At 73.1% G+C, this 55,268-nt stretch carries 57 protein-coding genes (1 of these 57 running past the window's edge); 32 read left to right on the top strand and 25 right to left on the bottom strand.

The genetic code is table 11. From position 1 onward, the window contains the following. Positions 1-130: 130 nt before the first annotated feature. The 3 genes from FHX44_RS11515 (at position 131) to FHX44_RS11505 (ending at position 2,569) form a co-directional block, all read left to right on the top strand. The gene (locus FHX44_RS11515; protein ID WP_147255658.1) at positions 131-394 is read left to right on the top strand and encodes a hypothetical protein; all 264 of its coding nucleotides are present in this window, start codon (positions 131-133) and stop codon (positions 392-394) included. Positions 395-461: 67 nt separating this feature from the next. Further along, positions 462-1,907 (top strand): sensor histidine kinase, encoded by a 1,446-nt coding sequence (locus FHX44_RS11510; RefSeq protein WP_147255656.1) that lies wholly within the window; start codon positions 462-464, stop codon positions 1,905-1,907. Further along, positions 1,904-2,569, top strand: coding sequence for a response regulator transcription factor (locus FHX44_RS11505; protein WP_147255654.1), 666 nt, complete (start codon positions 1,904-1,906; stop codon positions 2,567-2,569). Before FHX44_RS11510 ends, FHX44_RS11505 begins: the two co-directional genes overlap by 4 nt. Here the strand turns inward: FHX44_RS11505 and FHX44_RS11500 are convergent. From FHX44_RS11500 to FHX44_RS11485, 4 genes are all read right to left on the bottom strand, one after another. After that, positions 2,566-2,967 carry a hypothetical protein gene (locus tag FHX44_RS11500; RefSeq protein WP_147255652.1) on the bottom strand — a complete coding sequence of 134 codons (402 nt, stop codon included), beginning with the start codon at positions 2,965-2,967 and terminating at the stop codon, positions 2,566-2,568. The two genes, FHX44_RS11505 and FHX44_RS11500, sit on opposite strands and share 4 nt — an antisense overlap. 313 nt (positions 2,968-3,280) lie before the next feature. Beyond that, a complete protein-coding gene (locus FHX44_RS11495) occupies positions 3,281-3,583 on the bottom strand; it encodes a hypothetical protein (RefSeq protein ID WP_147255651.1) in 303 nt (100 codons plus the stop codon). An 89-nt stretch (positions 3,584-3,672) separates the two neighbouring features. Continuing rightward, positions 3,673-4,845 carry a phosphotransferase gene (locus FHX44_RS11490; protein WP_246170318.1) on the bottom strand — a complete coding sequence of 391 codons (1,173 nt, stop codon included), beginning with the start codon at positions 4,843-4,845 and terminating at the stop codon, positions 3,673-3,675. 56 nt (positions 4,846-4,901) lie between these two features. Beyond that, entirely contained in the window at positions 4,902-5,558 is a 657-nt protein-coding gene (locus FHX44_RS11485) for an SNARE-associated domain-containing protein (RefSeq protein WP_147255647.1), read from the bottom strand. 84 nt (positions 5,559-5,642) lie between these two features. Between FHX44_RS11485 and ychF the strand changes: the two genes are divergently transcribed. The 5 genes from ychF to FHX44_RS11460 all read left to right on the top strand — a co-directional run bounded on the left by ychF (position 5,643) and on the right by FHX44_RS11460 (position 9,047). Then, positions 5,643-6,716 (top strand): redox-regulated ATPase YchF, encoded by a 1,074-nt coding sequence (gene ychF / locus FHX44_RS11480; RefSeq protein ID WP_147255645.1) that lies wholly within the window; start codon positions 5,643-5,645, stop codon positions 6,714-6,716. Positions 6,717-6,786: 70 nt separating this feature from the next. Then, complete coding sequence (locus FHX44_RS11475; RefSeq protein WP_147255643.1) at positions 6,787-7,068, top strand: type II toxin-antitoxin system RelE/ParE family toxin; 282 nt, start codon at positions 6,787-6,789, stop codon at positions 7,066-7,068. A 12-nt stretch (positions 7,069-7,080) separates the two neighbouring features. Next, on the top strand, positions 7,081-7,374 hold the full coding sequence (locus tag FHX44_RS11470; RefSeq protein ID WP_147255641.1) for a HigA family addiction module antitoxin: 294 nt from the start codon (positions 7,081-7,083) through the stop codon (positions 7,372-7,374). 111 nt (positions 7,375-7,485) lie between these two features. Continuing rightward, positions 7,486-7,842: a YciI family protein gene (locus FHX44_RS11465; RefSeq protein ID WP_147255639.1), complete on the top strand. Its 357-nt coding sequence runs from the start codon at positions 7,486-7,488 to the stop codon at positions 7,840-7,842. A gap of 8 nt (positions 7,843-7,850) precedes the next feature. Beyond that, positions 7,851-9,047 carry an RNA polymerase sigma factor gene (locus FHX44_RS11460; RefSeq protein ID WP_246170317.1) on the top strand — a complete coding sequence of 399 codons (1,197 nt, stop codon included), beginning with the start codon at positions 7,851-7,853 and terminating at the stop codon, positions 9,045-9,047. 62 nt (positions 9,048-9,109) lie between these two features. On the opposite strand, the gene FHX44_RS11455 is transcribed toward FHX44_RS11460, so the two are convergent. Next, a complete protein-coding gene (locus tag FHX44_RS11455; RefSeq protein WP_246170316.1) occupies positions 9,110-9,943 on the bottom strand; it encodes an SCO6745 family protein in 834 nt (277 codons plus the stop codon). Between the two features lie 183 nt (positions 9,944-10,126). On the opposite strand from FHX44_RS11455, the gene FHX44_RS11450 reads away from it, so the two are divergent. Then, a complete protein-coding gene (locus FHX44_RS11450; RefSeq protein ID WP_147255635.1) occupies positions 10,127-10,705 on the top strand; it encodes a dihydrofolate reductase family protein in 579 nt (192 codons plus the stop codon). Positions 10,706-10,711: 6 nt separating this feature from the next. Here the strand turns inward: FHX44_RS11450 and FHX44_RS11445 are convergent, their stop codons facing one another. After that, positions 10,712-11,326, bottom strand: a complete 615-nt coding sequence (locus FHX44_RS11445) for a helix-turn-helix domain-containing protein (RefSeq protein ID WP_246170932.1) — start codon at positions 11,324-11,326, stop codon at positions 10,712-10,714. A gap of 224 nt (positions 11,327-11,550) precedes the next feature. Between FHX44_RS11445 and FHX44_RS11440 the strand changes: the two genes are divergently transcribed. Both FHX44_RS11440 and FHX44_RS11435 read left to right on the top strand, forming a co-directional pair. Further along, positions 11,551-11,823, top strand: a complete 273-nt coding sequence (locus FHX44_RS11440) for a type II toxin-antitoxin system Phd/YefM family antitoxin (protein ID WP_147255631.1) — start codon at positions 11,551-11,553, stop codon at positions 11,821-11,823. Continuing rightward, positions 11,820-12,230: a type II toxin-antitoxin system VapC family toxin gene (locus tag FHX44_RS11435; RefSeq protein ID WP_147255630.1), complete on the top strand. Its 411-nt coding sequence runs from the start codon at positions 11,820-11,822 to the stop codon at positions 12,228-12,230. The genes FHX44_RS11440 and FHX44_RS11435 overlap by 4 nt, the downstream gene beginning before the upstream one ends. A 2-nt stretch (positions 12,231-12,232) precedes the next feature. Here FHX44_RS11435 and FHX44_RS11430 read toward each other — a convergent pair whose 3' ends face one another. Together FHX44_RS11430 and FHX44_RS11425 are read right to left on the bottom strand one after the other, a co-directional pair. Continuing rightward, complete coding sequence (locus FHX44_RS11430) at positions 12,233-13,252, bottom strand: LLM class flavin-dependent oxidoreductase (RefSeq protein ID WP_147255628.1); 1,020 nt, start codon at positions 13,250-13,252, stop codon at positions 12,233-12,235. An 83-nt stretch (positions 13,253-13,335) separates the two neighbouring features. After that, positions 13,336-13,617: a hypothetical protein gene (locus FHX44_RS11425; protein ID WP_147255626.1), complete on the bottom strand. Its 282-nt coding sequence runs from the start codon at positions 13,615-13,617 to the stop codon at positions 13,336-13,338. A gap of 108 nt (positions 13,618-13,725) precedes the next feature. On the opposite strand from FHX44_RS11425, the gene FHX44_RS11420 reads away from it, so the two are divergent. Next, positions 13,726-13,923, top strand: a complete 198-nt coding sequence (locus tag FHX44_RS11420; RefSeq protein ID WP_246170314.1) for a MerR family transcriptional regulator — start codon at positions 13,726-13,728, stop codon at positions 13,921-13,923. Between the two features lie 21 nt (positions 13,924-13,944). On the opposite strand, the gene FHX44_RS11415 is transcribed toward FHX44_RS11420, so the two are convergent. After that, positions 13,945-15,705, bottom strand: coding sequence for an Hsp70 family protein (locus FHX44_RS11415; protein ID WP_147255623.1), 1,761 nt, complete (start codon positions 15,703-15,705; stop codon positions 13,945-13,947). Positions 15,706-15,896: 191 nt separating this feature from the next. Between FHX44_RS11415 and FHX44_RS11410 the strand changes: the two genes are divergently transcribed. Together FHX44_RS11410 and FHX44_RS11405 are read left to right on the top strand one after the other, a co-directional pair. Next, positions 15,897-16,580: a hypothetical protein gene (locus FHX44_RS11410; protein WP_147255620.1), complete on the top strand. Its 684-nt coding sequence runs from the start codon at positions 15,897-15,899 to the stop codon at positions 16,578-16,580. Between the two features lie 170 nt (positions 16,581-16,750). Then, complete coding sequence (locus FHX44_RS11405) at positions 16,751-19,372, top strand: helix-turn-helix transcriptional regulator (protein WP_147255618.1); 2,622 nt, start codon at positions 16,751-16,753, stop codon at positions 19,370-19,372. Positions 19,373-19,378: 6 nt separating this feature from the next. On the opposite strand, the gene FHX44_RS11400 is transcribed toward FHX44_RS11405, so the two are convergent. The 3 genes from FHX44_RS11400 to FHX44_RS42740 form a co-directional block, all read right to left on the bottom strand. Further along, entirely contained in the window at positions 19,379-20,860 is a 1,482-nt protein-coding gene (locus FHX44_RS11400; RefSeq protein WP_147255615.1) for a dynamin family protein, read from the bottom strand. Continuing rightward, positions 20,857-22,662 (bottom strand): dynamin family protein, encoded by a 1,806-nt coding sequence (locus FHX44_RS43185; RefSeq protein WP_147255613.1) that lies wholly within the window; start codon positions 22,660-22,662, stop codon positions 20,857-20,859. Before FHX44_RS43185 ends, FHX44_RS11400 begins: the two co-directional genes overlap by 4 nt. Positions 22,663-22,763: 101 nt before the next feature. Further along, a complete protein-coding gene (locus tag FHX44_RS42740) occupies positions 22,764-23,801 on the bottom strand; it encodes a hypothetical protein (RefSeq protein WP_212612425.1) in 1,038 nt (345 codons plus the stop codon). A gap of 188 nt (positions 23,802-23,989) precedes the next feature. Here FHX44_RS42740 and FHX44_RS11385 point away from each other — a divergent pair, with 188 nt between their 5' ends. Continuing rightward, positions 23,990-24,619, top strand: coding sequence for a class I SAM-dependent methyltransferase (locus FHX44_RS11385; protein ID WP_212612424.1), 630 nt, complete (start codon positions 23,990-23,992; stop codon positions 24,617-24,619). Here the strand turns inward: FHX44_RS11385 and FHX44_RS11380 are convergent. From FHX44_RS11380 to FHX44_RS11370, 3 genes are all read right to left on the bottom strand, one after another. Then, positions 24,586-25,776: an MFS transporter gene (locus tag FHX44_RS11380; RefSeq protein WP_147255611.1), complete on the bottom strand. Its 1,191-nt coding sequence runs from the start codon at positions 25,774-25,776 to the stop codon at positions 24,586-24,588. The genes FHX44_RS11385 and FHX44_RS11380 overlap by 34 nt on opposite strands. 78 nt (positions 25,777-25,854) lie before the next feature. Beyond that, entirely contained in the window at positions 25,855-26,247 is a 393-nt protein-coding gene (locus FHX44_RS11375) for a VOC family protein (RefSeq protein ID WP_147255609.1), read from the bottom strand. A gap of 10 nt (positions 26,248-26,257) precedes the next feature. Beyond that, the gene (locus FHX44_RS11370; RefSeq protein WP_147255607.1) at positions 26,258-26,530 is read right to left on the bottom strand and encodes an ArsR/SmtB family transcription factor; all 273 of its coding nucleotides are present in this window, start codon (positions 26,528-26,530) and stop codon (positions 26,258-26,260) included. Positions 26,531-26,632: 102 nt separating this feature from the next. On the opposite strand from FHX44_RS11370, the gene FHX44_RS11365 reads away from it, so the two are divergent. Further along, on the top strand, positions 26,633-26,977 hold the full coding sequence (locus tag FHX44_RS11365; protein WP_147255605.1) for a YciI family protein: 345 nt from the start codon (positions 26,633-26,635) through the stop codon (positions 26,975-26,977). Beyond that, positions 26,974-28,200, top strand: coding sequence for an RNA polymerase sigma factor (locus FHX44_RS11360; protein ID WP_147255603.1), 1,227 nt, complete (start codon positions 26,974-26,976; stop codon positions 28,198-28,200). The genes FHX44_RS11365 and FHX44_RS11360 overlap by 4 nt, the downstream gene beginning before the upstream one ends. A 30-nt stretch (positions 28,201-28,230) precedes the next feature. Here the strand turns inward: FHX44_RS11360 and FHX44_RS11355 are convergent, their stop codons facing one another. Then, on the bottom strand, positions 28,231-29,292 hold the full coding sequence (locus FHX44_RS11355; protein WP_147255601.1) for a 3-deoxy-7-phosphoheptulonate synthase: 1,062 nt from the start codon (positions 29,290-29,292) through the stop codon (positions 28,231-28,233). Between the two features lie 160 nt (positions 29,293-29,452). Then, positions 29,453-30,136, bottom strand: a complete 684-nt coding sequence (locus FHX44_RS11350; RefSeq protein ID WP_147261087.1) for a DUF2848 domain-containing protein — start codon at positions 30,134-30,136, stop codon at positions 29,453-29,455. Positions 30,137-30,204: 68 nt separating this feature from the next. Here FHX44_RS11350 and FHX44_RS11345 point away from each other — a divergent pair, with 68 nt between their 5' ends. Then, positions 30,205-31,524, top strand: coding sequence for an MFS transporter (locus FHX44_RS11345; protein WP_147255599.1), 1,320 nt, complete (start codon positions 30,205-30,207; stop codon positions 31,522-31,524). Here the strand turns inward: FHX44_RS11345 and FHX44_RS11340 are convergent. Beyond that, complete coding sequence (locus tag FHX44_RS11340; protein WP_147255597.1) at positions 31,496-32,134, bottom strand: GntR family transcriptional regulator; 639 nt, start codon at positions 32,132-32,134, stop codon at positions 31,496-31,498. The genes FHX44_RS11345 and FHX44_RS11340 overlap by 29 nt on opposite strands. Before the next feature lie 29 nt (positions 32,135-32,163). On the opposite strand from FHX44_RS11340, the gene FHX44_RS11335 reads away from it, so the two are divergent. After that, the gene (locus tag FHX44_RS11335; RefSeq protein ID WP_147255596.1) at positions 32,164-32,952 is read left to right on the top strand and encodes a carbon-nitrogen hydrolase family protein; all 789 of its coding nucleotides are present in this window, start codon (positions 32,164-32,166) and stop codon (positions 32,950-32,952) included. A 15-nt stretch (positions 32,953-32,967) separates the two neighbouring features. On the opposite strand, the gene FHX44_RS11330 is transcribed toward FHX44_RS11335, so the two are convergent. Beyond that, a complete protein-coding gene (locus FHX44_RS11330; protein ID WP_147255594.1) occupies positions 32,968-33,294 on the bottom strand; it encodes an ArsR/SmtB family transcription factor in 327 nt (108 codons plus the stop codon). Between the two features lie 87 nt (positions 33,295-33,381). Between FHX44_RS11330 and FHX44_RS11325 the strand changes: the two genes are divergently transcribed. Then, positions 33,382-34,539: an MFS transporter gene (locus tag FHX44_RS11325; RefSeq protein ID WP_147255593.1), complete on the top strand. Its 1,158-nt coding sequence runs from the start codon at positions 33,382-33,384 to the stop codon at positions 34,537-34,539. A gap of 4 nt (positions 34,540-34,543) precedes the next feature. Here FHX44_RS11325 and FHX44_RS11320 read toward each other — a convergent pair whose 3' ends face one another. After that, entirely contained in the window at positions 34,544-34,840 is a 297-nt protein-coding gene (locus FHX44_RS11320) for a 4a-hydroxytetrahydrobiopterin dehydratase (RefSeq protein ID WP_147255590.1), read from the bottom strand. 29 nt (positions 34,841-34,869) lie between these two features. Between FHX44_RS11320 and FHX44_RS11315 the strand changes: the two genes are divergently transcribed. Further along, positions 34,870-35,733, top strand: a complete 864-nt coding sequence (locus FHX44_RS11315) for an alpha/beta fold hydrolase (protein ID WP_147255588.1) — start codon at positions 34,870-34,872, stop codon at positions 35,731-35,733. An 18-nt stretch (positions 35,734-35,751) separates the two neighbouring features. On the opposite strand, the gene FHX44_RS11310 is transcribed toward FHX44_RS11315, so the two are convergent. The 3 genes from FHX44_RS11310 to FHX44_RS11300 are packed head-to-tail and all read right to left on the bottom strand — an operon-like array spanning position 35,752 to position 38,608. Next, complete coding sequence (locus FHX44_RS11310; RefSeq protein ID WP_147255586.1) at positions 35,752-36,606, bottom strand: ABC transporter permease subunit; 855 nt, start codon at positions 36,604-36,606, stop codon at positions 35,752-35,754. After that, positions 36,603-37,592, bottom strand: a complete 990-nt coding sequence (locus FHX44_RS11305) for an ABC transporter ATP-binding protein (protein ID WP_425469128.1) — start codon at positions 37,590-37,592, stop codon at positions 36,603-36,605. The genes FHX44_RS11310 and FHX44_RS11305 overlap by 4 nt, the downstream gene beginning before the upstream one ends. Beyond that, positions 37,589-38,608, bottom strand: coding sequence for a LolA family protein (locus FHX44_RS11300; RefSeq protein ID WP_147255582.1), 1,020 nt, complete (start codon positions 38,606-38,608; stop codon positions 37,589-37,591). Before FHX44_RS11300 ends, FHX44_RS11305 begins: the two co-directional genes overlap by 4 nt. A 148-nt stretch (positions 38,609-38,756) precedes the next feature. Between FHX44_RS11300 and FHX44_RS11295 the strand changes: the two genes are divergently transcribed. Together FHX44_RS11295 and FHX44_RS11290 are read left to right on the top strand one after the other, a co-directional pair. Next, positions 38,757-39,431 (top strand): response regulator transcription factor, encoded by a 675-nt coding sequence (locus tag FHX44_RS11295; protein WP_170309291.1) that lies wholly within the window; start codon positions 38,757-38,759, stop codon positions 39,429-39,431. Next, positions 39,428-40,774 carry a sensor histidine kinase gene (locus FHX44_RS11290; protein WP_246170313.1) on the top strand — a complete coding sequence of 449 codons (1,347 nt, stop codon included), beginning with the start codon at positions 39,428-39,430 and terminating at the stop codon, positions 40,772-40,774. The genes FHX44_RS11295 and FHX44_RS11290 overlap by 4 nt, the downstream gene beginning before the upstream one ends. 174 nt (positions 40,775-40,948) lie before the next feature. Here the strand turns inward: FHX44_RS11290 and FHX44_RS11285 are convergent, their stop codons facing one another. Next, positions 40,949-42,481: a hypothetical protein gene (locus FHX44_RS11285; protein ID WP_147255578.1), complete on the bottom strand. Its 1,533-nt coding sequence runs from the start codon at positions 42,479-42,481 to the stop codon at positions 40,949-40,951. Positions 42,482-42,598: 117 nt separating this feature from the next. Here FHX44_RS11285 and FHX44_RS43815 point away from each other — a divergent pair, with 117 nt between their 5' ends. The 9 genes from FHX44_RS43815 to FHX44_RS11240 all read left to right on the top strand — a co-directional run bounded on the left by FHX44_RS43815 (position 42,599) and on the right by FHX44_RS11240 (position 54,217). Continuing rightward, complete coding sequence (locus tag FHX44_RS43815) at positions 42,599-43,474, top strand: NUDIX domain-containing protein (protein WP_281287885.1); 876 nt, start codon at positions 42,599-42,601, stop codon at positions 43,472-43,474. A 151-nt stretch (positions 43,475-43,625) separates the two neighbouring features. Further along, positions 43,626-44,255, top strand: a complete 630-nt coding sequence (locus tag FHX44_RS11275; protein ID WP_147255576.1) for a type IV toxin-antitoxin system AbiEi family antitoxin domain-containing protein — start codon at positions 43,626-43,628, stop codon at positions 44,253-44,255. 53 nt (positions 44,256-44,308) lie between these two features. After that, the gene (typA, locus tag FHX44_RS11270; protein ID WP_147255574.1) at positions 44,309-46,237 is read left to right on the top strand and encodes a translational GTPase TypA; all 1,929 of its coding nucleotides are present in this window, start codon (positions 44,309-44,311) and stop codon (positions 46,235-46,237) included. Positions 46,238-46,271: 34 nt separating this feature from the next. Next, on the top strand, positions 46,272-48,092 hold the full coding sequence (locus tag FHX44_RS11265; protein ID WP_147255572.1) for an ABC transporter substrate-binding protein: 1,821 nt from the start codon (positions 46,272-46,274) through the stop codon (positions 48,090-48,092). A 220-nt stretch (positions 48,093-48,312) separates the two neighbouring features. Further along, positions 48,313-50,064 (top strand): ABC transporter family substrate-binding protein, encoded by a 1,752-nt coding sequence (locus FHX44_RS11260; protein WP_147255569.1) that lies wholly within the window; start codon positions 48,313-48,315, stop codon positions 50,062-50,064. Between the two features lie 95 nt (positions 50,065-50,159). Next, entirely contained in the window at positions 50,160-51,140 is a 981-nt protein-coding gene (locus FHX44_RS11255; protein ID WP_147255567.1) for an ABC transporter permease, read from the top strand. Next, a complete protein-coding gene (locus FHX44_RS11250; RefSeq protein WP_147255565.1) occupies positions 51,133-52,053 on the top strand; it encodes an ABC transporter permease in 921 nt (306 codons plus the stop codon). The genes FHX44_RS11255 and FHX44_RS11250 overlap by 8 nt, the downstream gene beginning before the upstream one ends. After that, complete coding sequence (locus FHX44_RS11245; RefSeq protein ID WP_147255563.1) at positions 52,050-53,189, top strand: ABC transporter ATP-binding protein; 1,140 nt, start codon at positions 52,050-52,052, stop codon at positions 53,187-53,189. Before FHX44_RS11250 ends, FHX44_RS11245 begins: the two co-directional genes overlap by 4 nt. After that, on the top strand, positions 53,186-54,217 hold the full coding sequence (locus FHX44_RS11240) for an ABC transporter ATP-binding protein (protein WP_147255561.1): 1,032 nt from the start codon (positions 53,186-53,188) through the stop codon (positions 54,215-54,217). Before FHX44_RS11245 ends, FHX44_RS11240 begins: the two co-directional genes overlap by 4 nt. Before the next feature lie 206 nt (positions 54,218-54,423). Here FHX44_RS11240 and FHX44_RS11235 read toward each other — a convergent pair whose 3' ends face one another. Further along, on the bottom strand, positions 54,424-55,268 hold the 3' portion of the coding sequence (locus FHX44_RS11235; RefSeq protein WP_147255558.1) for an ABC transporter ATP-binding protein. 160 nt of this gene lie beyond the right edge of the window; the window shows 845 of its 1,005 coding nt (coding positions 161-1,005); its start codon lies beyond the right edge, outside the window — the gene reads right to left on this strand; it ends in the stop codon at positions 54,424-54,426.

The following is a 55,268-nucleotide window of genomic DNA, read 5'->3' as shown; positions in this document are numbered from 1 at the left end:
AACGGGCGGCGACTGGCGGAAATCGGACAGTGTGGGACTGCCTCCGCTTCGCTGCGGCGGGGCCGCGGCGATGAGAGTCCTCTCATCCGGCTCTCATCCGGGGGCCACCCGCGGACCCCAGGATCGGCCCGTGCGCCTCCCGCTGGTCATCGCCACGGTCGTGCTGCTCGTCGTCGGCGTACTGGCCGGGGCCGTCGCGCTGGGCTCGGGCGCGGACGCCGAGCCGCCCCCGATCGAGCCCATCGTCGTCGAGGCGCCCGCCGCGCCGCCCGCGCCACCGGCGGCCCCCGCGGAGCCCGCGCCGCGCGACCACGAGGGCTACGTCGCCCCGCCCCCGCCCATCGACGACGATGACGACGACCCGGACGACGACGGCCCGGATGACGACGACTGATCTCCCTGTCGGCGAGGATGTCCTCGACCAGCACCGAGCCCCCTCGCCCGCTAGGACCCCGTCACAGATGCCTCCGACGCCCGACCCACCGCCGCATCGGTGGCGGCTGGCCAGGGCCCGGAGCCGGATCATCGGGTGGGTCCTTCTGCTCGTTTTCCTCGCGCTCGGCGTCGTCACGCTCGTGACGTGGCGGCTGCTGGTGCAGGCCACCGACCACCGGATGGAGGAGGCGCTGCGCTTCGAGGTCGACGAGTTCGCCGGCCACACGGCCACCGGGATCAACCCGCGCACCGGTCAGGCGTTCCGCACCGTCGACGAGGTGATCGGCGAGGCGATCGCGTACAACGTGGCGCGGCCGAACGAGAAGTTCCTCGGCTACGTCGACGGCGTCTACCGCACCCAGAGCCGGCAGGAGCCGGGCACACCCGAGGTGCTCGCCGACGACCCCGCGTTCGCCGCGCTGGTGGCAGGCGTCGACGTCCCGCGCACCGGCTCGTACGAGAGCCCGGCCGCAGGCGAGGTGCACTACCTCGCGATCCCGGTGACGCTCGTGGGCGACCCGGCCCGCGGCGTGATCGTGGCGGCCTACCTCGCCGACGCCGAGCGCGCCGCCGCCAACACCGCCGCCCAGCTGATGCTCGGCGTCGGTGGTGTCACCGTGCTCGGTGCGGGAGCGGCTGCCTGGCTCGTGGCCGGGCGCATCCTGCGGCCGTTGCGCGACGTCGCCGAGACCGCGCGCACGATCACCGACACCGATCTGTCCCGCCGGATCCCCGACGCGGAGGACTCGGACGAGCTCGGTGAGCTGGTCCGCACCGTCAACGCCATGCTCGACCGCGTCGAGTCCGGCGTGGCGGCCCAGCGCCGGTTCGCCGACGACGCTGGCCACGAGCTGCGCACCCCGATCACGATCGTGCGCGGCCACCTGGAGGTCCTCGACCCGAACGACCCCGAGGACGTGCGGGCCACCGTCGCGCTCGTCGACGACGAGCTGGGCCGGATGAACCGCATGGTGTCGGACCTGCTGCTGCTCGCCCGCTCGGAGCAGCCGTCGTTCCTGCACGTCGAGGCCGTGGATGTCGCCGCGCTCACCGCGGACGTCGTCGAGAAGGTCGAGCAGCTCGGCGACCGGGAGTGGGTGCTCGAGACCGCCGCCCGCTTCGACGCCCGGCTCGATCCGCAGCGCATCACCCAGGCCGTCGTCGCGCTCGCCGACAACGCATGCCGCCACACCGGTCCCGGCGACCGCATCGCCCTCGGCTCGCAGCTCACCGGCGGACGGCTGCGGTTCTGGGTGTCCGACTCCGGCGCAGGCGTCGCTGCCGCCGACCGGGACCGGATCTTCGAGCGGTTCTCCCGTGGCTCGACCGCCCGCAGATCGGAGGGCGCGGGGCTCGGGCTGTCGATCGTGCGGGCCATCGCCGTGGCCCACGGCGGGCAGGTACTCCTGGACAGCGTGCCGGGACGCGGGTCGACGTTCACGGTGGAGATCCCGGCCGTGGAGGTCTCGTGAGCCGCATCCTGATCGCGGAGGACGAGCCGCGCATCGCCGCGTTCGTCGAGAAGGGGCTGGCGGCGAACGGGTTCGCCGTCACGGTGGTGGGCGACGGGCCGTCGGCCCGCGACTACGCGATGACCGGCGGCTTCGACCTGATGGTGCTGGACATCGGGCTGCCGGGCCTCGACGGGTTCGCGGTGCTGCGATCGCTGCGGGAGGACGGCTGTCCCATCCCCGTGATCGTCCTGACCGCGCGCGACAGCGTGCAGGACACCGTCGCCGGCCTCGAGGGCGGCGCCGACGACTACATGCCCAAGCCGTTCCGGTTCGAGGAGCTCCTGGCGCGCGTGCGGCTGCGGCTGGCCTCCCACCGGACGCCGGAGCTCACGGTGCTCTCGCACGGGGACCTGCAGCTGGACTTGCGTACCCGGCGCGCCCACGTCGACGGGCGCACCGTGGACCTGTCCGCGCGTGAGTTCGCGCTCGTCGAGACGTTCCTGCGCCACCCCGGCCAGGTGCTCACCCGGGAGCAGCTGCTCAGCCACGTGTGGGGATACGACTTCGACCCCGGGTCGAACGTGGTGGACGTCTACGTCCGCTACCTGCGCCGCAAACTCGGTGCGGAGCGGATCGTCACGGTGCGGGGGATGGGGTACCGCCTGGACGACGGTCGCTAACCGGACCGGCAGATCTGGCCGCGGATCCGGCCGTCGTCGCACGCCTCGCGGATCTCGTCGCGCAGGTCGTCCCACCGGTCGTCGTCGTCGCCGCGCCGCGCCGCGCGCTCCTCCTCCGCCTCGGCGCGGGCCTGTTCCTCGATCAACGCGGCGGCCCGGTCACGCGCCGGTGCGAGGGCGAGCTCGGCGATCTGGGCGCCCGTGATCGCGGGCGCGGGAGCTGTCACCGGCTCCGCAGGTGCCGGTGCCTGCTGCTGCTCTTGCCGGGGCGAGGTGATCTCGGGGACCGGCACGGCGCCGGTCTCCGCGGGTTCGGGCATGAGCAGCACGGCACCGCTGCTCGCGGCGACCATGCCGAGCGCCGAGGCCGCGAGCACGAGTCGGGGCGGAAACCGCACGACGATCACCTTTCCACACGGCGACAGCTCCACTCAGACCATCGGGCCGGCTCCGGCCGCGTTAGCGGGGTTCCGCGAACGGGCGAGGTGGCGCGACGAGCGGCGATCGTATCGGCCGCGCAGCCCGCAGATCGTGCAACGGGTCGACGGGCTGCGTCGCCAGGGGACGTGCCGAGCGGGTGGGGGAGTTGGCGCGCCCGTGCCGGTTCGCGCGCCGTCTCGACGGGATGCGTGGTCCTACGAGGGGTGCGTCGGGCGGGAAGGGGTGCGTGGGGCGGCTGCCCACGCACCCCTTCGCTGCCCGCAGAGGCCGTCAGTCGACGTCGGGGGTGTCGTCGTCCGGCGTGTGGTCATCGGGCGTGTGGTCGTCGGGCGTGTGGTCGTCGGGGCTGTCGTAGGGCGACTCGGCGGAGTCGACCGGGCTCTCGAACGGGGAGTCGGCCGACTCGGGGGAGGGGTCGCCGACCAGCGGTGCTCCGGCGGCGTCTGCGGCCGAGACCGAGACCGGCTGCGGAGCCGCGAGGGGGACGCCCTCCTCGGCCGCCGCGATGCCGGCGCCTGCGACGCCGAGGCCCGTGAGGGCCGCGCCGAGGGTGAGGACCTTCCATGTGGTCATGTGGACGCTCCTTCAGGAGTGCTCGGGTTGACGTGATCCACGATCGGGGCCGCCGGTGAGGACCGCGGGAGAGCGGGATGAGGCCGTTCTCATCCGGTCGCCCACTGCTCGGCCAGGCCGAGGCGGGCCCGTGTGTGCCGGGTCCATCCGGCCTGCTGCACCCGGAAGGGCCCGGTGGCGAGGCCCAGCACCGCCGCGGCCACCCGTGGTCGCAGCTCGGACCGCGAGAAGCGCTCCTCGGCGTGGGCGAGCACTCGGGCGCCGTAGTGGCGGGCGGCCGCGGTGCCGTGCAACGCGAGCACGGACAGGTGGGCCAGCAGCGTGGCCCACTCGTCGATGCGGTGCCCCGGCCCCGCGGTGTCGACGTCGACCAGTCCGGTGATGCGCTGCTCGTCGCAGAGCAGCTGCCCGTCGTAGAAGTCGCCGTGGACGGCGACGTCGGGATGCGTTCCCGGATCGGCCTGCGCGAGCCTCGTGGCCAGGGCGTCGAGCCGGGCCAGCTCGGCCTCCCCGGTGACCGCGGTGGCAGCGAGCACAGCGGTGAAGTGCGGGACGCGCTCCAGGTGCGTGCTGCGGCGCGGCCGGTCGAGCAGGGCGGGTGGAAGCGTGCCGAGCAGATCGTCGAGGTCGGCGGGCGACGGCACCGGGAGGTCACGGGACAGGTGCGACCGCAGCGACATCCCGGGGCACTCGTCGAGGACGAGCATCCCGTCGGCGGTGGCGGCCAGCACGCGCGGCACGGGCACGTGCGAGGCCAGCAGGTCGTGCCGGGCCTTCAGCGCCGCGACGGCCCGCGGCCGGACGACCTTGACGTAGAGCCGCGGCCCACCGCCCTCGACCTCGAGCACCGCCCGCCGCCCCGGCCGGTAGGCGCGCGTCCGGATCCGCGGGACGCTGTCGCGGGCCGAGCCGGCGTCCCGCAGCGCCGCGGAGAGCCGGACGGGATCGGTCGCGGTGGCGAGCGCGGGCAGCGCCGGGTCCTGCGGCCAGCGCCACACGCCGACCTGGACGCCGTGGCCGGCGAGCACCGCGGCGCCCTCCGGGATGCGGTCGCCGGTGGTGGCGGTGAGCGTCTCCCGGGTGACACTGCCGTCGGCGCGTTCGACGTCGGCGGCGTACTGGACGACGGTGGCCCCGCCGGGTTGCACCCCCACGGTGACCGCGCGGAGCGTCCGGAGCCGGCTGCGATGGCCCTCGAGCGCGACGGCGAGCAGCTCGCGGGCGTCGGGACCGAGCAGGAGCGGGAGCGGTGCGGTCGTCACCGGCCCAGGCTCGTCGCGCCGCGTTCCGTGCGGATGAAGCCTGGATGAGAGGCTCCTCATCGGGTGCGCGAGCGGATCACCATCGCCACGACCAGCAACGCCACCAGCAGGAGCGGGACCCAGGCCGCGGTCGTCACCACGAACGCGCCGACCCGGTTGCCCAGCAGCACGAGCGTCGTCGCCCACCCGCTGCCGGAGAGGACCAGCACCGGCCCCACCGTGCGGTACGGCACCCCCGCCGCGCCCGCCACCCGCGGCAGCACCGGCCGGGCTGCCGCGGCCCAGTGGCCGCAGGCCAGGAGCATCGCGGTGGCCGCCGGGCCGCGTTCGGCGAGCCACCTGCTCGCCTGCCGGACCGGGCCGTCGGTGACGCGGCCGAGTCGACCGTGTGTTCCGCCGACCGGCGCACCGGATCGCCCCCGTAGCCAGCCCAGATGGGCGCCGGTGACGGTGGCGGCCGCCGACGCCACCACGGCGAGGGCGAGCGCGCCCGGGACGGTCAGCGTCCACAGCCCGAGCGCGACGAGCAGTGTCGTGCCGGGCAGGAGGATGCCGACGAGCGATCCGCTCTCCACGATCAGCAGTGCACTCGCGGCCGTCAGCACCGCGGGCAACGGCCAACCGGCGGCAGCATCGAGGATGGCCGTCAGCACGGCGGGGGAGGACGAGGGATCACGCTGGTCACGCTGCCGTTCGAAGATCGCGGGCGGCATCCGGGCAAACCCGCGATCGCCATCGGGGGCACCCTTACCCCGGGGCCGGGGGCGGTCGCCGCGCCGCGACTACCCTGGAGCCCCGTGTCACTCACCCTCGGCATCGTCGGCCTGCCCAACGTCGGCAAGTCGACGTTGTTCAACGCCCTCACCCGCAACGACGTGCTCGCCGCGAACTACCCGTTCGCCACCATCGAGCCGAACGTCGGGGTGGTGCCGCTGCCCGACCCGCGCCTCGATGTGCTGGCGAAGATGTTCTCGTCGGCGCGCACGGTGCCGGCCACCGTCTCGTTCGTCGACATCGCGGGCATCGTGAAGGGCGCGTCCGAGGGCGCGGGCCTCGGCAACAAGTTCCTGGCGAACATCCGCGAGTCCGACGCGATCTGCCAGGTCGTGCGCGTGTTCGACGATCCGGACGTCGTCCACGTCGAGGGCCGCATCGACGCCGCGAGCGACATCGAGACGATCTCCACCGAGCTGGTTCTCGCCGACCTCCAGACCCTGGAGAAGGCCGTGCCGCGCCTGCAGAAGGAGGCGCGCACCCAGAAGGACCGCCGTCCGGCGCTGGAGGCCGCCGAGCGCGCCGTCGAGATCCTCGACGGGGGCACCACGCTGTTCGCGGCCGGCGTCGACCGCGAGCCGCTGCGCGAGCTCTCGCTGCTCACCACGAAGCCGTTCCTCTACGTCTTCAACGCCGACGAGGCCGTGCTGTCCGACGAGGGCCGCCGCAAGGACCTCGCCGCGCTGGTCGCACCGGCCGACGCGGTGTTCCTCGACGCCAAGGTGGAGGCCGAGCTCCTGGAGCTGGACGAGGAGTCGGCCCGCGAGCTGCTGGAGTCGATCGGCCAGGAGGAGCCTGGGCTCTACTCGCTGGCCCGAGCCGGCTTCCACACCCTCGGCCTGCAGACCTACCTCACGGCGGGGCCGAAGGAGTCGCGCGCCTGGACGATCAAGAAGGGCGCCACCGCCCCGCAGGCCGCCGGCGTGATCCACACCGACTTCGAGCGCGGGTTCATCAAGGCCGAGATCGTGTCCTTCGACGACCTCGTCGAGGCGGGGTCGATGGCGGCGGCCAAGGCCGCGGGCAAGGTGCGGATGGAGGGCAAGGACTACGTCATGGCCGACGGTGACGTGGTCGAGTTCCGCTTCAACGTCTGAGCCGTTCGGCTTCGCTCCCGGCTACCAGTGGCCTGGGTATTGACATAACGCGGCGCGTTATGCTGCAGTTGTGATCAGGTCATTCGGGGACGCCCAGACCGAGCGGCTGTGGCGGCGGGAGCGTGTCCGGTCGATCGATCCGAGGATCCAACGAGTGGCGCTGAGGAAGCTCGTGATGATCGACGCTGCCGTCGTGCTCGACGACCTCAGAGTGCCTCCGGGCAATCGGCTGGAGGCACTCAAGGGCGACCGCGTCGGGCAGCACAGCATCAGGATCAACCAGCAATGGCGGATCTGCTTCAGGTGGACCAAGGCGGGCGCCGAGGACGTCGAGATCGTGGACTACCACTAGGAGTTGGCGCAGATGGACAAGATCGCTCCGATCCACCCGGGCGAGGTGCTCTTCGAGGAGTTCATCGAGCCGCTCGGTCTCACCCAGCATCGGGTCGCGGTGGCCATAGGCGTGCCACCGCGGCGGATCAACGAGATCGTCCACGGCAAGCGCCGCATCTCTGCGGACACGGCCCTGCGTCTCGCGCGCTACTTCGGCACGACTGACCTCTTCTGGGTGAACTTGCAGAGCCGATACGACCTGGAGGTCGAGCGGGACGCCCTCGGCAGCGCGCTCGAGCGGATCCGGCCGATGCGGTCTGCGTGACGTTGCCCGGCGGCGTCACATGGTCGAGTTTCGCGTCAGCACTGTCCGATCCGGCTGGACCCGTTCGTCAGGAGGATGACAACACCGCCTGACACCGGAAGGGTTGCCGCCATGGCGCGCTACGTGTTCCTCCTCTACGACGCCGAGGACTGGTGGGACACCGCCGACGACCACGGAGTCGTCGACGAGATGCGGCTGCACGAGGAGTTCGCGGCCGCCGTCCGCGATGCGGGCGCGAGCGTCGTGGGCGGTGAGGCGTTGGAGCGGTCCTCGACGGCCAGCACCGTCCGCCGTGGGGCGGACGGCGCGCTGGTGACCGACGGCCCGTTCGCCGACACCAAGGAGGGCCTCGGCGGCTTCTACGTCATCGACGCCCCCGATCTCGACGTGGCGCTGCGCCTCGCGAAGATCTGCCCGGCGGGGAACGTCGAGGTGCGCCCGGTCCTGGAGATCCCCGACGACGTCTGATGGCGGCGATGGACGAGGTCTTTCGTGAGGCGTGGCCGGTCGTGGTCGCATCGACCGCCCGCCTGACCGGGGACCTCGACCTGGCCGAGGACTGCACGCAGGAGGCGGTCGAGCGGGCGTTGCGGACGTGGCCTGCCTGCGTGCCGGACAACCCGGCGGGCTGGCTCACGACGACCGCCCGCCGGATCGCCCTCGACCGGCTGCGACGAGAGGCGACGCTGCGGCGCAAGCTCCCGCTGCTCGTGGAGCCGGCGGGTGGTGAGGACGAGCCCGGGCCAACGGATCCGCTCAGGCTCGTGTTCACCTGCTGCCACCCTTCGCTGGCCCTGGAATCGCAGGTCGCGCTCACCCTCCGCCTGGTGTGCGGGGTGGACGTCGCCGCGGTCGCCGCCGTTCTCCTGGCGGGGGAGGCAGGCATCGCTCGGCGGATCACCCGCGCCAAACAGAAGATCGCGGCGGCTCGGATCCCCTTCCGCGTCCCGCCCGACGACGAGCTGCCGGCTCGGCTGGACGCCGTCCTCACCGTTGTGCACCTCGTCCACACGGCCGGACACCGCGGGTCGCGAACCGAGCTGCAGAACACCGAGCTGACCGGGCGGGCCGCCGGGCTGGCTCGCATGCTGGTCCGGTTGCTGCCCGGCGAGCCCGAGCCGCAAGCGCTTCTCGGGCTCATCCTGCTGACGGAGGCCCGCGGCCCGGCCCGGACGGACTCCGCCGGTGACCTGGTACTGCTCGCCGACCAGGACCGGTCCCGCTGGGACCGCGCGCTGATCAGAAGGGGGCTCGCCCTCACGACGGCCGCGCTGCAGCGCGGGCCCCGTGGGCGGTTCGCCTTGCAGGCCGGCGTCGCCGGGCTGCATGCGATGGCCCCGTCATGGGCCGAGACCGACTGGGCGCAGATCGTCACGACGTACGACGCCCTGATGCAGGTCTGGCCGTCGCCCGTCGTCGCGCTCAACCGGGCGGCCGCGCGGAGCCGGCTGCAGAGCGCCGACCTGGCAGCGGTGCTGCGCGAGATCGACGACCTGGCGCCGGCCCTCGCCGGCTATCCGTACCTCCCAGCCGCTCGGGCGGACGTCCTCGCCCGGCTCGGACGATCGGAGGAGGCCGCCGCGGTCTACGACGAGGCGCTGACCCTCACCGTCAACCCGGTGGAACGGCGGTTCCTCGTGCGGCGGCAGACCGATCTCGCGACCCGGCGCTGATGTCGACGTCCGGCGCCGGTGGCCAGGTCTGACACCCGACTCTTCAGCCCGATCACTGTTCGTCATCGCGATCCCGCGGCGACCATTCGCGCGGTGATGGGCTCGAGCTCCGCGACCAGCTCGGCCAGCTCGGCGGGGGAGAGTGCGTCGTACGGCGGGGCGGCGAGCTCGTCGGTGAGGGCCTCGATGCGTTGCTTGGTCTGGCGGCCGGCGTCGGTGAACCGGCCGTCGGCGTCGACGAGCCCGCGCTCGCGCAGCCCGTCCATGACCTCGGCCAGCCGCTGCTTCGGCAGGTGGTGGATGCGCCCGAACGACTCCGGCGGGTGGATGCCCATGTCCAGTGCGGACAGCACGTGGGCCTCCGTGCCGCCGATGCGCTCGGCGACGAGGGCGGCGACGTGCCCGTCGCCGCGGTGCTCGCGCAGCATGGTCGCGGAGTGCCACAGCCGCGTGACCGGGTCGGTCGGCACCTGGAGGGTGCGCCACCCCGCGTACATCACGCGGCCTTCCGTGGGCGCGCTCGTCGCGGCCTTGGTGGTCAGATCGGCGGCGCGCACCAGGCCGGGGGAGCCGGCCAGCTCGTCACCGAGGATCCGTCGCACGGAGGCCGCGCTACCTCGTCGCCACGCGGCGAAGGAGGCCTCCGGCGGGACCGTCTCCCACGCGCTCGGGATGTGCCGGGCAGCCTCCCCCTCGGCAAAGCTGTAGAAGGCCGCGTGCACGACCTGTGCCGGCACCCGTCCCAGCGGCGCGGCGCGGCCGGCGAAGTAGCCGTCCCAGTAGGTGCGGTGGCCGAGCGCGGCCAGCTCCTCGTTGGCCTCGTCGGCGAAGTAGGTGACCAGGCAGATCGGCTCGAGGAGCTCGAACATGCGGCGGGCGGTGGTCGCGGTTGCCATGCGTGATCAGACCAGGCGAGCGGCCCGGACTCATCGGTCTGCCGGGTGGATGTCGGCCACGCCAGCTGTGGTCCGGCGACGCGTGTCGGTTCTGTCCAAGACTCGGGGACATCTGCCGCATAACGTACGCGGATCGAGGACGTCGACGGCCGCGCGCCGTCGGACCGGAAGGAGAATCGCAGCATGCGCGACATCGTCTACACCGCGTTCATGTCGCTCGACGGCGTCGTCGATTCCCCCGGCGGCGGGCCGGGTGAGGAGCACCGCAGCGGTGGGTGGGTGTTCAAGGACGTCGAGTTCCTGCCCGAGGCGTTCGCGCTCAAGGGCGAGGAGCTCGCCGAGACCACGGCGTTGATGTTCGGCAGGCGCAGCTACGAGGCCTTCGCCCCGGTGTGGCGCGATTCGGAGGACCACGCGGCGTACAAGGACCTGCCGAAGTACGTGGTCTCCTCGACGGTCTCCGAGGACGCCCTCGTCGACGGCTGGGGCGAGACCACGATCCTGCGCTCCAGCGACGACGTCGCGAAGGTCAAGGAGGGCGAGGGCGGGGCGATCTTCATCCACGGCAGCGCCGAGCTGGCTCGCACGCTGTCGGACGCCGGCCTGATCGACCGCTACAACCTGCTGGTCTTCCCGCTGCTGCTCGGTGCGGGCAAGAGCCTGTTCAGCAAGGCGGACCGGGACAGGCAGAAGCTGAGGCTGCGGGAGTCGCAGGGCTACCCGAACGGCGTCGTGAAGATGCTCTACGACGTGGTCCGCTGAGCTCGGTCACCGCGGGAGGTCGAGCGCGATGGCGCCGCGGCTGCCTTCGCGCAGCTGCGTGGCCGTGCGTCCGACGTAGCGTCGGAGCGCTCGCGCCAGGTGCGCCTGGTCGAAGTAGCCGAGCGAGGTGACGACGTCGGCGGCCGCTTTCCCGGCGGCCAGCAGGTGGGCGGCCTCGCGTGCCCTTTCGATCTGACGCACGGTGCCCCTGGTGAGGCCGGTCGCCGCCCGGAACCTCCGCTCGAGAGTGCGATCCGACACCTCAGGGCGCCCGCCCGCCAGCACCTCACCGACGAGCGGGTCGCGCACGACCGCGCCGTCCCCGACGAGACGCTCGACGAGGGCTTCGGCGTCGTCCGGGCCCGGTCGCTCCCAGCGCGATCCGGCGAGCCGGAACGAGCTGCGCGTCGTGTCCGGGAGCTCCACCCCACCGTTCACGAGCGAGGAGAGCGGTACGCCCCGCACGCTGGTGCCGATCGCGAACTCGATGCCCACGAAGCTCGCCCCCTCCGGTACCGGCGCGGTGCCGGTCGCGGTCTCGGGGCCGGTCACCGCCGCGTGCGGCCGCCCGTCCTGCTCCCAGATGACCAGCCCGCAACGCGTTGCCGCCACCGAGGTCATCTCGCTGACGTGGTCGCTGGTGCACGTCCACACCACGTCAACCCACGGCGAGTCCGACCCACGTGTGGTGAACCGAAGGCCCATGCACACAGTCTCCGGGATCGACGGGTGCGAAGATCTGAGACGCTGCGGCGGTGCGCCTCGAGAACATCGTCTGGGACGCCCGCGACCCGCGCAGGCCCGGGTGTCCTGTCCGTGTCCTACACGTGTAGTACATTTGTGTCATGGGTCAGGTGCCGGTGCGCGAGTTGAACCAGGACACCGCGGGTGTGCTGGCTCGCGTCGAGAATGGCGAGACCGTGGAGATCACCCGCCATGGTCGCGTGATCGCTCGCATCGTTTCTGCAGGAGTGGGCGAGCTCGACGACTGGGTCGCCCAGGGCAGGGTGGTGCCGGCCACGGTCGCCGGCCCGATCCCCGTACCCGTCCACCGGGCCGAACCGGGTTCGGATGCCGGGCAGCTGCTGCGCGACCTGCGTGACGAGGAGCGTTGGTGATCTACCTCGACTCGGCGGCGTTGGTCAAGCTGATCCGGGAGGAGCGCGAGACCCGCGCCTTGGTGGACTGGTTGAACGAGCGCGAAGGCCAGCGTCTGGTCGCGTCGGTGCTCGTGGACGTCGAGGTGCCGCGCGCGTTGTGCCGCAGTCAACCCGGGGTGCTGGGAGCGGTGGCGGCGACACTGGCCCGAATCGACCGCATCGAGCTGGATGCGGCGATCCGGGCCACCGCCGCTGCCTACGTCGACCCGCTGTTGCGTTCGCTCGACGCCATCCACTTGGCCACCGCAGACCAGCTCATCGCCTCGGGGAAGAACGTCTCCGCGTTCGTCACCTACGACAAGCGGCTCGCCGAAGCGGCTCGTTCCTGCTCGCTGTCCGTTGCGGCGCCCGGTGCGGCGGTCTGAAGTCAGCGCCAGCCCAACTCGGGGGCGACGTGGGTGAGCACGCTCTCGATCACGTGGGCGTTGTAGTCGACGCCCAGCTGGTTGGGCACGGTGAGCAGCAGCGTGTCCGCGGCGGCGATCGCCTCGTCCTCGGCGAGCTCGGCGACCAGCTTGTCCGGCTCACCCGCGTACGTCCGGCCGAACCGGGCGGTGCCGCCGTCCAGCCAGCCGACCTGGTCGGTGCTGTGCCGCTCCCGCCAGAAGAGCTCCCGGTCGATGTCGCTGACGATCGGGAAGATGCTGCGGCTGACCGAGACGCGCGGCTCGCGGCTGTGTCCGGCGGCCTTCCAGGCGTCCCGGAACCGCTGGATCTGTTCGGCCTGCAGCTGGTGGAAGGGCACGCCGGTGTCCTCGGCGAGCAGCGTCGAGCTCATCAGGTTGAGGCCCTGCTCGGCCGTCCATTCCGCGGTCGCCCGGGTTCCTGCGCCCCACCAGATCCGGTCGCGCAGACCCGGTGCGTGCGGCTCGACCCGCAGCAGGCCCGGCGGGTTGGGGAACATCGGGCGCGGGTTCGGCCTGGCGAAGCCCTCTCCCTTGAGCGTCTCGAGGAAGACCTTGGTGTGCTCGCGGGCCATGTCGGCATCGCTCATGCCGTCGGTCGGCACGTGCCCGAAGTAGCGGAAGCCGTCGATCACCTGCTCCGGTGATCCCCGGCTGATGCCCAGCTGCAGCCGGCCTCCGGAGATGAGATCGGCTGCACCGGCGTCCTCGGCCATGTAGAGAGGGTTCTCGTACCGCATGTCGATCACAGCTGTGCCCAGCTCGATCCGGCTGGTCCGCGCCCCGGCCGCGGCCAGCAGCGGGAACGGGGACGCGAGCTGCTGGGCGAAGTGGTGCACCCGGTAGTACGCGCCGTCGGCACCCGCCTCCTCGGCAGCCACAGCGAGCTCGATCGACTGCAGCAGGGCGTCCGACGCCGACCGCACCATCGAGTGCGGCGAGTCCGACCAGTGCCCGAAGGACAGGAACCCAATCTTCTTCACGCTGCAACGAACTCCCGGGGGGCGAGTGGCATTCCACGTCGTCGTGGTGGGGTCGCGCGGCCCACACCGGAGGCGCCTTGTGGCTAAGCGGGAGGCAGGGTCCAGAGACCGCGGGGTCTGCGGTGGTGCGTCCCGCGGAACGGCCGGTTCACCGCCTCCTTCACGAACCACCAGCCCTCGTCCTCGGTCTCCGCCCAGCCGTGCGAGGTCTTCCCCTCGTCCAGCACCACCGTCCACCGGTACCGCCCGGTGCGCTCGTGGAACGTCACCGACGCCCGGCCCTGCTGACGCGTGATCTGCAGCCGCGCCTCCGCCTCGTCCGGTGCCTCACCCATCGCGAACCCGCCCCCCGGTAGCTCGGTCATCCAGAACGCCATAGGCACACAATGCCGCAAAGACCGCATGTACCGCAATGACGCACCTAGGCCGCACAGTCAGCAGCAGCCGCATCTACCTGCGTTTACGGTCGGAATGTGCCTGAGCCCCGGCTGGTGACCACGGCGGAGCTGGCGCGTGCACTGGGGCTGGCGCCCCGGACGATCCAGAAGTACCGCAAGGACGGGCTCCTGACCCCGGACCTCGAGTCCATCGGGGGTCATGCGCGGTGGAACGTCGAGCGGGTCCGCGAGGAGCTGCGCCGGGTCGCAGCAGAGCGTCGCGAGAACCGGTAGGTCCGCGCTCCGCGGTCCTCCCTACCTCGTGCCGGCATCCTCCGCCTCGCTGTTCGAGGCCTCCTCGATCGGCACCTGCGGCGCGTTGCCCGCCTGGCCGTCGACCGGAGCGCCGTCACCCTTCCCCGGGTCGATCGGGGGTGGTGGGGCGCTCGTGGTGGTCGTCGTCGTGGTGGTCGTCGTGGTGGTCGGGGGCGTCGTGGTGGTGGTCGGCGGGTCGTTGTCGTCGCCGGTGTCGTCGTTGCCGGACTGCGGCCGATCGCCCTGGTTCTGCGGTCGCGCCGCTCCACCCTGGTTCTGCGGGCGCGCCGCGTTGCCGCCCTGCTCCTCGACGGCGGCCGGGGCGGCGTCCTCGGGAGCCGGGATTTCCGTGAGCTCCGGGGCCTGCACGACGGACGTCGTGGTCCCGCCGGTGGGGGCCGGGCCCGGGTTCTCGGGGCCGTACACCAGGGCTGCGGCGATCGCGGCGGCGACGAGCAGGCCCCCCGCCCCGAACACCACCATCGGCCGCCGTGCCCCCGTCAGGCCGGGGGACAGCGGCAGGTCCGGGGTGAGGGACGGTACCGGCGGCCGCAGCGGGTCGGCGATCGGCGACACGGGCGTCGTCGGCGCCGCGTGGGCGGACGGCACCGGTGCGGGCGGCGCAGGCCGGGTGGGCACCGGATGGACGGGCGGCGCGACCGGCGGGATATTCGCCGCGGGCCACGACTCCGGGCGCGGCGAGATCGACAGCGCGGCACCGAGCGCGATCGCGTTCTTCGGGTCGGCGTCCACCGCCACCGGACGGTCGAACGCGGCCGAGACCAGCTGGGCGACCAGCGGGATCCGCGAGGAACCGCCCACGAGCAGCACGGCGGTCAGGTCCGGCGGCGAGAGTTCGGCCGAGACCACCGCCCGGTGCAGGGCGTCGACGCTCTCCTCGAGCTGCGGGCGGATCATCGCCTCGAACTCGCCGCGGGTCAGGCGCACCGCGGTCTGCAGCCCCGGAAGCAGGACGGCGATCCGCACCTCGGTGTCGGCCGACAGCGCCTCCTTCGCCTCCTTGCACTCGCGCCGGAGCCGGGACACGGCCGCCACCGCGGTGTCGTCAGCGGGGTCGAGCTGGTCGAACGCGTTCCCGACGGCCTCGCGGACGTGCGTGAACACCGCGTCGTCGAAGTCGATGCCGCCGAGCCGGTCGATGCCCTCCGGCCGCCCCAGCAAGGTGAACGTGCCGTTCTTGCGGACGACCGCGGCGTCGAACGTGCCGCCACCCAGGTCGTAGACGGCGATCGTGGACCCGCGCTCGATCCGCTCCGCCGCCGCGTAGCTGAGGGCGGCGGCCTGTGGCTCGGCCAGGAACGTCACGTTCAACCCGCGGGTGGCCAGCGCCCCGTGCAGCAGCTCCTTCTTGTGCGGCCCCCACGACGCGGGGTGGGTCAGCGCGATTCGGCGGGCCGGGCCGCCCTCGCGCTCGGCGACCCGCTGCACGACCCACGCCACCAGCGTCGCGGCCAGCTCGTGGGCCGGGTACGGCCTCCCGCCGACCACCATGGGGATCTCGTCGCCGATCTGCCGCTTGAACTCGCGCACCACGCGGTCCGGATCGGTCGACGCGCGCCGCTCGGCCGCCTCACCGACCAGTACCGAGCCGTCGGGGGCGAGGTACAGCACCGATGGCACCTGAACCGCGCGATCGCCGAGCGACACCATCTCCGGGTCGGCGTGCTGCTGTTCCGTCGCGCGGGACACCGACGCCGCCGTGTAGGTCGTCCCGAGATCGATCCCGAGTTGGTAACTCATGGGTGCCCCCTCGCCCGTTCCGGATCGGAGCCTCCACGGCGTGGTGGCCCGCGGTCATCCCCCGGTGCACAAGTCGCCGTCGGATCCCCTAAACCCCCCAAGCCGGACGGCCTCCGAGGTCCGATCCGGGCGCGTCACGACTCCGTCGCATCCCTGATTGCGGTGAGCCCCGGACTTCGTAGGGTTGCGTCGTGTCTGCTGAACCGAGCGCCTCCATCTGGGAGGTCACGCGGATGATCCTGGAGAGTCCGGGGACCAGTCCGTCCGTGATCGCGCACGCGCACGGGTTCAGCGCCGTCGAGGTCGCCGACCTCCTGCCCATCTTCCTCGACAACCTCCGCACCGACTTCTCCTCCGCGGACGGGCCGGCACCCGCACTCGTGCCGCCCGCGCCGCAGCCCGATGAGACCCCCGAGGAGCACGCCGACCGCTACCTGCGCGAGCTCGCCCAGGACGGACACCTCGACGTCGTCGGCTACGACACGCTCGCTGCCACCGGTGACGACCTCGACGGCGACGACCTCGACACCGACATCGACACCGACATCGACACCGACATCGACATCGACACCGACATCGACATCGACACCGACACGGACCTCGACGACATCGACGACCTCGACCAGGACGCGACGTTCCTGGACGTGCCGGACGAGACGCCGCCCGTCGAGCCCGCCGAGGTCGTCGAGCCCGCCGACGCCGCCGCCCCGGTCGAGCGACAGGAGGCGGATCCACCCGAGGTCGATCTCGTCGAGGACGACCCGTTCGCGGCGTCGGCGCACCCGGAATCCGACGACTCCTTCGACGACGGAGTCACCGGGCTCGGCGCCGCTGCCGGCGCGGACGACCCGGGCGAACCGTTCGCGGTGAGCTAACGCCGCGGCCCCGGCGACCGAGTTGATACACGGCGCGCAGTGTGTATCAGCGACCGTTCGGGCCTCTCCTGTACCGGGTCGGGTCGCTAACCTGATCGGGCTCCCGGGCTCGCAGCGACAGCGTCAGGTACGGCGACGGACGACGGTATCGACACGGGAGGGCTGGTGCGGTGACACGTGGCCAGACCGTGATGACCGCCGTCAAGGCCGAGAGCGACGGCTCGGACAGCGCGCTCGCAGGCGCGCCCGCCGCTCGCAGGCTGTACCGGGAGATCGCCTCGGCACCCACGTCGCCGCGTCGCAGGGTGGTGGTCGGCCCCGGTGGCAGTGGCAAGAGCGTGCTGCTCGGGGTGCTGGGCGCGCTCTTCGGGGTCGCAGGGGTCACGGTCCGGCGCGACGTCCCCGGGCCCGACGAGTCGTTCGACCCGAACGTCGTGCTGCTCGTCGACGACGCCCACGAGCTCGACGAGGCTGCTCTGGAACGGGTGCGGACGTGGGCCGCCCAACCCGGGTCCCAGGTCGTGCTCGCCCACCGGCCATGGCCGCGGGGCAGGGTGCTCGCCTCGATCGTCGTCGCGTTCGGCGCAGGCCGCGGACCGGTCGTCCTCGGGCCGCTGGACCGCCAGGGCGTCGCCGCACGCGCGAACCTGCTGCTGGGCGAGCGCCCCACCGCCGAGCTGGTGGACCTGGTGTCCGAGCAGACCGGCGGATCACCGGACCTCGTCGACCGGCTGCTCGTGGGGCTGCGCGACGACCGGGCGCTCGACCGGCTCGGTTCGGCAGGCGAGCCGCCCGCCGCCGTCGTCCGGCAGCTGGGATACGAGATCGACGCGCAGCCGGCCGGCGTCCGCGAGCTGCTGCTGGGCCGCACCGTGGGCGCTCCTGTCGACCCGGAGGTGCTCGCCGCGCTGCTCGACGTGTCACCCGGCGCCGTGGGGGAGCTGCTCGACCAGGCCGCCGCCACCGGGCTGATGGCGCCCAGCGGCGAGGTCGTGCCGCTGGTTCGGCACGCCATGGTGCGCGGGGTTCCGGCCGCTAACCGGCTGGTGCTGCAGCGCCGACTGGCCGAGATCCAGCTCGACGCCGGCGGCAGCGTGCTCGTCGCGGCGCGCGGTCTGATCGGCAGCGGGGCGACCGGCACGCGAGTGGCGGATGCGTTCGAGCGCGCGGGCGACGAGGCGTTGCGGGAGTGCCTGCCCGTGGCAGTGGACCTGTTCGACGCCGCGGTCGAGGCCGGAGCTCCCCCGCTGGCCCTCGCCGCCCGGCGGGCCGAGGCCGCGATGGTCGTCGGCGACCTGGACGCCGCGCTGCGACGGGCCGACCAGGTGCTCGCCGAACCGGCCGCGGTGGACGGCGACGCGGCGCAGCGGGCGGTGGCCGTGGCAGCGGCGGTGCTCGCCCACCGCGGCATGCTGAGCCGCAGCGCAGAGCTGTACCGGTGGCTCGCCGCGCAGCCGTTCGGCGGTGCCAGCCTGCTCGCGGTGCCCGCGCTCGTCGGCATCGGGGCGCTCGACGAGGCCAGGGCCGTCCTGGACGCGGCGCCGGGCAGCGCCGGTGGGGCGCCCACCGTGCTGGCCGGTGCGGAGGCGCTGCTCGCGCGTGGGATCCACGACACCGTCGCCGGCACCCCCACCGCCGCGCTCTCGCAGCTCACGCGCGCGGCCGTGCTGCTGGAGTCGTCCGGCCGGGCGGCGCTGCTGCCGGACACGCCCGCCGCGCTGGCCGCGTTGGTCGCGATCCACTGCGGGGAGCTGGACGTCGCCCAGTCCGTGCTGGGCCAGGCCGTCGCCGCGGAGCTCGGCGGGCGCGTCGTCGCGGCCCGCCACCTGCTGCTGCAGGCGCTGGTCGCGATGCACCGCGGGGCGAGCGCCCAGGCGCGGGCGCTGCTGCAGTCGGCATCGGGTCCGGGCGGGCTCGAGCCGAGGGACGAGCTGCTGGCCGCCGCACTCGAGGTCGGGCTCGCGCGCCGAGCGGGTGACCTCGCCGGGCTCCTCGCCGGCTGGCGCCGGGCCCGCGAGGCGATCGTCCGCCACCCGGTCGACCTGTACTCGCTCCAGCCGCTCGGCGAGCTCGTGGTCGGCGCCGCCCGGCTGAACGAGCAGGGCTGGGTGCAGCCGTACCTGGACGAGGCAGAGGCATTGCTCGACCGGTTGGGCAACCCGCCGCTGTGGGCGGTGGCGCTGCACTGGTCCGGGCTGCAGGCCGCCATCGGCTCCGACGCAGGCACCACCGCGCAGCGGCATGCGGCCGCACTGGAGAGCATGGCCCCCACCAGCCGGTACGCCACGGCCGTCGCCGCGGCGGGCCGGGAATGGCTGCGCAGCCTCGCAGGCGACGTCGACGCCGAAGCGGTGGAAGCGGCGGCGCGCGGCCTGCACGCGGCCGGTCTCAGCTGGGAAGGCGGCCGGCTCGCCAGCCAGGCGGCGATCCGTTGCCGGGACCGCAAGAGCATGAACGCCCTCCTCGGCTGCGCACGGGCGTTGCAGGGCGGAGCCGAGCAGGCCCCCGGCACCGCGCCCGCCGACGCCACGTCCGGCCGGGCCCAGCCGATGCGGCGGGTGAAGGTGCCGGAGCAGGCCACGGAGAGCGCGGCGGGCGCGATCAGCGGCCGGGAGCGGGAGGTCGCCGAGCTCGTCCTGTCCGGTCTGACCTACAAGCAGATCGGCGAGCAGCTGTTCATCTCCGCCAAGACCGTGGAGAACCACGTGGCCCGGATGCGCCAGCGGCTGGGCTCCGGCAGCCGCGGTGAGCTCTTCGCCCACCTCCGCATGCTCGTCGGAGAGGGCAAGTAGTCGGAATCAGCCGAGGCCGGCGAGGATTCCCTCGCAGCTGCGCACCACCACCCGGGCGGCGTTGGCCATGGGCCGGCTGGACAGCGGGCTCTCCGCGCGCCGTCGCCATGCCGTCAGCCGGTCCAGCGCGGCGGCGCGCAGCTCGTCGCGGCCGGCGTCGGGTGGGAGGCCGAGGCGCTGGTTGGGCGCGTTCCCGCCACCGCCGATGAGCCGTTCCGCCTCCTCGGCCTGGTCCTTCGGGGGCCGCAGGACCCGGCCGCGCAGGTCCGACAGCAGCCGCAGCTCGGCGAACTCGTGCGCGCCCGCGAGGATCCGCTCGACCGCGACGGCCAGTGGCGCCGATGCGGGCCGCGGTTCGCGGCGCAGCACCAGGTCGAGTGCGATGAGCGCGGAGCGCGCCTTGAGCACGTCGCGGCGCTGCGAGAACTGGCTGGCCAGCACCTCGCGCAGCTCGACGAGCCCGCTGCGCTGCACCAGCTCGGCCGCGAGCGCCGACGCGTCGCCGACGCCCTGCCGGATGAGGGTGGTGGACAGCCGCAGGCCGAACAGGCCGAACCGTTCGAGCAGCTTCGCCCGGGTGGCGGCGGGGAGGTCGGTGCCCTCGTCGGAGGTGACGAAGCGGTCGACGGTGAGCAGCAGCGCGTCCAGCCGGTCGGGCGCCAGGGTCGCCAGCTTCGCGAGCGCCGCGTACTCGTCCTGCCGCATCGTGCGGCCGGTGACGGCGAGCAGTCCCGCCACGGGGACGACGGTCTGGCAGAACGCGCGCAGCGTCTCGTCGGCCCGGTAGCGCGCGGCGATCACGCGGGCCGACCGCAGGGCGTCGACGCGCCCGACGCCGATCTCGTCGGCACGTGACAGCACCGCGATGGTGTTGACCGGCGCGGCCCGCGCCACGCCCTGGTCGTGGAACGACTCGAGGAACCGCACGTCCGCCGAGTGCAGGTGGCGCATCAGGTACAGCACGGCGTCGGCGGCGGACGGCGCGTCCTCCGGGGCGAGGAAGCGCTCGCTGCGCGCCGAGACGTCCAGGGACAGCGATGCGATGCCCGGGGTGTCGATGAGCGTGGTGGCTCTGAGGCTGGCCGACGGCCAGGTGACCTCGAGCCGGTCCACCGTGTCCGCGGGCGCACCGATGTCGATCTGCAGTGCCCCGTCGTCGCGGGCGATCCGCAGCGGGCGGGGCGCACCTGCGCGCGGATACATCATCACGGCCGGGGCGTGGCCGTCCTGGTACCAGGTGACCACGCGGGTGCACTCGCCCGCGTCGGTCGGTGCGATCTCCTCCCCGACCAGCGCGTTGAGCAGCGTCGACTTGCCGGCCTTCACCTTTCCCGCGATGGCGAGGCGCAGCGGCTCGTCGTAGCGGTCGAGGTGGTGGCGCAGCCAGCGGAGGGCGTTCGGGCTGTCCCGGTAGGTCTCGACGGCCTGCCGCAGCACCGTGCGAACCGCGTCCCGCAACACGGGGCTGCCGCCGGCAGGCGTCGTCACGACGCTCCCATCAACGCGCGGGCCCGGTCGGCGAGACTCGCGACGCGGTCGAGCTCCGCCTTGAGATCCCCGATCCGGGTGCCGCGTTCGGACTGCGTCGCCTTCACCGCGCTCTGCGCCGCCGCGACCGACTCGGCCAACGACGTCTGCATCTCCTCGGCGAGCGCCGTGAAGTGGTCCCGCAGCGTGCGGTGGGTGCGCCGCAGCAGGTCCCTCGAGTCCTTGCCGACCTGGAACTGCACCTCGTCGATGTGCTTGCGGACCAGCATCTTGGCCTCGGCCTGCCGGCGCTGGAGCGCCCGTTTCCGCTCGTCCCGGATCTGCTTGCGGCCCAGGAGGAGCGCGCCTCCCACCGCGGCGAACGGCGCGGCGATGGCCAGCCCGGGGATGAGGCTGAGCGGCATGAAGAACATCAGCCCGCCCATGTACCCACCACGCAGCGCGCTCAGCGCCTTCTCGCCCGCACCTACCTTCTCGATGTCGGGGCGTTCGAGCCTGGCGACTCGCGGGCCGGGCCCGCTGACGGCCACCGGCAGCTCGGGGAGGGCGACCTGCCCGTCCTCGGCGAACAGCTCGGCCACCCGCTGGGCGAGGGCACCCGCACGCTCGTTCGCCCAGACGAAGTTCGCCGATGCGGCGACGGTGACCTGGTGCTGGACCCATTTGGCGAGCTGGTCCCAGACGTCGGCGGGGTCGGCGTCCTCGGCGAGCGCCTCGGCCTCCCGCGTCACCGTCCTGAGCCGGTCCCGCAGGTCGTGATCGATGTCGGCGGAGAGATCGGTGATGGCGTCGTTGAGGGTGACCTGCCAGCGCGCCGTGCGCTCCTTGAGCCGGGTGGCGGCACTCCTCGCCTTCTCCAGCCGGGCCACCAGCTCGTGCGCCTTCTCCGGGGTCTCCTGCGCGGTGAGCTCGGCCTGCATCGTGGTGGCCAGCTGCTCGCAGACGCTCAGGATGTCCAGGCCGGTGGAGCGGCGGGCCAGCCGCTCGGACTGACCGAGCACCTGATCGCGCAGGTACGCGACCAGCACGGGATACCCGGACTCCTCGTTGAGCGCCTTGTTCTTGGTGCGCAGCGCGAGCTGGCGCACCGCTGAGGAGATCGGGATCAGCTCGGCGTCGACGCCTGCGGCGGCGAGGTGCCCGCGATCGAGCTCGGCGATCCGCCGCCACGCCGGGTACAGGTCGGTCTTGGTGAGCACCGCGACGACGTTCGGGCACACCTTCATCGCCGTCGCCAGGAAGTCGAGCTCCGGCCTCGTGTACTCCTGCGACGCGTCCGATACCAGCACCACCGCGTCGGCCCCGGCGATCGCCGCCGTGGTGGCGGCCCCGTGCGCGGAGCCGAGACCGCCGACCCCCGGCGTGTCGACGAGCACCAGCCCGCCCGCGAGGAGCGACCGCGGCAGGCCCACCTCCGCGTACGAGATCCGCTGCCGGTTGCCCGGGTTCCCGGACTCGGAGACGTGCTCGGCCAGCTCTCCGACGGGGATCTCGGTCCGCTCCGGCTCGCCACCGGACGACGGCTCCCGGACCAGTGCCGCCGTCGGCGCGGCGGCGTGCCGCACCACCGTGGGCACCGCGGTGGCGACGTCGTCGTCCACCGGGCACACCGACGCGGACACGAGCGAGTTGACGAGGAGGCTCTTGCCCTGCTTGAACTCGCCGACGACGAGCACCCGCACGCTCGCGTCGGTCAGCCGTTCCCGGGCGCGGGCCAGCTTCACCGTGAGGTCCGGCCGCCCGTAGGCCTCGGTCGCCTTGCGGGCGACATCGACGAGCTGGATCGCATCGGACAACGCCACGTTTCCCCCTCGTGGAGAGCCGGCACGACGACGACCGACTCAGCACCCTCAGGGGTGCTGAGTCGGTCTGGTGGGTGCCGGGTGTTACCCCATCGCCGCGATCAGAAGTCGATGTCCTGGTTGTTGTCCACGTCGATGTCGACGTCCGCGTCGCCGCCGTCGGCGGTGCCGCCGTCGCCACCGTCCGCGCTGCCACCGGTCCCGGCACCGCCCGCACCGCCTGCGCCACCAGCGCCGCCGTCGATGTCGGTCGGGAACCCACCGTCGGTGTCGACGCCACCACCGGCACCACCGGCCCCCCCTGCGCCACCGGTCCCGGCGCCGCCCGTGCCGCCGTCACCGCCGTCGGCGCTGGCGTCTCCGCCGCGCACGTCGTCGACGTCGATGTCGGTGTCGTTGTCCTGCTGCTGGTTGGCCTGCTTGTTGTTGTCGCCGACGGCCGCGTTGGTGGCGTTCTGGCCGCTGCCGAAGTTGTCGTTGCCGCTGCCGACGGTCGAGGCGCTGCCACCCACGCTGACCGCGCTGCCGTCGGTGGCGTCGAGATCGCCCGTGTTGCCCACGTTGCCGTCACCGTCCTGCAGCACGTTCTCGTCGCCGGTGGCGGCCTGGTTGTCGTCACCCTGCTGCAGCACACCGCCCGGACCGACGTCGCCGGTGTTGAGGTCGACGTCGTCGAGGTTGCTGTCGTCGATGATCACGCCGCCCTCGGTGGCGGTCTGCTCGCTGTTGTCGATGTCGAAGTCCTGGACGACGTCGCCACCGGCCTGGATGTTCTGGTTGATCGAGTTGTCCTCGATGTTGTTGATCGTCGTGAACTCCTGGTAGTTGTTCACTTCCTGCGTGAGGTACTGCACGTACTCCTCGGGGCTCGCGTCGTACGGCGGTGGGGACGACGGGGTGTAGGCGGGCGCGGCCTGCGCGGCGGCCTGGGTGGCCCCCTGGGAGCCGGACTGCGCCGTGTCCAGGTTGTAGTTGCGGCTGAAGTCGGCCTGGGCGAAGTAGGTGTTCCAGCCCTCGGCCAGCTCCTGCGGCGTGGTGTCGTGCTGCTCGGCGAAGTCCTGGAGGTCCCCGTTGGGGTTGGCGAGCAGCCACTGGCGCAGTGTCTCGAGCAGGTCCGCGACGTTGGTGACAGAGGTCATTGTGATCGTCTCCTCGATCCGTGTTTCCGATTCGCGCTCCGGCGATGTCAACAAAAGCTAGGAGTCCGCAGGCCCGTGGACATCCGGGATCGGGCGAGCACCCGACCGCCGGTCTTGTGGGGTGGGACGGCCCTTGGGGGATGAGGGATTGGGGGATCGACCGTCCCCCGGCGTGGCACGCTGCGGGCGTGACCGACGCCGACCGGATGCAGCGGGAGCGCGACCTCGTCGCGTACTACGACGACGAGGTGCAGGAGCGGGCGGGCCGGGAGCTGCCGGCCGACCGGGTGGCCCGGCGCGGGGCGTACATCGAGCAGCTGCGGGCCGAGGAGCGGCGGTCCGTCCTCGAGGTCGGCACCGGACCGGGGCGGGACGGCACCGCGCTCGTACAGGCGGGGCTGGACTACACGGGTGTCGACCTGGCACCGGCGAGCGTCGCCGCCTGCCGGGCGCTGGGCCTCGACGCACGGGTCGCGTCGGTTCTCGACCTCCCGTTCGCCGACGGCACGTTCGACGCCGGGTGGACGATGAGCACCCTGCTGCACGTCGCGGACGCCGAGCTCGACGCCGCGCTCGCGGAGATCGTGCGGGTCCTGCGCCCGGCCGCGCCGCTCGCGGTGGGGCTGTGGGGCGGCCGCGACCTTCCCGAAGGCCCGCACGGCGAGCCCACGCACGGACCGGCGCGGTTCTTCAGCTTCCGCTCGGACGAGAAGGTGTGCGCCGCCTTGGACCGGCGCGGCACGGTCGAGTGCTGGGAGACGTGGAAGGGCTCCTCAGAGCTGCACTACCAGTTCGCCGTCCTGCGCACGCCTGCCTGATCCCGGCGCTCGGCGACGAGCAGCCCGACGGCCACCAGCAGCGCCACCAGCGCGGCTGCAGGCGCCACCCCGAGCGCCGCTGCGCTCCCGCCGGCGTCGGCGGCGCGGCCGGCCACCGCCTGCGCGATGGCAGTGCCGACAGGCCCACCCGCGCCCACGACCATCAGGGCGGTGGCCGTGCCGCGGGCGCCGCAGAGGCGTTCCGCGAGGGCGTACGCCGAGATCATGTACGGGGCGATCGTGAAGCCCGCGACGGCGATGGCGATCGGTAGGGGCGCGTACCCGGCGGCGAGCCCGGCCGTCCCGAGCAGGAGGCCCGTGCTGGCCGCGAGGTAGCGGATGTGGTCGCCGAGGGTCGGGGGCAGCCACGCGTACGCGATGCCGGCGATCGCGCTCCCGATCGCGAGCAGCGCGTACAGCAGCCCTGCGCTGCCCGGTTCGGCGTGCTCGGCGGCGTAGCTGGTCACCCCGGTCTGCACGGCCCCGAACACGGCGCCCAGCGCGGCCGCCGACACCGCCATCGCGACGAGCGGGCCGCCACGCGGCCGTTCCGACGCCGCCGATCCGCGAGGCTGCGCCGTCCGCGCGTAGAACAGCGCGAAGGGCGCCGCCGCAGCGGCGGCGACGAGCGCGACCGCGGAGAGGGGCGCGGCGGGGCCGAGGGCGGCTGTGAGCAGGCCCGCGAGGGCGGGCCCGACGACGAACCCGAGCTCGTCGGCGGTCGTCTCGTAGCTCAGGGCGGTCGGCAGCAGCCCGGCGTGTCCCCGCGCCCTCAGGAGCCGGGCCCAGTGCACCCGCGCCATCGGGCCGACCGCGGGTTGCGAGAGGCCCACCGCGATCGCCGCCGCGACCATCGCAGGCCGGTCGCCCGTGCTCGCCGCGACGAGGGCAGCCGCACAGGCGGCATGGACGATCGCGGTGGTCAGGCCGACGGTGCGGGGACCGAGGCGGTCGGCCAGCGCCCCCACGGCGATCCCGCCGGCAGCGGTGGCGAGGCTCTGCGCTGCGGTTGTGGCACCGGCGAACGTGTGGCTGCCCGTCGCGGTGTGGAGGAGGGTGAGCGTGCCGATCGGCATGATCGGGTAGTGCAGCCGGGCGATCAGGCCGACGAGGAGGAACGGCAGCGGAACGGCACGTACGAGTTCGCGGTAGGACACCGGGCGTCTCCGGGCAGATCGAGGAGACGCGCCAACCCTTCCACCTAGCGCGAATCTGTCCCGCGTGCTGGGGTCAGGCTAGCCCTTCTCGGAAGCGATCTGGATGAGGTTCCCGCAGGTGTCGTCGAAGACGGCCGTGACGACCGGTCCCAGATCCGTCGGCTCCTGCACGAACCGCACGCCCGCTGCCGTCAGCCGCTCGTACTCGGCCTGCACGTCCTCGACGGCGAACGACGTGAACGGGATGCCGTCCGAGACGAGCGCCTCCTTGAAGGGCTTCGCCGCCGGGTGGCCGTCCGGTTCGAGCAGTAGCTCGACACCGTCGGGGGCCGCGGGGGAGACGACGGTGAGCCAGCGCGCACCGCCCGCCGGGACGTCGGTCTTCTTCACGAAGCCGAGCACATCGGTGTAGAAGGCCAGCGCCTTCGCCTGGTCGTCGACGAAAACGCTCGTGACGTTGATCGTGAGCATCGAGGCTCCTCTACTGGATCGGCCAGCGCTCGACGATCGAGCGCAGTGGGGTGGTGTCGAGGTGGTGGAACTTGTAGCGGCCCTCGCGCCGTGTGGTGACCAGCCCGGCCTCTTCGAGGACGGCCAGGTGCTGGGAGATCGCCTGCCGCGACGAGCCGAGCCCGTGCTTCATCGTCAGGCGACCGCAGATCTCGAACAGCGTCTGGCCGTCCTTCTGGGTGAGCTCGTCGAGGATCACCCGTCTCGTCGGGTCGGCGAGCGCCTTGAAGAGCGGATCGGACACGAGCCTTTATAGGCAAGTGGCTACTTGCATGTCAAGCTGGTGTCGATTTCGGGCGATCCCGGTTGTCGTAGTGGTGACCGACGAGAACGAGGAGGATCCGAGATGCAGTACCTGCTTCTGATCTGCGGTGTCGACGGCGACGAGGTGGCGCCGGAGGACCGCGGGGGCTACACCATCGAGCAGTGGGTGGCGGAGATGGACGCCCGCGGTGTGCGGCTGCAGGGCAACCGGCTGCGGCCCCAGTCCGACAGCACGACCGTGCGCGTGCGGGGCGGGGAGGTGCTGATCTCCGACGGGCCGTTCGCCGAGACCAAGGAGCAGATGTACGGCTTCGACCTGCTGGAGTGCGCCGACCTCGACGAGGCCATCGAGGTGGCGTCCAAGCACCCGAACGCCCGGCAGGGAACGATGGAGATCCGGCCGGTCTGGCCGCTCGACCAGGAATGACGGACGCCGAGGCCGCGGTCACCGCCGCGTTCCGCGACGAGTGGGGCCGCGTGGTCGCCACCCTGATCCGGATGACCGGCGACTGGGACCTCGCTGAGGAGTGCGCTCAGGACGCCGTCGCGCAGGCGCTGGCCCGGTGGCCGCGCGACGGCGTCCCGCGCAACCCGGGAGCGTGGCTCACCACCACCGCGCGCAACGTGGCGCTCAACCGGATCAAGCGCAGCAAGATCGAGGCCGCGAAGCTCAGGGAGGTGGCGGCGATGCCGGTCGGGTCCGAGGACCACGGCGACGGGAGCGCCGTGCAGGACGATCGGCTGCGGCTGATCTTCACCTGCTGCCACCCCGCGCTCCCACTGGAGGGTCGGGTGGCGCTGACCCTGCGCACGCTCACGGGGCTGACCACGGCGGAGATCGCGCGGGCGTTCCTCGTGCCGGAGGCGACGATGGCCCAGCGGATCGTGCGGGCGAAGCGCAAGATCCGCGGGGCCGGGATCCCGTACCGGGTGCCGCCCGACCACCTCCTGCCCGACCGGCTCGTGGGCGTGCTCGGCGTCGTCTACCTGCTGTTCAACGAGGGCTACTCGGCCGCGGCCGGAGCCGACCTCGTGCGGCACGACCTCTGCGTCGAGGCCATCCGTCTCGCCCGCATCCTCGCCGCGCTGATGCCCGACGATCCCGAGGTGCTCGGCCTGACGGCCCTGCTGCTCCTGCAGTACTCGCGGCGAGCGGCGCGGCTCGACGCCGACGGCGAGCCGGTGACCCTCGAGGACCAGGACCGCAGCCGGTGGAACCGCGACGAGATCGTCGAGGGGCTCGCGTTGCTCGACGCCGCGCTGCGCCGTCGTGAGCCGGGTCCGTACCAGGTGCAGGCGGCCATCGCCGCCTGCCACGCGCGCGCCGAGCGCGCGGCCGACACCGACTGGCTCCAGATCGCCGCGCTCTACGGCCGGCTCGCCGAGCTCACCCCGTCACCGGTGGTGCGGCTCAACCGGGCCGTCGCCGTGGCGATGGCGCACGGTCCGGAAGCGGGCCTCGCGCTCGTCGACGAGCTGGGCGATGAACTGACCGGCTACCGGCACGTCCAGGCCACCCGCGCCGACCTGCTGCGCCGCCTGGGCCGTCGGGCCGAGGCGGCGGAGGCGTACCGGGAGGCCCTGTCGCTGACGGAGTCCGAAGCGGAACGCCGCTTCCTGACTCGCCGCCTGGCGGAGGTCGGCGGGTGACCAGTGGGGCGGCTGGCTCGGCGGGAACGCTCAGCCCCGCCGGGCCGCCACCGCTGCCGCCAGCTCGTCCAGGAGCGATGCCGTCGTGTCCCAGTCCATGCACGCGTCGGTGATGCTCTGGCCCCGGGTCATCTCCGGGCCCAGATCCTGTCGGCCGGCCACCAGGAAGCTCTCCATCATCACCCCGGCGATGCCCTCCTCGCCTGCGCCGATCCGCTCGGCCAGCTCGTGCACGACGCCCGCCTGCCGGACGTGGTCCTTCCCGCTGTTGCCGTGGCTGGCGTCCACGATCACCCGCGCGGGAAGCCCACCGCCGCGCAGCCGCTCCAGTGCGGCGGCCACCGACGCCGCGTCGTGGTTGGGGCCGCTGGTGCTGCCGCGGAGGATGACGTGGCAGTCCGGATTGCCGGTGGTCGTGATCAGGGCGGCCAGGCCGTCCGGGTTGATGCCCATGAAGACGTGGCTGGCCGCGGCGGCACGGACGCCGTCGATCGCGACCTGCACGTCACCGTCCGTCGGGTTCTTGATCCCGACCGGCATCGAGAGAGCGCTGCAGAGCTGGCGGTGCACCTGGCTCGCGGCCGTGCGGGCGCCGATCGCGCCCCAGCTCACGACGTCGGCGAGGAACTGCGGGGTGATCGGGTCGAGGAACTCGCAGCCGACCGGGAGGCCGAGCGCCGAGACGTCCAGGAGCAGTCGGCGCGCGGTGCGCAGGCCCCGGTTGACGTCGTACGTGCCGTCGAGGCCGGGGTCGTTGATCAAGCCCTTCCAGCCCACCGTCGAGCGCGGCTTCTCGAAGTACGCGCGCATGACGACCCGCAGCTCGCCCGCCACGCGCTCGGTGTGCGCGGCCAGCAGGCGCGCGTAGTCCATCGCGGCCTCGGGATCGTGGATGGAGCACGGCCCGACGACGACCACGAGCCGGTCGTCGCGCCCGTCGAGGATGTCGACGACCTCGGCCCTCGATCTCGTGACGGTGTCCGCGACCGTCTCGTCGACGGGGAGCTCGTGGCGCAGCAGGGACGGGGACAGCAGCGGGCTGATCCGGGTGGTGCGGTACTCGTCCAGCGCGGGGACGGCGATGAGGCTCATGACGGCGCTCTCTGGTTCAGGCGAGCCGCGCCCGTCGAGAAACCCGCCGAGCCGGCTCGGGATCCGGCTCGGGGTTGAAGGTCAGCGCAGCGGTTCGCCCGCCGACCCCTCCCGGGCCGGTCGGATAAACCAGTAGTTCCAGCGCTGCACGGCCGCGACCCTACCCGATCGGCTCGGGCATGCGCTCCACGCCGTAGCCCAGTTCGAGCGTGTGCCCGGTCACGGGGTCGGCGAGCTCGACGCGCCAGCGGTCGGCGAACTGGTCCACTCCCGGCAGCATCGCGACCGTCCCCGACAGCAGCACCGTGCCCGGTTCGAGCAGCTGGGGGATCTCGTCGAGCCAGTACCGCGGGGGCAGCAGCGCGGCGAGCGGGGAGTCCTGGATCAGCTGCTCGGCGCCGTCGTCGTGCGTGACCCACGCGCGCAGGCGCAGCTCGTCGAGGTGGTCCTCGACGTCGGAGAGGCGCCACGCACCGCTACCGAGCACGTCGAGGCCCGCGTTCTTGCTCCACGCGACCCCGTGCACCTCGAGTGCGCGGTCGGTGTGGTCGCATGCGACCGTGAGCAGCAGGTCCTCCGGGCCCGCCACGACGAGCGCCCACTCGGCCTCGCCGGAGGTGCGGCCGTGCTGCACCGGGACGGTGTCGGCCTGGGCGGCGAGGTAGGGCGCAACCGGGTACAGGGCCGGTGTCACGGAGGGAGCCGGCACGCCCAGCTCGGCGAGCTCCGCCACGTGGGCGGCGACCTCGTCCTGCTCGCGCCCGGCGTACCCGGCGTTGAGCAGGCGTGTGACGGCGACGGGGACGGACGTCCCGTCGGGCAGGTCGAAGGCGAGCTCGGTCATCCAGGACTTGCGCATGCGGCTTGTATACATGAAGTATGACGCGATCCGCCACCTGACAGGAGGAGCGCATGCCCCCGGAGATCGACCGGCGCTCGCTGGTCAAGGCCTTCACGGCGAGCCTGACCGGCACATCGCTCGAGTGGTACGACTTCGCGGTCTACTCCGCGGCCGCTGCGTTGGTCTTCCCGCAGCTGTTCTTCCCCGACTCCGACCCGCTCACCGGCGCTTTGCTGGCGTTCTCGACCTACGCCGTCGGCTACGTGTCGCGCCCGCTGGGCGGGTTCGTGTTCGGGCGCCTGGGCGATGTGATCGGGCGCAAGCAGGTGCTCGTGCTGACGCTGCTCCTGATCGGGGTCGCGACGTTCCTGATCGGCCTGCTCCCCACCTACGGGACGATCGGTGTGGCCGCGCCGATCATCCTGGTGCTGCTGCGCTTCGCGCAGGGCGTGGGCGTCGGCGGCGAATGGGGCGGCGCAGTACTGCTGTCGAGCGAGTTCGGCGACCCGCGCAAGCGCGGCTTCTGGTCGTCCGCGGCACAGGTCGGCCCGCCCGCAGGCAACCTGCTCTCCAACGGCGTGCTGGCGCTGCTGAGCGCCGTGCTGACCGACGAGGCCTTCCTCGGCTGGGGCTGGCGCCTGGCGTTCCTGCTGTCGGCGGTGCTGGTGGCGTTCGGGCTCTGGATCCGGCTGCGGCTGGAGGACACGCCGGTGTTCCGCGCCATCCAGGAACGCGGCGAGCAGCCCGCGGCCCCGATCGGCGACGTGTTCCGCACCCAGGGCCGCGGCCTGCTCGCCGGGGTCCTCTGCCGGATCGGCCCCGACGTCACCTACGCGCTGTTCACGGTCTTCGTGATCACGTACGCCACCACAGCGGCCGGCATGTCGCGCGGTCAGGTGCTCACCGCGATCCTCGTCGGGTCGGCCTGCCAGCTCGGGCTGATCCCCCTGGCCGGGGCCGTGTCCGACCGGGTGAACCGTCGGGCGGTGTACGCGATCGCGGCCGCGGGAGCCGCGGTCTGGCCGTTCGTGTTCTTCCCGGCGATCGGGAGCGGCTCGACGCCGGTCCTGATCATCGGTGTCGTGGTGGGGCTCGCGCTGCACTCGTTCATGTACGGGCCCCAGGCGGCCTTCATCACCGAGCAGTTCAACCCCCGCCTGCGCTACACGGGCAGCTCGCTCGCGTACACGATCGCCGGCGTGTTCGGCGGGGCGATCGCCCCGCTGGCGTTCACCGCGCTCCTGGGCGCGTGGGGGACGTGGGTGCCGGTGGCCATCTACGTGCTCGTCGCGTCGCTGCTCACGCTCGGCGGGCTGGCGCTGGGTCGCGCGCCCGACCCGGCCGAGGACGAGGAGTACCTCGTCACGCTTCGAGGAACAGCCGCTGCGTGATCCGCAGGTGGTCGGAGATCGCCGCGTGCGCGGCCGCCTCGTCGCCGGACTGCAGTGCGTCGACGATGCGGCCGTGCTCCACGCAGACGGCCCGTTGCCGGTCGGTCGTCCGGAACAGCGCGGCGACCCCGACGCGCACCTGGCGCGTGCGCAGGCCTGCGTAGGTGCGGGCGATCAGCTCGTTGCCGGCCGCGTCGACGAGGGACTGGTGGAACTTCCGGTCCCACTCGATGAACACGTGCGGGTCGCAGGGCTCGGCGGCCAACAGGTGCTCCTGCTCGGCGAGGGCGGCCCGCATGGCCTCGAGGGGGACCGACCTCTGCGCGAGGGTCACGGACGCAGCGTGCTGTTCGAGCAGCGTTCGCAGCTCCATCAGCTCGCGGATCTGCCGCCCGGACAGCGGAGGCACGTACGCTCCGCGCTTGGGCACCATCTCGACCAGGCCCTCGGCGACGAGCAGGAGCAGGGCCTCCCGCACGGGGGTGCGGGACACGCCGATGTCCTGGGCGAGGTCGACCTCGTTGAGGAAGGTTCCTTGTACCGCAGGATCGACCAGGACCGTCTCCCGCAGGTGGCGGTAGGCGCGCTCACGGCCGGAGACCTGCTGCATGCAACAGGTATACATTAACTGGAGGTTTCGTGCGGATCGCCCTCGCTCAGATCGCTGCAACGGCCGACCCGGCCGAGAACCTCGGCCTCGTCGCGGACGGGGTGCAGCGGGCCGCGGCGGCCGCGGCCGACATCGTCGTCTTCCCCGAGGCCACCATGTGCGCCTTCGGTCACCCCCTCGGCCCGATCGCGGAGCCGCTCTCGGGGCCGTGGGCGCAGCGCGTGCGCGAGATCGCCGCCGACGCGGATATCCCGGTCGTCGCCGGGATGTTCACGCCCGCCACCGACGGGCGCGTCCACAACACGCTCCTCGTCACCGGTGGGGGCGTGGAGGCGAGCTACGACAAGATCCACCTCTTCGACGCGTTCGGGTTCGCCGAGTCGCGCACCGTGGCTGCCGGGACCAAGCCCGTGACCATCGTCGTCCGCGGGGTCACAGTCGGCCTCGCCACCTGCTACGACCTGCGGTTCCCAGGCCTGTTCCAGACGCTCGCCGGGAGCGGTGCCACGGTCGTGGTGGTGCCGGCCTCGTGGGGGGCCGGACCGGGCAAGCGCGAGCAGTGGGACCTGCTGGTGCGCGCCAGGGCGCTGGACAGCACGGCCTTCGTGGCCGCATGCGACCAGGCCGACCCCACCACCGCGGGCCGGGAGGCGGGCAAGGCCCCCACCGGAATCGGCGCGAGCGCCGTGGTCGGCCCGCTGGGGAGCATCCAGGCCCAGCTCGGTGCGGAGCCCGACCTGCTGGTGGCCGACCTCGATCTGGACGCCGTCGAGAAGGCGCGCGCCACGGTGCCGGTGCTGGCCAACCGCCGCTTCTGACGAGGCCTCCCGGCCTCAGTGGGGGGCGCCCAGGATCCCGTCCAGCAAGCCCGGGTAGAGGGCGTCCAGGTCGTCGCGGCGCAGGCAGGCGATCCGGCGCGTGCCTTCCGCGCGCATGCTGATCACCCCGGCCTGGCGCAGGATCCGCAGGTGGTGGGTGCGCGTGGACTTGGTGACCGGGAGCGGGATCGTCCCGCACGCCACGCCGACGGTGGGCGTCTTGGCGAGCTCCCGCACGTACAGCAGGCGCACCGGATCGCCGAGCGCGGCCAGTACCTGCTCGATCCGGATCTCCTCGCGGGCCGGCTGGGGCAGCTGGGTCTGCTGCTCGACGGTGGGCATGGAGAAATAGTACGACGGGTATCGAAGTTCGACCACTGTCGTAGTACGGTGACCGTCGTACTTGTTTCGCTGGGGGAAGGCCCATTGATGTCCGCACGCACCTACCTGCTCGCCGCCGGGGCGTTCGCCGTCGGCACGAGCGCCTACGTGGTCGCGGGCGTGCTGCCCGCGGTCAGCGCCGAGCTGGACGTCTCCGTCACCGCCGCCGGACAGCTCACCACCGCCTTCGCGCTCGCCTACGCGGTGAGCGCCCCGCTGCTCGCGACGATCACCGCGCGCTGGGAGCGCAGGCGGCTGCTCCTGATCGCCCTGCTCGTGGCGGCGCTGGGCAACGCGATCTCCGCGGTCGCCACGACCTACCCGCTGCTGCTCGGCGGGCGCATCGTCGCGGCGCTCGGCGCCGCCGCGTACACGCCGGCCGCCACGCTCTTCGCCACCGCCCTTCGCCCGCCGGCCGAGCGGGGGCGCGCCGTGGCCATCGTGTTCGGCGGCCTCACCGTCGCCCTCGCGCTCGGGGTGCCGATCGGCTCCCTGCTCGCGGGCAGCATCGGGTACCGCGGAGTGTTCGCCGTGGTCGCGGCCGTCAGCCTCGTCACGGCGCTGGCCGTGCGGACGCAGCTGCCGCTGCTGGCCGGGTCACCCGCCGTCGCGCTGCGGGAGCGGTTCGCCGTCGCGGCCGACCGTCGCGTGCTCACGCTGCTGGCGATCACCGTGCTCGGGGTCGTCGCGACGATGAGCGTCTACATCTACGTCGTGCCGCTGCTGACCGCCACCACCGGGCTCGCCGGTTCCACCATCGGCGGGTTGCTGCTCGCCTACGGTCTCGGCGCGATCGTCGGCAACGCGTGGGGCGGCCGCGCCACCGACCGCTTCGGCAGCATCCCGACGCTACTGGCCACGCTCGCCGGCTTCATCATCATGATCGCGACGCTGCCGCTGACCGCGACGACGGCCGTCGGCGCGGCGCTCGCCCTGTTCGTCTGGAGCGTGTTCACCTGGTCGTTCAACCCGCCGGTGCAGAGCCTGCTGCTGGAGCTGGCCCCGACCGGCGGGCTGGTCCTGTCGCTGAACGCATCGGCGATCTACCTCGGCATGGGCCTCGCAGGCGTGCTCGGCGGCGCCGTGATCGGCACCGTGGGCGTGCTCGCCCTGCCGGAGGTCGGCGCAGCGCTCGGCCTGGTGGTCGTCGGCCTGATGTTCTCCCTGCGGGCGAGCACCCGCCGCGCCCCCGCCCTCGCGGACTGACCCCTCAAGCGTTGGCCGCGTCGATCTCCTGCGAGATCGACTCGGCCAACGCCACGTCCAGCTCCGTGATGCCGCCCACGGAGTGGGTGGAGCAGCGGAACGTGAGCGTGCGCCAGCGGATGTCGATGTCGGGGTGGTGGTCGCGCTCCTCCGCGGTGGCGGCGACGCGGTCCACCACCGCGATCGCGGCGGGGAAGGACGGCAGCTCCGCGATGCGCACCAGCGCGGCGCCGTCACGCTCCCAGCCGGTGAGGCCCCCGAGAGCAGCAGCGATCTCGTCGTCGTCCAACAGCCTGGGCATGGCCCCATTCTCCCGCTTACGGTGCCATCGTGCCGATCAGCTCCCCGGTTGAGGGATTCCGACTCGCCTACGACGACCACGCGGGTGCGGGCGACGCCGCCGTCCTGCTGCACGGCTGGCCCGGCGACCGCAAGGACCACCGTGAGGTGGTGGCGCGGCTGTCCGGCCGCTGCCGGGTCGTCGTGCCGGACCTGCGGGGGTTCGGCGACTCGCAGCGCCCGGCCGGCGCCGCTCCCGCCGACTTCGCGGCCGAGGCCCAGGCCCGCAGCGTGTTGGCGCTCGTCGAGGAGCTGGAGATCGGCCCCGCGGTCCTCGCCGGGTACGACATCGGGTCGCGCATCGCCCAAGCCGCGGCCACGGCGAGACCCGATCTCGTGCGGGCGCTCGTCGTCGCCCCTCCGCTGCCCGGCATCGGGGAGCGGGTGCTGACGCCGGACGCCCAGCGGGAGTTCTGGTACCAGGCCTTCCACGGCCTCGACCTCGCCGAGCAGCTGCTCGACGGTTCTCGCTCCGCGGTGCGTGCGTACCTCGCGCACTTCTGGTCGCACTGGTCCGGGCCCGGCTTCGAGCCCGACCCGGACGAGCTCGACCGCCTGGCGGCGGCTTACGGGCGCCCGGGCGCGTTCGTCGCGTCGATCAACTGGTACCGGGCCGGGTCCGGCGCGATCGCGCGGTCGCTCGCGGAACGCGCACCGGCACCCGCCGACCGGCTCGCCGTGCCCACCACCGTGCTGTGGCCCGAGCACGACCCGCTCTTCCCGCGGTCGTGGTCCGACCGGCTCGGACGGTTCTTCTCGGATGTCGAGCTGCGCCCGCTGGACGGCGTGGGTCACTTCGCGCCCGTGGAGGCGCCGGACGCGTTCGCGGGGGCGATCGCCGAGCGACTCGCCTGACGAACGGCGGGGAGGGTGCTACGCGTCGCGGCGAAGCATCCGGAACACGGTGAGACCGGCGCCCACCGCCAGGTAGCAGAGGGCTCGCAGGGTGCTCGTGACCAGGCCGTCGAGGGGCATCGGGTCGCGCAGGACATCGGCGCCCGCGGTCCAGCCGGTGGTGAGCAGGTAGGGCTGCAGCCACTCGAGCGCCGGGATGGCGGACAGCACCCCGAACACGATCAGCCCGCCCAGCACGGAGGCGACCACCACCGACGGGTGTTCGGTGAGCGCTGAGACGGCCAGCGCCACGGCGCCGACCGCGGCCAGCTGCCCGATCGTCCAGGCCACGACCAGCCCGACCCGCCCGAGCGCGTCGCCGAGCCCGAGTGTGGTGCCGGACAGCGTGACGAGTTGCCCCTCGGGCCGGCCCACGATCACCATCCCCGCGACGACGCCCACCACGGCCAGCGCGAGCACGGCGAGGGTCGCGACCACGAGCACGCCGACCGCCTTCATGCCCACCAGCCGCAGGCGCCCGACCGGCGCGAGCAGCAGCCCGCGCAGCGTGCCCTGCGCGGCCTCGCCCGCGATAGCGTCGGCCGCCACCATCGCGACGGCCAGCGGCAGCAGCAGCGCGAGGGAGACCGTGATCGCGACGACCGGCAGCACGAGCCCGTTGCCCGCGACGGCGCCGATCAGGCCGCGACCCGGGCCGTCGCCCGCGTCCGCCACCGCCACGCCGATCGAGATCAGCACGGGGATGAGCGCGAACACGCCGAGCATCACGAGCGTCCGCGGGCGGCGCAGCACCCAGCGCAGCTCGGAGCCGAGCAGGCGGCTCACCGGGACGCCGCGCGGGGTGTCGGCGTGGGGGAGTACAGCAGTCGTCACGCAGGTTCCTCGGTCAGCCGTGCGAAGAGCTCTTCCAGGTTGGTCCGGCTGCGGCGGGCCTCGTGCACCGAGACGCCCGCGCGCACGAGCAGCGCGATCAGCTCGGGCGCGGGCGGTCCGTCGTCGCCGACCACCACGGCCTGCTCCTCGGAGCTGGTGCGCTCGGCCCGGTAGGCGGTGGCACCCGCACCGCGCAGCGTGCGCAGCGCCAGGTCGATGTCCGGGGTGGCGATGACGAGGCCGGTGGCCCCCGCCGCCAGCAAGGTGCGCAGCTCGCCCGCCGCGACGAGCGAGCCCGCCTGCAGGACCGCCACGTGCGTGCACGTGGCCTCGACCTCGGCCAGCAGGTGCGAGGACACGATGACCGTCGTGCCCGCGGCATGCAGCTCGGCGATGATCCGCCGGACGTCGCGGGTGCCGGCCGGGTCCAGCCCGTTGGTCGGCTCGTCGAGCACGACCAGCCTGCGCGGCAGCAGCAGCACCGCCGCGAGGCCGAGGCGCTGCTTCATGCCGAGCGAGTAGGTCCGGTAACGGCGGTCGGCGGCGTCGGCGAGCCCGACCCGCTTCAGCGCCACGTCCACGGCGTTCCTGATCTCGCCCCGACCCAGCAGCGGCTCCATGGCCGCCGCCCGGCGCAGGTTCTCCCGCCCGGACTGGAACGGGTGGAAGCCGGGGCCCTCGACGAGCGCGCCGACGTGCGGCAGCGCGCGATTGATGCCGTCGGGCACCGGATGTCCGAGTAGCTCCGCCGAGCCCGCGGTGGGCCGGCTGAGACCCAGCAGCATCCGGATCAGCGTGGTCTTGCCGGAGCCGTTCGGGCCGAGCATCCCGAGGACCGAACCCGTCGGGACCTCGAGGTCGATGCCGTCCACCGCGACGGTGCGGCCGAACTCCTTCCGCAACCCGATCGCCCGCGCCGCGACCGCCCCTACGGGAGCGGCGCCCGCCGGAGCGGGCGCCGCGTCCACCGATGGAATGGCCGTCACCGGGTCAACGCCTCGGTGAGTACCTGCTCGGGAACGGCCCCGGCGGCGATCCGGCCGTCGTCGGTGACGACCACGCTCGCCACCGCGCTCGTGATCAAGCGCCCGCTGCCCCATGGCCCGTTGATCGGGCGGCCCAGCTCGCCGAGCTCGGGGAGGCCCTCAGGGCGTTCGGCGTCCGGTCCCGGAGCGGTGGCCACGAACACAGTGTCCCAGCCGTCGCCCACCGTGGTCGGTTCGGCGTCCCCGGCGCGGTGTCCATCGGGTCGCCGCGCGTCCTCGACCGTGGCCCCGGGCGGTGGGGTGAACCGGAACAGCTCCGGATCCTGGGGACCGAACCCGATGTCGGTGAACCCGATCTGCAGGGCGGGATCAGCCGATCCCGTGGCCAGCACGGTGAGCCGCAGCGGCATCCGGTGCTCGGCGTCCACCGCCACCCTGACCTCCCGCAGGAGCGTGCGCTCGGTCGACGCAGGCGCGAGCACCAGGTCGTAGGCCGGGCGGCCTGCGACCTCCGACGTGCCGTCGACGCTGATCACGCTCGTGGGCCGCAGCTTGGCGATCGCCTCGGCCGCGGCGGCGCCCGGGTCGGCGTTCGCGGTGTCGCGCTCGTGCTCACCCTCCGGCATCCGCCGCACCGTGCGGTCCTCCGAGTTCCACGACCAGAACGTCTCGCCGTCCGACACGAGCGTGCGCTCACCCGTCTCGGTGGGAAGTTGGACGCGGCCACGGCGGTCGCCGTCGGACCAGATCCGTGCCGTGCTCGTGCCGTTCGCGGCCTGCGGCACGCCCGGCAGCGCGGGCAGACCGAGCCCGTTCTCCAGCTCGACCGCGCCGGCGAGCGGCTGCGGATCGGCGGCGAGCACCGACCGGACCAGCTCCTCGGGTTCGACGGGCGGGAGCGCCGGCTGCGCGCCCGCCCCCGCCGGAACCGCCAGCATGCCCAGCCCGACCGCACCCGCCACCGCGATACCGGCGGCGGCCGTGCGTCCCAACCTGTTGCTGCGTGCGGTGGCCATGGGGCATAGCGTGACGGACGCGCGCTGAGAGTGTTCTGAGGTGTGCGGATTCGGGATACGGGTAGCGTCCGCCGCGAGCGGGCAGGACTGCGCCTCGAAGGCCCGCGAGCCCGCCGGAGCGAAGCGGAGGCAATCGAACGTGGCGCGCGTGCTTGTGGTGGACGACGAGCCCGGCATTCGGACGGCCGTCGCGCGCGGCCTGACGGCCGAGGGCATGGAGGTCGTCGCCGTCGGTGACGGCCACTCCGGGCTGCAAGCTGCCCTCACCGGGAGCTTCGACGCGGTCGTGCTCGACATCATCCTCCCCGGGCTCTCCGGTTACCGGGTGCTCGAACAGCTGCGGGCGGCCGGCGTGGACACCCCGGTGCTGCTGCTGTCGGCGAAGGACGGCGAGTTCGACCAGGCCGACGGCCTCGACCTCGGCGCCGACGGCTACCTGGTCAAGCCGTTCGCGTTCGTGGTGCTCGTGGCCCAGCTGCGGGCCATGCTGCGCCGCCGCGACGCGGCGCTCGGCCGCACCGGCCAGCGCGTGCGGCTCGGTCCGCTGCTCGTCGACCCGGTCGCGCGCTCCGTGAGCTGGCACGGCGACGTCGTGGAGCTGTCGCCCCGCGAGTTCGCCCTGCTGCACGCCCTCGCCAGCCGGCCGGACACGGCGGTCGCCAAGGACGAGCTCCTGCGGCTCGTGTGGGGCGACGAGCAGGCCGCCAGCCGCAACGTCGTGGAGGTCTACGTCGGGTACGTGCGGCGCAAGCTCGACGGCGTGGGTGCCGGGCACGTGCTCAAGACCGTCCGCGGCTACGGGTACATCGTCGAGTCGCCGTGAAGCTCCGGCAGTGGTGGTCGGCCCGCCCGCTGCGCCTGCGCATCACGCTCGTGGTCGGGTGCGTCGCGCTGATCGGCATGCTCGCGCTGAGCAGGCTCGGCGTCAGCATGCTGTACGAGACGATGCTCGGTGCCGCCGACGCCGAGCTGCGCACAGACGCCCGCGTAGTGGCCGAGCAGCTGGCTGCCGGCACACCGCCCGCCCAGGTCCGCAGGTTCGAGCTGCGCGTCGTCGACATGTCCGGCGTGCCCGTCGACGGCGGCCCGGAGCTGCCGCTGCGACCCGACCAGACCCGCGCGCTCGCGTCCGGCGACGCGTTCGTCGTCGGCGACTTCAGGGAGCTGCGCCGCTGGCTCGCCGTGCCCGCCGTGATGCCGGACGGCTCGCCCCGGCTCGTCGTCGTGACCTCGGACCTCGTGGGCGGGGCCATCCTGCTGGCGAACGCCGCTGTCGGGTTCGTCGTCGGCGCGCTGATCGTGGCCGCGGTGGTCGCGCTCGCGGCGTGGGCCGCCACCCGGGCCGCCCTGCGTCCCGTCGACCGGATGCGCGTGGCCGCCGCGGCCCTCCCGCCGGGGGAGCGCCTGCCGGTGCCGGGTGCCCAGGACGAGCTGCGCGCGCTCGCCGAGGAGTTCAACGCCCTGCTCGCCCGGCGGGACGAGGCGGTGACCCGGCTCGAGCGGTTCACCGGCGACGCCGCCCACGAGCTGCGCTCCCCGGTGGCCGCGATCCGGGCCCAGGCGGAGGTCGCCGTCGCCCACCCGGACCCGGAGCTCACGGACGAGACGCTGCGGGCCGTCGTCGACGAGGCGACGCGGCTCACGACGTTGCTCTCCGACCTGCTCGCCCTCGCCCGTGCCGACGCCGGGCAGCGCCCGCCCGCCCAGCCGGTGGACCTCGTCGCCGCCGCACAGGCCGCCATCGTCCGGGCGGGCGGCGGTCCCGGCTGCGGCCGCCTCGACGACCCGGTGCTGCAGCTCGTGGCGCCCACCCCGGCCGAGGTCGGGGCGAGCCCGTCGGAGGTGGCCCTGGTGCTGGACAACCTCATCTCCAACGCGCGGCGCTACGCCCGGTCCCTGGTGCGGATCAGCATCCTGCCCGCGGGGCGGGTGGTCCGGCTGCTCGTCGAGGACGACGGGCCGGGCATCCCCGCCGCCGACCGTGAGCGGATCTTCGACCGGTTCGTGCGGCTCTCGCCGGAGGCGGGCGGCGGGGCCGGGCTCGGGCTGGCGCTGGTCGCGGCCCTCGTGCACGGCCGCGGTGGCGTCGTGTCCGCCGGCGCGACGCCCACCGGTGGCGGACGCATCGAGGTGCGCTGGCCCACGCTGAACAGCCGGACGACCTGAGCCCACGCTCCGTCGGAACGCGCGCGGCTCATCGCGCTCGAACGCACGACTCGCCGTGCGCGTTCGTCGGACTCGCCGTGCTCGAACGTCGGACTCGCGCAGGTGTGGGCGAGTCCGACATCTCGTCACGGTGAGTCGGGCGTTCCGCCGCCGCGAGTCGCGCGCCGATGCACGTCAGGGGTAGCGGCGCGGGGGTGCGACCTGCTGGTCCTGCTCCTCGACCGGGATGCGGGACGGGCCCGGCACGTCCGAGGTCTCGGGGTCGCGCGGGGGGATGCGCATCGGCTGGGCACGGGGGCCGTCGGCCGGGACGAGCCCGAGGTCGGCCAGCCCGGACTGGGTGTGGTCGTGCGGCTCGGCGGCGCCCACCTGCGGCACCGCGAGCGCACCGGGCTGGATCGGCCATCCGGGCGGCACGGCGCGCGCAGGCAGCATGGGCGGGGGAAGCGGCTGCTCGGCCGGGGACGGGACGTGCGCCTGCGGGACCTGCGCCGGCGGGACCTGCGCCGGCGGGACCTGCGCCGGCGGGACCTGCGCCGGCGGGGCGTGCTCGGCCTGGTGCTGGCGGCCCTGGTCGGCGGCTGGTGCCTCGGTGGTGACCGGTGCCTCGGTGCTGACCGGTGCCGCGGGGGCGACCGATGCCGCGGGGGCGACCGATGCCGCGGGGGCGACCGGTGCCGCGGGGGCGACCGGTGCCGCGGGGGCGACCGGCGCCTCGGGCGGCGCGGCCTGCGTCGCCGCCGATCCCGCACCGGGCGGCGGCTGGTCGGCGGGGGCAGGCGCGCTCGGCGTCGCCTGCTGGGCGGCTGCCTGGTCCGGGAGGCTCGGGGCGGCCGCTGCCGACCTCCCCTCGGCCGGCTTGGCGGAGCGCGCGTCGCCGTTGGTTGCGGCCCGCCCCTCCGGGATGGCCCGGTCGAGCAGCTGACGGCTCGTGTCGAGCTGGGCAGCGAGGTGGAGCCGCAGCTGCTGCAGGTCGTCGACCTCGCGCTGGGCGTCCTCGACGGTCTGCCGCACCGCTTCCTTGGCGTCCGCGAGGACGGTGCGGGCCTGCTCGTCCGCCTCGTCCATCACGTGTCGGGCGCTGCGCATCGCCTCGGTCTGCAGCTTCGCCAGCTGCGCCATCGCCTCGCGGCAGCGCAGCGCGAGGATCTGGCGGAACTCCTCGTCGGCGGCGGCCCGCCGGGCGGCGGCCTCGTCGTCGAGACGGGCGCGCTCCGCGGCGGCCTCGCGGCGCATCCGCTCGAGCTCCTCCTCGTCGCGCGGGCCGCGCAGTTCCGCCTCGTCGAAACCGAAGCCCCCCAGGTCGCCCCCCTCGGCGCCGACGGAGGCGATGATCTCCGCTGCGTGGGCGGCGGCCTGGGCGGACACGTCGGCCCGCAGGCCGGTGAACTCCTCCTTGGCCAGCCGCAGCATCACCTGCAGCCGCTCGTTCATGCTGTCGATCGTGTCCGGGGGACCGGCCAGCGCCCGCAGCTCCCCGCGCAGCCGCTCGATCTCGGCGTGCGCGGTGTCCAGCTCCTTGCGGCACGACGCGAGCTGCTGGCCGAGCTGGGCGGCCTGGTCTGCGGCTGCGGTGCGGTCTGCGGCGAGGATCGTCATCTCGGCGTCGACCCGGCTGAGGTGGTACGCGACCTGGTCGGGGTCGTACCCGCGACGCACGACGGCGAATGCGGGAGTGGCGATCGGCGCCTGCTCGGCTGGAGCCATGTGGATCACGGTACGAGCGACAGGGGGCCGCGGTCGCCGGTCCTGCGGCTATTTCACCTGGTCGTGGCCCCAGCGCCCCCATCTGTGCTCGTGCTGGGCCGCTGACATCATCGGGCGGTGCCCGTACTGCGGTCGACCGTGCTGATCGACGCCCCGCGCCGCACCGTCGCGGGTCTCCTGCGTGACGCCGAGGTGTCGGCGGAGGCGATGCGACGCTGCGGCCACCGGTTCGCGGCGCCCGGCCGGCTGGTGTGCCTCGGTGAGACCGTCCGGTCCGGGGTGCGCGTGGCCCCCGGCGTCCGGGTGCCGCTGCGGACCCGGATCACGGCCGTGTCGCAGGCGGGCCTCGAGTCGGTGCTGGTGGCCGGGCCGCTGCGCGCGTTGAGCCACCAGACCACGTTGACCGAGACCGCGGCGGGCACTCTCCTGCTCGACGAGGTCGGCTGGACGTCGCCGCTGGGCCTGCTCGGACGCCTCGGCGACGTGGTGCTCGGCAGGCGGCTCGTGCTGCGGCTGCTGGCCGCGCGCGCGGAGGTGCTGGTCGAGCGGGCGGCGGAGGTCACGGGCCGGCCGGTCGTCGTCGCCACCGCGGTGGTGCGGGACGGCGCCGTGCTCGCCGCCCGACGCACCCGGCCCGCCGAGCTCGCCGGGCGCTGGGAGCTGCCGGGCGGGCGCGTGGAGCAGGGTGAGGCGGAGCCCGACGCGGTCGTGCGCGAGCTGCGGGAGGAGCTGGGCGTCGACGTCCGCGTGACCGGACGGCTCGGCACCGACCTGCCGCTCGCCGACGTGCTGCTGCGGGTGCACACCGCCGAGCTGGCACCGGGCAGCCCCGAGCCGGAGCCGCTGGAGCACGGGGCCCTGCGCTGGGTCGACGCCGCCGACGTCCCCGGCCTCGACTGGGTGCCCGCCGACCGCGCGGTTGCCGCCGACCTGGTGACCCTGCTCCGGAGTGGGACGGAGGCCGCCCCGCAGGCCGGCCCCTGCACCCCGTAACGGCTGACGCACCCGCCCGTCGACGGGGCGCGCCCGGCGAGACCGGTCGCGTCGGCCGAGACGGGGCACGTGAGCGGAACGACGGCATCGAGGCCGTTCGCACCTGTGAACGAGACGGAACCGATGCGTGCTCGGCTCCGTCCGTGCCGGCATGGCTCTGGAGCTCCTCCTCGCCCGCCAGGCGGGCGTGATCTCCCGCGAGCAGGCGATTCGGGGCGGTCTCAGCGCGGCGGCGGTGGACCGGCTGGTGCGGACGCGCCGGTGGCGACCACTCCATCCGCGCGTCTACCTGGTGCCCGGCTTCGGTGCGGGGGACGAGGCACTGGCGTGGGCGGCCGTGCTGTGGGCCGGCAAGGGTGCGGTGCTCTCGGGAACCGCGGCCGCGTGGTGGCACGGGCTGCTGGGCGCCGCGCCGCGCACGATCGGCGTGAGCGCGTCGGCGCGCCGGCCCGCCCGAACGGGCGTGGCCGTGTGGCCCCGGCAGCTCGGCGCCGCCGATCGCGCCGAGCACCGGGGACTGCCGGTGACCGCTCTCGGGCTCACCGTGCTGGAGGCCGCCGCCGAGCTCGGTGGGGCGGCCGGTGAACGGCTGCTCCACCGCGCCCTGCACGAGATCGGCTGGGCCGAGGTGCTCGCGGCGCACCGGCGCAACCCCACACTGGCCGGCAGGGCGCTCCTGGCGGCGGCCGCCGGGCGCGCTCGCGACGACCACGCCCGCCGTGGACGTGATCTCCACCACCTCGGTGCCCGTTTCGGGCCCTCCACCGGGGAGCGGAGGTGAGGCTGTCCTCACTCCCACGGCAGGTGCGGCCGTGCCCCGGGCTACCGTGAAGTGTGAGCACAGCAGCATCCACCCTCGCGGCTCCCGCGCAGCGGTCCGGCGCGTCCCGCGAACCGGGCGGCCGGCTGCGCAACGTCGCCATCGTCGCCCACGTCGACCACGGCAAGACCACCCTCGTCGACGCCATGCTCCGCGCCTCGGGCGCGTTCGGGGAGCGCGCCGCCGTGGTCGACCGGATCATGGACTCCGGTGACCTCGAGCGGGAGAAGGGCATCACGATCCTCGCCAAGCACACGGCGATCGACTGGCACGGCATGACGCTGAACGTCGTCGACACGCCGGGCCACGCCGACTTCGGCGGCGAGGTCGAGCGCGGCCTGTCGATGGTCGACGGGGTCGTGCTGCTCGTCGACGCGAGCGAGGGGCCGCTGCCGCAGACGCGCTTCGTGCTCCGCAAGACCCTCGCCGCGGGCCTTCCGGTCGTGCTGGTGGTCAACAAGACCGACCGCCCGGACGCCCGCTGTGCCGAGGTCGTCGACGAGAGCCTCGAGCTGCTCCTCGAACTGGCCGACGAGCTGGATCTCGACGAGGACACCACCGGCCGGCTGCTCGACCTCCCCGTCGTCTACGCGAGCGGCCGGGCCGGCCGTGCCTCCCGCATCCGCCCCGCCGACGGCGACCTGCCTGCCGACCCCGGCCTCGAGGCGCTGTTCGACGTGATCGCCGAGACCGTGCCGCCGCCCGCCGACGACCCGGACGCGCCGCTGCAGGCCCACGTCACCAACCTCGACGCCACGAGCTTCCTCGGCCGCATCGCGCTCTGCCGCATCCGGGCGGGCGTGATCCGCAGGGGCCAGCAGGTGGCGTGGTGCCAGGCCGACGGCTCGATCACCCGCGTCAAGATCACCGAGCTGCTCCGCACCGAGGCACTGGAGCGCGTGCCGGCCGAGTCGGCGAGCGCGGGCGACCTGGTCGCCGTGGCGGGCATCGCCGACGTCATGATCGGCGACACCCTCGCCGACCCCGAGCAGCCGGTGCCGCTGCCGCGCATCCACGTCGACGAGCCGGCGATCGCCGTCACGATCGGGATCAACACCTCGCCGCTCGTCGGGCGCGACGAGCACCCGGGCACCAAGCTCACCGCCCGCCAGGTGAAGGGCCGCCTCGACGCCGAGCTCGTCGGCAACGTGTCGCTGCGCGTGCTCCCCACCGAGCGCCCCGACGCCTGGGAGGTGCAGGGCCGCGGCGAGCTGGCACTCGCCGTGCTCGTCGAGACCATGCGCCGTGAAGGCTTCGAGCTCACCGTCGGCAAGCCGGAGGTCGTCACGCGCACGATCGACGGCAAGCTGCACGAGCCGTTCGAGCAGCTGTCGGTGGACGTGCCCAGCGATCACCTCGGCGCCGTCACGCAGCTGGTCGCCGCCCGCAAGGGTGAGCTGGTGCAGATGGTGCACGGCGACACCCGCGTGCGGATGGACTACCGGGTGCCCTCGCGCGGGCTGATCGGCTTCCGCACCGAGTTCCTCACGATCACCCGCGGTGCCGGCATCGCGAGCCACGTCTTCGACGGCTACGGGCCGTGGGTGGGGGAGCTGCGCACCCGCATGCGCGGGTCGCTGGTGTCCGACCGCTCGGGTCCCGTCACCGCCTACGCGGTCGACCAGCTCTCCGACCGCGGCGTGCTGTTCGTCGGGCCGGGGACGCCGGTGTACAGCGGGATGGTGATCGGCGAGTACACCCGCAACGAGGACCTCGAGGTCAACATCACCCGCGAGAAGAAGCTCACCAACATGCGCTCCTCCACCGGGGACGAGCTGGTGAAGCTGACCCCGCCCACCGTGCTCAACCTGGAGCAGGCGCTGGAGTTCTGCGCCACCGACGAGTGCGTCGAGGTCACGCCGGACTCGGTGCGGATCCGCAAGGTGGAGCTGGACTCCCACACCCGTGCCCGGCAGCGGGCCCGGGCGCGCAACCCCCGCTGACCGCAGGCGGCGGCACCTCCATACGGTGGAGGGCATGAGGATGCGGGTGTCGGGCTGTGCTGCCTTGGTCCTGGCGCTCGTCGTGGCGCTGGCGGCCTGCTCCAACGAGCCGGTGGCCCCGCCGCCCGCCCCGATCCCGACACCGCAGCCCGAGCCCACGCGGGTCGTGGTCGGTGTGGACGACATGGGGGCGGGCTTCAACCCGCACCTGCTCGCCCACCAGTCGTCGGTGGCCACCGCGCTCGCCACGCTCGTGCTCCCATCGGTGTTCCGCTCCGACGCGGACGGGGTGATGCGCCTGGATCGGACGATCGCCACGAGCGCCGAGGTCACCGCCACCGAGCCGTTCACCGTGAGCTACGAGCTCAACCTGGAGGCCTCCTGGTCGACGAACGCGCCGATCGCGGCCGAGGACTTCGTCTATCTGTGGGAGCAGATGCGCAGCCAGCCGGGCGTCGCCGACGCCGCCGGCTACCAGCTCATCACCGAGGTGCGGTCGCGGGCCGGTGGCAAGGCCGTCGACGTGGTGTTCTCCCACGCCTACCCGGCCTGGCAGCACCTGTTCTCGGACCTCCTGCCCGCGCACATCCTCAAGGACGCCCCCGGCTCGTGGACGGGCGCGCTCACCGACGGCATCCCGGCATCCGGCGGGCCGTTCCGGGTCACCTCGGTCGACCGGGCGCGCGGCGAGGTGCTGCTCACCCGCAACGACCTGTACTGGGACACCCCGACCGTGCTCGACGAGCTCCTGCTCCGCAGGCTCGGCCCGCAGGAGCTGGCGCCCGCACTGGCCGCGGGCGACGTCGACGTGGCCCTGCCGGAGGCCGATCCGGCCATCCGCACCGCGCTCGGTGGGCTGCAGCCGGCCCCGAAGCTGCAGCCGGCCCCCAAGCCGATCGTGACGCAGCTGGGGATGCGCGCCGACGGCGGGCCGCTGGCCGACGCCCGGGTCCGCCGCGGGATCGCGATGCTGCTGGACCGGGAGGCCATTCGCGCCTCGGTGGCCCCCGAATCGCTGCCCGTCGACGCGTTCGGCCTGGCGCCGTCCCAGCCGGGGTACGCCTCGACCATGCCCGCGGACGCACCCCTGCGCCCCGACCCGGCCGCCGCGGCCCAGCTGCTCGCGAGCGCGGGCTGGAGCCGGGACCTGACGACCGGCCGCTGGGCGGTCGCGGGAGGCCCGGTGTCGCTCGTGGTCGGCGCGGCGAACCAGCGGCTGGAGGACGTCGACGTGGCGCGCGCCGTCGCGGAGCAGCTCGACGCTGCCGGTATCGACGTCACGCTCGTCGGGCCGTCGGCCGTGGAGCTGTTCGGGCAGGCCGCGGTGCCCGCGGTCCCGCCCAGCCCGAGCCCCACGCCGTCGCCGCCCACCCAGCCCGCGGGCGCGGCCACCACGCCGGCTCAGCCGACCCCGTCCCCGGACGCGCCGGTGACGACGTCGACCACCCCGGCCCCCACCACGTCCGCGCCGCCGGCCGCGCCCGGCGGGGTGGAGGTCGACCTGATGGTGCTGCCGCGCACCGTCGGCGGTGACCTCGGCACCGAGCTCGCCTCCGACTACGGCTGCCCGGCCCCCACCACGGTGGTGCCCGACCCGCCGCGCCCACCCACGGGATTCTGCTTCCCCGCACTGCGGCCGGCACTGGACGAGCTCGTGTCGGCCAACCCCCGCCCGGAGACGGCGGGGGCCGTCGAGCAGGTGCTCTGGGCGCAGCTGCCGTTCCTCCCGCTGTTCCAGCCCGTGAACCTCGTGGTGAGCACTCCCGCCGCCGACGCGGTGACCGGCATCGGGCCAGGACCGCTCGTGTCCGGGCCCCTCACGGGCGCCACGGCGTGGCGGGCCCCGGCGGGGTGACCCAAGAGTAAGTTACCGCGAGGTAATGAGATGTTGTCGCTCAGTAGGGTTCCGGTCACCCTTTGGTCACGATCGAGTGGCGGCGGATGACGGGCGCGAAAGCGCTTCCTACCGTGCCCTGGGTCGGTGCGCCGGTCAGTCACATGGGCCGGGTTCCGCCGAGCCGTGGTGAGAGGACGCCCGACCGGGCTGGTCCAGCAGAGAGAGGTCAGGAAGTCCGATGAGGAGATCGAGGGCGGCATCGCTCGCCGCCATCGGGGCGGTTGCCACACTGGTGCTCGCGGCCTGCGGCGGAGGCGGCGGCGAGGACGGCGACGCCTCGGAAGGCGGGATCTACCAGGACTGCAAGGCCAACCCGAACACCTGCAACGCGGTGCCGGCCGCGCAGATGCAGCAGGGCGGGACTCTCACGTTCGCGATCGAGAAGAACGTCCCGAACTGGAACGTGAACTCCTCGGAGGGCAACGTCTTCGAGACCGGCATGACGGTCAAGACGTTCCTGCCCTGGACCTTCACCACCACGCCCGACCTCAAGCAGGTGCTCAACGAGAACGTGCTGGTCTCGGCCGACCAGACGAGCACCAGCCCGCAGACAATCGTGTACAAGATCCGGCCCGAGGCGGTCTGGAACGACGGCACGCCGATCACCGCCGACGACTTCGTCTTCCAGTGGAAGACGATGAACGGCAAGGACTGCCCGGAGTGCGCGGCGGCTCAGAACGCGGGTTACAACCAGGTCGAGTCGATCACCGGCTCGGACGGCGGCAAGACCGTCACCGTGGTGTTCGGCACGCCCTACGCCGACTGGAAGAACCTCTTCGCCTCGGGCACCCCGCTCTACCCGGCGCACCTCGCCGCGCAGCAGGGTGACCTGAACACCCCTGCCGGCCTCAAGGCTGCGTGGGACTGGTTCGGCGCCACCGTGCCGACCTACAGCGGCGGGCCCTACCAGGTGTCCGACTGGCAGGACAACGTCGCGCTCACCCTGGTCCCGAACCAGAAGTGGTACGGCGCGGCGAAGCCGACGCTCCAGCAGCTGATCCTGCGCGTGATCACGGAGGCGTCGCAGGAGCCGATCGCCCTGCAGAACGACGAGGTGCAGGTCATCTACCCGCAGCCGCAGGTCGACCTCGTGCAGCAGGTGCAGAACATCCCCGGCGTGTCGCAGTACCAGGGGCTCGGGCTCACCTGGGAGCACCTCGACCTGAACCTGCGCAACGAGTACCTGGCCGACGAGCCGCTCCGTGACGCGATCTTCGCGGCCACGAACGTGCAATCGATCATCGACTCCACCGTCGGACAGTTCAACGAGGAAGTCACGCCGCTCAAGAGCCACATGTTCGTGCCGGGCATCGAGGGCTACGAGGACTACCTCCCGCCGGAGCAGGGCAGCGGCGACGTCGAGCTCGCGCGCCAGATCCTCACCGAGGCCGGCTACACGAACATCGCCGAGGGCCAGCAGCTGACCAGGCCGGACGGCCGCGCGGTGCCGCCGCTGCGGATCCGCTACACGGTCGGCAACGCGATCCGGCAGACCACCGTGGAGCTGATCCAGTCCCAGGTCCGGCCGCTCGGCCTCAACCTGGAGATCGTGCCCACCGACGACCTCGGTGGCACCACCGACAGCGGCGACTACGACCTGATCGTCTTCGCCTGGGTGCAGACGCCCGCGTCGTTCAGCAACGCCGAGCAGACCTGGAACAGCACGTCGTCCAGCAACTACGGCGAGTACAACAACCCCGAGGTCGACCGGCTCATGCACGAAGCGGCCACTTCCACCGACCTGGGCCCGGCCCGCGACAAGCTCAACGAGGCCGGCCGGATCCTCGCGGAGGACTCCTACGTGCTGCCGCTGTACCAGAAGCCGACGATCATCGCGGCGCAGGACGAAGTGGCGAACGCCCGGAACAACTCCTCGCTCGACGGCCCCACCTACAACATCGAGGAGTGGGGCCTGCGCGCGGCAGGCTGAGTGCCTCTGAAGGGGGCGGTCGCTGTGAAGGCGGCCGCCCCCGGACCGGCGTAGCCTCCCGAGCACCCGCCGTACCCACCACCCGGAAGACCCCCATGCTCGCCTTCGCCGTGCGGCGGATCGCGGTGTCGCTCCCGATCCTGCTGATCTCGACGTTCATCGTCTTCATGCTCGCGTCACTGTCGGGCAATCCACTGTCCGGCCTGCTGACGCGCAACCCGCCACCGCCGCCGGAGACCATCGCCCTCGAGGCGCAGCGGCTGCGCCTGGACCACCCGGTCCTCGAGCGGTACTGGATGTGGCTCACCGGCCTCTTCCGGGGTGACTTCGGCCCTTCGGTCCAGTCGAACCTCGACATCGGGGCCGAGGTCGCGGGCCGCTTCCTGATCACGATGCGCCTGATCGCGGTCGCGATGATCCTCGCGCTCGTGCTCGCCGTCGTGATCGGCGTGATCAGCGCGGTGAAGCAGTACTCCAAGACCGACTACGCGGCCACGTTCCTCGGCTTCCTGTTCCTCGCGATGCCGGCGTTCTGGCTCGCGATCCTGCTCAAGCAGGCCGGGATCGACTTCAACAACGCGGTCGACGAACAGATCATCTACACCATCGGCGACTCCTCGGTGCCGCTCCCGCAGGGCTTCGGGGCCCAGGTGGCCGACATCGCGGGGCACATGGTGTTGCCGACCATCTCGCTGGCGCTGATCTCCTACGCCGCGTGGAGCCGCTACCAGCGCTCGGCGATGCTCGAGGTGATGAACACCGACTACGTGCGGCTGGCGAGGGCGAAGGGCCTGTCGCGGCGGCGGGTCATGATCAAGCACGCCCTGCGCAACGCGCTGATCCCGCTCACCACGGTCACCGCACTCGACCTCGCGTCCATCATCAGCGGCGCGGTGCTCACCGAGACCGTGTTCCAGTGGCGGGGGATGGGGGACCTGCTGCTCAACGCGATACGCACCGACGACGTCTACGTCGTGATGGCATGGCTGCTGATCACCGCCACCGTGGTGATCGTGTTCAACCTGCTCGCCGATCTGCTCTACGCCGTCCTCGACCCCAGGATCCGCTATGCCTGAGACGCCCGTGACGGCCCCGGCCGAACCCGGTACCCGGGCGCGCGACCGCGAGTTCACCGTCGCCGAGCGCAGCCAGTTCCAGCTCGTGCTGCGCCGGTTCATGCAGCACCGCCTCGCGGTGGGAAGCCTCGTGGTGCTCGTGCTGCTGGTCCTGCTGGCCTACGTCGGCGGCGCGCTGTGGCAGTACGACTTCGGCGAGTTCACGCCGGACAAGTCGGACGCGCCGTCGCTCGCCCACCCGTTCGGCACGGACGCAGCGGGCAAGGACCAGTTCGCGCAGGTGCTGCGCGGCACCCAGATCTCGCTGCAGATCGCGGTGCTCGTCGCGCTGTTCTCCACGGTCGTCGGCACGGTCTGGGGCGCGGTGGCCGGGTACTTCGGCGGGGCCACCGACACGATCCTCATGCGGATCTCCGACCTCGTCCTCACGTTGCCGCTGCTGGCCGTCGCCGCCATGCTCGCCCACAACTTCGGCGGCTCGTGGTGGCTCATCTCGGTGGTCATCGCCGGCCTGTACTGGGCGTACGTCTCGCGGGTCGCCCGCGGCGTCGTGCTCTCGTTGCGGGAGAAGGAGTTCGTCGAGGCGGCGAAGGCGCTGGGTGCGAGTGACGCGCGGATCATCTTCCGGCACCTGGTGCCCAACGCGCTCGGGTCGATCATCGTGAACGCCACGGTCCTCGTGGCGATCGCGATCCTGCTGGAGACGTCGCTGTCCTACCTGGGCTTCGGCGTCCGGCCGCCGGACACCTCGCTCGGCATCCTCGTGAGCGAGGCGCAGACGGCGCTCACCACCCGGCCGTGGCTGTTCTACTTCCCGGGCCTGTTCATCATCCTGATCGCCCTGACCATCAACTTCATCGGTGACGGCCTGCGGGACGCGCTCGACCCGCAGCAGACGAAGGTGCGTGCATGACCGGCCCCGAGGATTTGCTCGCGGTGGCGCAGACCGAGGGCGAGGTGGCCCGCGCGTCGCACGACGTGGTGCTGGAGGTCGATGGGCTCACCGTCGGATTCCCCACCGACGACGGCCTGGTGCAGGCCGTCCGCGGCGTGAGCTACCAGCTGCAGCGGGGCGAGGTGCTGGGCATCGTCGGCGAGTCCGGTTCGGGGAAGTCGGTCACCTCGATGGCCGTGATGGGGCTCCTGCCCGGCTCGGCGCGGGTGTCGGGTTCCGTGCGGTTCGGCGGCAAGGAGCTGCTCGGCGCCCCGGACGCGGAGCTGGCGAAGATCCGCGGCCGGCGCATCGCGATGATCTTCCAGGACCCGATGACGTCGCTGAACCCCGTCTACACCGTGGGGTACCAGATCGCCGAGGCCGTGCGCGCCCACCACGACGTCAGCAAGGACGCCGCGCTGAAGCGGGCGGGCGAGCTGCTGGAGATCGTGCGCATCCCCAACGCGAAGGCGCGCCTCGCCAGCTACCCGCACGAGCTCTCGGGCGGCATGCGGCAGCGGGTCGTGATCGCGATCGCCATGGCCAACGACCCGGACGTGATCATCGCCGACGAGCCGACCACAGCCCTCGACGTCACCGTGCAGGCACAGATCCTCGACGCGCTCGACACCGCCCGCGAGGAGACCGGCGCCGCGATGGTGCTGATCACCCACGACCTCGGCGTGATCGCCGGGCGGGCCGACCGCGTCCTCGTGATGTACGCGGGCAAGCTCGTCGAGCGCGGCAGCGCCGAGGACGTCTTCTACACCCCGCGCATGCCCTACTCACTCGGCCTGCTGGGCAGCCTGCCGCGGCTCGACCGGCCGTCCGAGCGGCTCACCCCGATCCCCGGCGCGCCACCGTCGCTGGTCAACATGCCGCCCGGGTGCCCGTTCACCCCGCGGTGCCCACTGGCCCGCGAGATCTGCGACGAGGTCGAGCCGTCACTGGAGCCCACCACCAGCCCCGACCACACGGCCGCGTGCCACTTCTCCGACGAGCTGGCGGGCGCCGAGCCCGGGCAGCTGTTCCGCACCGAGGTCGCCGACACGGCCGCGCTCGCGGAGTTCGTGCGCGAGACCGCCGATCTCGAATCGCAGGACGACGCGTCATGACCGCTGCCCCCGTCGCCGCACCGCCCGTGCTGAGCGTCCGCAACCTCGTCAAGCACTTCCCCGTGCGCTCCCGCGGGCTGCTTCGCCGTCAGGTCGGGGAGATCCACGCGGTCTGCGGCGTCTCGTTCGACCTCGCCGAGCGTGAGACCCTCGGCCTCGTCGGCGAGTCGGGGTGCGGCAAGAGCACCACCGCGCGGGTGCTGCTGAACCTGCAGCCCGCGACCTCGGGGGAGGTGTACTACCAGGGCCGCGAGCTCACGTCGCTCTCCCGCTCGCAGATGCGGTCGCTGCGCCGCGACCTGCAGATCGTGTTCCAGGACCCGTACGCGTCGCTCGACCCGCGATTGCCGGTCAACGAGATCGTCGCCGAGCCGCTGCGCATCCACGGCCTCTACGGCGACGAGGGCCGCGCCGTCGTGCGCGACCTGCTGCGCACCGTCGGTCTCAAGCCCGAGCACGGCAACCGGTTCCCGCACGAGTTCTCCGGCGGCCAGCGCCAGCGCATCGGCGTGGCGCGAGCCCTCGCGCTGCGGCCCAAGGTGCTGGTGCTCGACGAGCCGGTGTCCGCGCTGGACGTCTCCATCCAGGCGGGCGTGCTCAACCTGCTCGACGAGCTGCAGTCCGAGCTCGGCCTGTCCTACCTGTTCGTCTCGCACGACCTGTCGGTGGTGCGCCACATCGCCGACCGCATCGCCGTGATGTACCTCGGCACGATCGTCGAGACCGGCACCTCACAGGAGCTGTTCGAGGGCCCTGCCCACCCCTACACCCAGGCCCTGATCTCCGCGATCCCGCTGCCGGACCCGCGCAAGGAGCGCGCCCGCGAGCGGATCACCGTGGTCGGCGACGTGCCCAGCCCGGCCGACCCGCCCAGCGGCTGCCGCTTCCGCACCCGCTGCCCGAAGTTCGCGAACGAGCTCACCGAGGCCGAGCGGACGGTGTGCATCGAGCAGCCCCCGGAGCTGATCGACCGGGGTCAGGGTCACCCCGCGGCGTGCCACTACGCGGAGCGCAAGGCCCTCCTCTGAGGTCGCCGCGGGGACCGAACGTCAGTGCCGCATCGGGCTGTCCTGCCGCTTCCTCGGGGATCAGCGCGGCGCGCACCTCGGCGGGTGACGCGTCGACGAACAACCGCCCTGGGTGGCCGTGCCGCGGTTCGGGGCTCGCTGCGGCGGTCATGCCTCGCATCCTTAGTGGTCCCTGCCGTCCAGGTTCCTCATTCCGGGGAGGTCCTTCAGCTCGGCAGCAGGTGCTGCTCCTCCGCGTGGTGGCAGGCGCTCGGGTGGTGCCCGCCCCCGCGGACGACGAGGGCGGGCTCCTCGTCCGCGCAGATCTCCGTGGCCTTCCAGCACCTCGTCCGGAAGCGGCAGCCGCTCGGCGGGTCGACGGGGCTGGGCACATCGCCGGTGAGCCGGATCCGGGTGCGGCCGGCGCGCACGGCCGGGTCGGGCACCGGCACGGCCGACAGCAGCGCCTGCGTGTACGGGTGGGCAGGCCGGTTGTAGATCTCGTCCTCCGTGCCGATCTCCACGATCTTGCCCAGGTACATGACGGCGACGCGGTCCGACAGGTGGCGCACCACCGACAGGTCGTGGGCGATGAAGAGGTAGGAGAGCCCGAACTCGCGCTGCAGCTCGTCCAGCAGGTTCATCACCTGGGCCTGGATCGACACGTCGAGCGCGGACACCGGCTCGTCGCAGATGATGATCTCCGGTTTGAGGGCGAGCGCCCGGGCGATCCCGATCCGCTGCCGCTGACCGCCGGAGAACTGGTGCGGGTAGCGGTTGATGTGCTCCGGGTTGAGCCCGACGACGTCGAGCAGGTCCTGCACCCTCTTGCGGCGCTCGCCCTTCGGCGCGACGTCGGGGTGGATGTCGAACGGCTCACCGACGATGTCTCCGACGGTCATGCGCGGGTTCAGCGACGTGTACGGGTCCTGCAGCACGATCTGGATCGACCGGCGCAGCGCCTGCAGCGCCTTGCCCCGCTTCGCGAAGACGTCCTCGCCGTGGAACCGGACCCGCCCCGCCGTCGGCGGCTCCAGCCGCATGAGCACCTGCGCCAGTGTCGACTTCCCGC

The organism is Pseudonocardia hierapolitana (assembly GCF_007994075.1).
GTDB lineage: Bacteria > Actinomycetota > Actinomycetes > Mycobacteriales > Pseudonocardiaceae > Pseudonocardia > Pseudonocardia hierapolitana.
The sequence above is the reverse complement of the archived record's forward strand: the minus strand, read 5'-3'. Positions and strand labels throughout refer to the sequence as shown.

Excerpts from the sequence above, each read along its gene's own strand:
- FHX44_RS11345 (WP_147255599.1), top strand. The coding sequence starts at position 30,205 with ATGCCCCCGGAGATCGACCGGCGCTCGCTGGTCAAGGCCTTCACGGCG.
- FHX44_RS11250 (WP_147255565.1), top strand. The coding sequence starts at position 51,133 with ATGCCTGAGACGCCCGTGACGGCCCCGGCCGAACCCGGTACCCGGGCG.
- FHX44_RS11425 (WP_147255626.1), bottom strand. The coding sequence starts at position 13,617 with ATGACCGAGCTACCGGGGGGCGGGTTCGCGATGGGTGAGGCACCGGAC.
- FHX44_RS11255 (WP_147255567.1), top strand. The coding sequence starts at position 50,160 with ATGCTCGCCTTCGCCGTGCGGCGGATCGCGGTGTCGCTCCCGATCCTG.
- FHX44_RS11320 (WP_147255590.1), bottom strand. The coding sequence starts at position 34,840 with ATGCCCAGGCTGTTGGACGACGACGAGATCGCTGCTGCTCTCGGGGGC.
- FHX44_RS42740 (WP_212612425.1), bottom strand. The coding sequence starts at position 23,801 with ATGACCTCTGTCACCAACGTCGCGGACCTGCTCGAGACACTGCGCCAG.
- FHX44_RS11465 (WP_147255639.1), top strand. The coding sequence starts at position 7,486 with ATGGCGCGCTACGTGTTCCTCCTCTACGACGCCGAGGACTGGTGGGAC.
- FHX44_RS11355 (WP_147255601.1), bottom strand. The coding sequence starts at position 29,292 with ATGAGCCTCATCGCCGTCCCCGCGCTGGACGAGTACCGCACCACCCGG.
- FHX44_RS11285 (WP_147255578.1), bottom strand. The coding sequence starts at position 42,481 with ATGGCTCCAGCCGAGCAGGCGCCGATCGCCACTCCCGCATTCGCCGTC.
- FHX44_RS11375 (WP_147255609.1), bottom strand. The coding sequence starts at position 26,247 with ATGCTCACGATCAACGTCACGAGCGTTTTCGTCGACGACCAGGCGAAG.
- FHX44_RS11260 (WP_147255569.1), top strand. The coding sequence starts at position 48,313 with ATGAGGAGATCGAGGGCGGCATCGCTCGCCGCCATCGGGGCGGTTGCC.
- FHX44_RS11365 (WP_147255605.1), top strand. The coding sequence starts at position 26,633 with ATGCAGTACCTGCTTCTGATCTGCGGTGTCGACGGCGACGAGGTGGCG.
- FHX44_RS11510 (WP_147255656.1), top strand. The coding sequence starts at position 462 with ATGCCTCCGACGCCCGACCCACCGCCGCATCGGTGGCGGCTGGCCAGG.
- FHX44_RS11440 (WP_147255631.1), top strand. The coding sequence starts at position 11,551 with ATGGGTCAGGTGCCGGTGCGCGAGTTGAACCAGGACACCGCGGGTGTG.
- FHX44_RS11360 (WP_147255603.1), top strand. The coding sequence starts at position 26,974 with ATGACGGACGCCGAGGCCGCGGTCACCGCCGCGTTCCGCGACGAGTGG.
- FHX44_RS11485 (WP_147255647.1), bottom strand. The coding sequence starts at position 5,558 with ATGCCGCCCGCGATCTTCGAACGGCAGCGTGACCAGCGTGATCCCTCG.
- FHX44_RS11455 (WP_246170316.1), bottom strand. The coding sequence starts at position 9,943 with ATGGCAACCGCGACCACCGCCCGCCGCATGTTCGAGCTCCTCGAGCCG.
- FHX44_RS11275 (WP_147255576.1), top strand. The coding sequence starts at position 43,626 with ATGGCTCTGGAGCTCCTCCTCGCCCGCCAGGCGGGCGTGATCTCCCGC.
- FHX44_RS11265 (WP_147255572.1), top strand. The coding sequence starts at position 46,272 with ATGAGGATGCGGGTGTCGGGCTGTGCTGCCTTGGTCCTGGCGCTCGTC.
- FHX44_RS11325 (WP_147255593.1), top strand. The coding sequence starts at position 33,382 with ATGTCCGCACGCACCTACCTGCTCGCCGCCGGGGCGTTCGCCGTCGGC.
- FHX44_RS11460 (WP_246170317.1), top strand. The coding sequence starts at position 7,851 with ATGGACGAGGTCTTTCGTGAGGCGTGGCCGGTCGTGGTCGCATCGACC.
- FHX44_RS11495 (WP_147255651.1), bottom strand. The coding sequence starts at position 3,583 with ATGACCACATGGAAGGTCCTCACCCTCGGCGCGGCCCTCACGGGCCTC.
- FHX44_RS11300 (WP_147255582.1), bottom strand. The coding sequence starts at position 38,608 with ATGGCCACCGCACGCAGCAACAGGTTGGGACGCACGGCCGCCGCCGGT.
- FHX44_RS11415 (WP_147255623.1), bottom strand. The coding sequence starts at position 15,705 with ATGAGTTACCAACTCGGGATCGATCTCGGGACGACCTACACGGCGGCG.
- FHX44_RS11240 (WP_147255561.1), top strand. The coding sequence starts at position 53,186 with ATGACCGCTGCCCCCGTCGCCGCACCGCCCGTGCTGAGCGTCCGCAAC.
- FHX44_RS11445 (WP_246170932.1), bottom strand. The coding sequence starts at position 11,326 with ATGACCTCGGTGGCGGCAACGCGTTGCGGGCTGGTCATCTGGGAGCAG.
- FHX44_RS11330 (WP_147255594.1), bottom strand. The coding sequence starts at position 33,294 with ATGCCCACCGTCGAGCAGCAGACCCAGCTGCCCCAGCCGGCCCGCGAG.
- FHX44_RS11245 (WP_147255563.1), top strand. The coding sequence starts at position 52,050 with ATGACCGGCCCCGAGGATTTGCTCGCGGTGGCGCAGACCGAGGGCGAG.
- FHX44_RS11340 (WP_147255597.1), bottom strand. The coding sequence starts at position 32,134 with ATGCAGCAGGTCTCCGGCCGTGAGCGCGCCTACCGCCACCTGCGGGAG.
- FHX44_RS11350 (WP_147261087.1), bottom strand. The coding sequence starts at position 30,136 with ATGACCGAGCTCGCCTTCGACCTGCCCGACGGGACGTCCGTCCCCGTC.
- FHX44_RS11470 (WP_147255641.1), top strand. The coding sequence starts at position 7,081 with ATGGACAAGATCGCTCCGATCCACCCGGGCGAGGTGCTCTTCGAGGAG.
- FHX44_RS11450 (WP_147255635.1), top strand. The coding sequence starts at position 10,127 with ATGCGCGACATCGTCTACACCGCGTTCATGTCGCTCGACGGCGTCGTC.